General features: G+C 74.5%; 49 protein-coding genes and 1 other RNA gene (2 of these 50 only partly in view). 21 read left to right on the top strand and 29 right to left on the bottom strand.

The annotated features are described in order from the left end of the window. From ACSUPR_RS26395 to ACSUPR_RS26385, 3 genes are all read right to left on the bottom strand, one after another. A protein-coding gene (locus tag ACSUPR_RS26395) for an OsmC family peroxiredoxin (RefSeq protein WP_436887416.1) crosses the window boundary here: on the bottom strand, positions 1–27 show its 5' portion. 405 nt of this gene lie to the left of the window's left edge; 27 of the gene's 432 nt are visible here — the first part of the coding sequence; its start codon is at positions 25–27; the stop codon falls past the left edge of the window. Between the two features lie 240 nt (positions 28–267). Further along, a complete protein-coding gene (locus tag ACSUPR_RS26390; protein ID WP_436887415.1) occupies positions 268–1107 on the bottom strand; it encodes a helix-turn-helix transcriptional regulator in 840 nt (279 codons plus the stop codon). 133 nt (positions 1108–1240) lie between these two features. Then, positions 1241–2773, bottom strand: a complete 1533-nt coding sequence (locus ACSUPR_RS26385) for an HD domain-containing phosphohydrolase (RefSeq protein WP_436887414.1) — start codon at positions 2771–2773, stop codon at positions 1241–1243. A gap of 285 nt (positions 2774–3058) precedes the next feature. Between ACSUPR_RS26385 and ACSUPR_RS26380 the strand changes: the two genes are divergently transcribed. Both ACSUPR_RS26380 and ACSUPR_RS26375 read left to right on the top strand, forming a co-directional pair. After that, the gene (locus ACSUPR_RS26380) at positions 3059–3526 is read left to right on the top strand and encodes a nuclear transport factor 2 family protein (RefSeq protein WP_436887413.1); all 468 of its coding nucleotides are present in this window, start codon (positions 3059–3061) and stop codon (positions 3524–3526) included. A gap of 24 nt (positions 3527–3550) precedes the next feature. Continuing rightward, positions 3551–4615, top strand: coding sequence for a methyltransferase (locus ACSUPR_RS26375; RefSeq protein ID WP_436887412.1), 1065 nt, complete (start codon positions 3551–3553; stop codon positions 4613–4615). Positions 4616–4700: 85 nt separating this feature from the next. On the opposite strand, the gene ACSUPR_RS26370 is transcribed toward ACSUPR_RS26375, so the two are convergent. Continuing rightward, a complete protein-coding gene (locus ACSUPR_RS26370; protein ID WP_436887411.1) occupies positions 4701–5153 on the bottom strand; it encodes a nuclear transport factor 2 family protein in 453 nt (150 codons plus the stop codon). Positions 5154–5221: 68 nt separating this feature from the next. Then, complete coding sequence (locus ACSUPR_RS26365) at positions 5222–5932, bottom strand: SDR family NAD(P)-dependent oxidoreductase (protein ID WP_436887409.1); 711 nt, start codon at positions 5930–5932, stop codon at positions 5222–5224. 103 nt (positions 5933–6035) lie between these two features. On the opposite strand from ACSUPR_RS26365, the gene ACSUPR_RS26360 reads away from it, so the two are divergent. Beyond that, positions 6036–6878, top strand: coding sequence for a helix-turn-helix transcriptional regulator (locus ACSUPR_RS26360; RefSeq protein ID WP_436887407.1), 843 nt, complete (start codon positions 6036–6038; stop codon positions 6876–6878). Positions 6879–7047: 169 nt separating this feature from the next. Here the strand turns inward: ACSUPR_RS26360 and ACSUPR_RS26355 are convergent, their stop codons facing one another. After that, positions 7048–8340 carry a class I SAM-dependent RNA methyltransferase gene (locus ACSUPR_RS26355; RefSeq protein ID WP_436887406.1) on the bottom strand — a complete coding sequence of 431 codons (1293 nt, stop codon included), beginning with the start codon at positions 8338–8340 and terminating at the stop codon, positions 7048–7050. 331 nt (positions 8341–8671) lie between these two features. Here ACSUPR_RS26355 and ACSUPR_RS26350 point away from each other — a divergent pair, with 331 nt between their 5' ends. After that, positions 8672–9343, top strand: a complete 672-nt coding sequence (locus ACSUPR_RS26350; RefSeq protein WP_436887405.1) for a potassium channel family protein — start codon at positions 8672–8674, stop codon at positions 9341–9343. Positions 9344–9345: 2 nt separating this feature from the next. Beyond that, entirely contained in the window at positions 9346–10029 is a 684-nt protein-coding gene (locus tag ACSUPR_RS26345; protein ID WP_436887404.1) for a potassium channel family protein, read from the top strand. A gap of 52 nt (positions 10030–10081) precedes the next feature. Here the strand turns inward: ACSUPR_RS26345 and ACSUPR_RS26340 are convergent, their stop codons facing one another. Beyond that, positions 10082–10813, bottom strand: coding sequence for a DUF3159 domain-containing protein (locus ACSUPR_RS26340; RefSeq protein WP_436887403.1), 732 nt, complete (start codon positions 10811–10813; stop codon positions 10082–10084). A 257-nt stretch (positions 10814–11070) separates the two neighbouring features. On the opposite strand from ACSUPR_RS26340, the gene ACSUPR_RS26335 reads away from it, so the two are divergent. Both ACSUPR_RS26335 and ACSUPR_RS26330 read left to right on the top strand, forming a co-directional pair. Further along, a complete protein-coding gene (locus tag ACSUPR_RS26335; protein ID WP_436887402.1) occupies positions 11071–12171 on the top strand; it encodes a serpin family protein in 1101 nt (366 codons plus the stop codon). Between the two features lie 43 nt (positions 12172–12214). Further along, positions 12215–13393: a serpin family protein gene (locus ACSUPR_RS26330; RefSeq protein ID WP_436887401.1), complete on the top strand. Its 1179-nt coding sequence runs from the start codon at positions 12215–12217 to the stop codon at positions 13391–13393. A gap of 38 nt (positions 13394–13431) precedes the next feature. Here the strand turns inward: ACSUPR_RS26330 and ACSUPR_RS26325 are convergent, their stop codons facing one another. From ACSUPR_RS26325 to valS, 4 genes are all read right to left on the bottom strand, one after another. After that, positions 13432–14163 carry a PIG-L deacetylase family protein gene (locus ACSUPR_RS26325; protein ID WP_436887400.1) on the bottom strand — a complete coding sequence of 244 codons (732 nt, stop codon included), beginning with the start codon at positions 14161–14163 and terminating at the stop codon, positions 13432–13434. Between the two features lie 275 nt (positions 14164–14438). Further along, the gene (locus ACSUPR_RS26320; RefSeq protein ID WP_436887399.1) at positions 14439–15296 is read right to left on the bottom strand and encodes a DUF3710 domain-containing protein; all 858 of its coding nucleotides are present in this window, start codon (positions 15294–15296) and stop codon (positions 14439–14441) included. A 56-nt stretch (positions 15297–15352) separates the two neighbouring features. Continuing rightward, positions 15353–15829: a dUTP diphosphatase gene (gene dut, locus ACSUPR_RS26315; protein WP_436887398.1), complete on the bottom strand. Its 477-nt coding sequence runs from the start codon at positions 15827–15829 to the stop codon at positions 15353–15355. Positions 15830–16019: 190 nt separating this feature from the next. Then, positions 16020–18611 carry a valine--tRNA ligase gene (valS, locus tag ACSUPR_RS26310; protein WP_436887397.1) on the bottom strand — a complete coding sequence of 864 codons (2592 nt, stop codon included), beginning with the start codon at positions 18609–18611 and terminating at the stop codon, positions 16020–16022. A 440-nt stretch (positions 18612–19051) separates the two neighbouring features. Between valS and ACSUPR_RS26305 the strand changes: the two genes are divergently transcribed. After that, positions 19052–19330, top strand: a complete 279-nt coding sequence (locus tag ACSUPR_RS26305) for a DUF4235 domain-containing protein (protein ID WP_436887396.1) — start codon at positions 19052–19054, stop codon at positions 19328–19330. Between the two features lie 174 nt (positions 19331–19504). Here the strand turns inward: ACSUPR_RS26305 and ACSUPR_RS26300 are convergent, their stop codons facing one another. From ACSUPR_RS26300 to ACSUPR_RS26290, 3 genes are all read right to left on the bottom strand, one after another. Beyond that, positions 19505–19801: a DUF4193 domain-containing protein gene (locus tag ACSUPR_RS26300; protein ID WP_436892155.1), complete on the bottom strand. Its 297-nt coding sequence runs from the start codon at positions 19799–19801 to the stop codon at positions 19505–19507. 505 nt (positions 19802–20306) lie between these two features. Then, complete coding sequence (locus ACSUPR_RS26295; protein ID WP_436887395.1) at positions 20307–21524, bottom strand: sensor histidine kinase; 1218 nt, start codon at positions 21522–21524, stop codon at positions 20307–20309. A 71-nt stretch (positions 21525–21595) separates the two neighbouring features. Further along, positions 21596–22249: a response regulator transcription factor gene (locus tag ACSUPR_RS26290; protein ID WP_436887394.1), complete on the bottom strand. Its 654-nt coding sequence runs from the start codon at positions 22247–22249 to the stop codon at positions 21596–21598. 693 nt (positions 22250–22942) lie between these two features. On the opposite strand from ACSUPR_RS26290, the gene ACSUPR_RS26285 reads away from it, so the two are divergent. Next, positions 22943–23104, top strand: coding sequence for a hypothetical protein (locus tag ACSUPR_RS26285; RefSeq protein ID WP_274811640.1), 162 nt, complete (start codon positions 22943–22945; stop codon positions 23102–23104). 86 nt (positions 23105–23190) lie between these two features. Here ACSUPR_RS26285 and ACSUPR_RS26280 read toward each other — a convergent pair whose 3' ends face one another. Beyond that, positions 23191–24003, bottom strand: a complete 813-nt coding sequence (locus tag ACSUPR_RS26280) for an inositol monophosphatase family protein (protein ID WP_436887392.1) — start codon at positions 24001–24003, stop codon at positions 23191–23193. Positions 24004–24143: 140 nt separating this feature from the next. Here ACSUPR_RS26280 and ACSUPR_RS26275 point away from each other — a divergent pair, with 140 nt between their 5' ends. Beyond that, a complete protein-coding gene (locus tag ACSUPR_RS26275) occupies positions 24144–24563 on the top strand; it encodes a hypothetical protein (protein ID WP_436887391.1) in 420 nt (139 codons plus the stop codon). Positions 24564–24586: 23 nt separating this feature from the next. After that, a complete protein-coding gene (locus tag ACSUPR_RS26270; protein ID WP_436887390.1) occupies positions 24587–25039 on the top strand; it encodes an N-acetyltransferase family protein in 453 nt (150 codons plus the stop codon). Positions 25040–25080: 41 nt separating this feature from the next. On the opposite strand, the gene ACSUPR_RS26265 is transcribed toward ACSUPR_RS26270, so the two are convergent. Next, entirely contained in the window at positions 25081–27117 is a 2037-nt protein-coding gene (locus ACSUPR_RS26265) for a S9 family peptidase (RefSeq protein WP_436887389.1), read from the bottom strand. Positions 27118–27227: 110 nt separating this feature from the next. After that, a complete protein-coding gene (locus tag ACSUPR_RS26260) occupies positions 27228–28247 on the bottom strand; it encodes a ferrochelatase (protein ID WP_436887388.1) in 1020 nt (339 codons plus the stop codon). A 144-nt stretch (positions 28248–28391) separates the two neighbouring features. Between ACSUPR_RS26260 and ACSUPR_RS26255 the strand changes: the two genes are divergently transcribed. After that, the gene (locus ACSUPR_RS26255; protein WP_436887387.1) at positions 28392–29690 is read left to right on the top strand and encodes a D-arabinono-1,4-lactone oxidase; all 1299 of its coding nucleotides are present in this window, start codon (positions 28392–28394) and stop codon (positions 29688–29690) included. Between the two features lie 73 nt (positions 29691–29763). Here ACSUPR_RS26255 and ACSUPR_RS26250 read toward each other — a convergent pair whose 3' ends face one another. Continuing rightward, on the bottom strand, positions 29764–30798 hold the full coding sequence (locus tag ACSUPR_RS26250) for a hypothetical protein (protein WP_436887386.1): 1035 nt from the start codon (positions 30796–30798) through the stop codon (positions 29764–29766). Positions 30799–31384: 586 nt separating this feature from the next. Between ACSUPR_RS26250 and sepH the strand changes: the two genes are divergently transcribed. Further along, positions 31385–32905: a septation protein SepH gene (gene sepH, locus ACSUPR_RS26245; RefSeq protein WP_436887385.1), complete on the top strand. Its 1521-nt coding sequence runs from the start codon at positions 31385–31387 to the stop codon at positions 32903–32905. Positions 32906–33097: 192 nt separating this feature from the next. After that, positions 33098–34552 (top strand): carboxylesterase/lipase family protein, encoded by a 1455-nt coding sequence (locus ACSUPR_RS26240; protein WP_436887384.1) that lies wholly within the window; start codon positions 33098–33100, stop codon positions 34550–34552. Here the strand turns inward: ACSUPR_RS26240 and ACSUPR_RS26235 are convergent. Together ACSUPR_RS26235 and ACSUPR_RS26230 are read right to left on the bottom strand one after the other, a co-directional pair. After that, positions 34503–35993 (bottom strand): PH domain-containing protein, encoded by a 1491-nt coding sequence (locus ACSUPR_RS26235; protein ID WP_436887383.1) that lies wholly within the window; start codon positions 35991–35993, stop codon positions 34503–34505. The two genes, ACSUPR_RS26240 and ACSUPR_RS26235, sit on opposite strands and share 50 nt — an antisense overlap. 431 nt (positions 35994–36424) lie before the next feature. Then, positions 36425–36994 (bottom strand): PH domain-containing protein, encoded by a 570-nt coding sequence (locus tag ACSUPR_RS26230; protein ID WP_436887382.1) that lies wholly within the window; start codon positions 36992–36994, stop codon positions 36425–36427. Positions 36995–37152: 158 nt separating this feature from the next. Here ACSUPR_RS26230 and ACSUPR_RS26225 point away from each other — a divergent pair, with 158 nt between their 5' ends. Next, positions 37153–38115 carry an ATP-binding cassette domain-containing protein gene (locus tag ACSUPR_RS26225; protein WP_436887381.1) on the top strand — a complete coding sequence of 321 codons (963 nt, stop codon included), beginning with the start codon at positions 37153–37155 and terminating at the stop codon, positions 38113–38115. Continuing rightward, positions 38112–38942, top strand: coding sequence for an ABC transporter permease (locus tag ACSUPR_RS26220; RefSeq protein WP_436887380.1), 831 nt, complete (start codon positions 38112–38114; stop codon positions 38940–38942). The genes ACSUPR_RS26225 and ACSUPR_RS26220 overlap by 4 nt, the downstream gene beginning before the upstream one ends. 55 nt (positions 38943–38997) lie before the next feature. Here the strand turns inward: ACSUPR_RS26220 and ACSUPR_RS26215 are convergent, their stop codons facing one another. Continuing rightward, positions 38998–42420 (bottom strand): AfsR/SARP family transcriptional regulator, encoded by a 3423-nt coding sequence (locus ACSUPR_RS26215; RefSeq protein WP_436887379.1) that lies wholly within the window; start codon positions 42418–42420, stop codon positions 38998–39000. A 257-nt stretch (positions 42421–42677) separates the two neighbouring features. On the opposite strand from ACSUPR_RS26215, the gene ACSUPR_RS26210 reads away from it, so the two are divergent. From ACSUPR_RS26210 to ACSUPR_RS26200, 3 genes are all read left to right on the top strand, one after another. Beyond that, positions 42678–43295 carry a YbhB/YbcL family Raf kinase inhibitor-like protein gene (locus tag ACSUPR_RS26210; RefSeq protein ID WP_436887378.1) on the top strand — a complete coding sequence of 206 codons (618 nt, stop codon included), beginning with the start codon at positions 42678–42680 and terminating at the stop codon, positions 43293–43295. Positions 43296–43645: 350 nt separating this feature from the next. Beyond that, entirely contained in the window at positions 43646–45745 is a 2100-nt protein-coding gene (locus ACSUPR_RS26205; RefSeq protein ID WP_436887377.1) for a hypothetical protein, read from the top strand. Positions 45746–46060: 315 nt separating this feature from the next. Next, positions 46061–48436 carry a SulP family inorganic anion transporter gene (locus ACSUPR_RS26200; RefSeq protein WP_436887376.1) on the top strand — a complete coding sequence of 792 codons (2376 nt, stop codon included), beginning with the start codon at positions 46061–46063 and terminating at the stop codon, positions 48434–48436. Here ACSUPR_RS26200 and ACSUPR_RS26195 read toward each other — a convergent pair. The 6 genes from ACSUPR_RS26195 to ACSUPR_RS26170 all read right to left on the bottom strand — a co-directional run bounded on the left by ACSUPR_RS26195 (position 48388) and on the right by ACSUPR_RS26170 (position 52586). After that, a complete protein-coding gene (locus ACSUPR_RS26195) occupies positions 48388–48534 on the bottom strand; it encodes a hypothetical protein (protein ID WP_436887375.1) in 147 nt (48 codons plus the stop codon). The genes ACSUPR_RS26200 and ACSUPR_RS26195 overlap by 49 nt on opposite strands. A 283-nt stretch (positions 48535–48817) precedes the next feature. Next, positions 48818–49205: RNase P RNA component class A (gene rnpB / locus ACSUPR_RS26190), an RNA gene on the bottom strand. A gap of 51 nt (positions 49206–49256) precedes the next feature. Beyond that, a complete protein-coding gene (locus ACSUPR_RS26185) occupies positions 49257–49895 on the bottom strand; it encodes a histidine phosphatase family protein (protein WP_436887374.1) in 639 nt (212 codons plus the stop codon). Further along, a complete protein-coding gene (locus tag ACSUPR_RS26180) occupies positions 49892–50638 on the bottom strand; it encodes a zinc ribbon domain-containing protein (RefSeq protein ID WP_436887373.1) in 747 nt (248 codons plus the stop codon). The genes ACSUPR_RS26185 and ACSUPR_RS26180 overlap by 4 nt, the downstream gene beginning before the upstream one ends. 128 nt (positions 50639–50766) lie before the next feature. Continuing rightward, a complete protein-coding gene (locus ACSUPR_RS26175; protein WP_436887372.1) occupies positions 50767–51636 on the bottom strand; it encodes a Nif3-like dinuclear metal center hexameric protein in 870 nt (289 codons plus the stop codon). Then, entirely contained in the window at positions 51627–52586 is a 960-nt protein-coding gene (locus ACSUPR_RS26170; protein WP_436887371.1) for a helix-turn-helix transcriptional regulator, read from the bottom strand. Before ACSUPR_RS26170 ends, ACSUPR_RS26175 begins: the two co-directional genes overlap by 10 nt. A 92-nt stretch (positions 52587–52678) precedes the next feature. Between ACSUPR_RS26170 and ACSUPR_RS26165 the strand changes: the two genes are divergently transcribed. Together ACSUPR_RS26165 and ACSUPR_RS26160 are read left to right on the top strand one after the other, a co-directional pair. Continuing rightward, entirely contained in the window at positions 52679–54058 is a 1380-nt protein-coding gene (locus tag ACSUPR_RS26165) for an FAD-binding oxidoreductase (RefSeq protein ID WP_436887369.1), read from the top strand. Positions 54059–54178: 120 nt separating this feature from the next. Further along, the gene (locus ACSUPR_RS26160) at positions 54179–55057 is read left to right on the top strand and encodes a deoxyribonuclease IV (RefSeq protein WP_436887368.1); all 879 of its coding nucleotides are present in this window, start codon (positions 54179–54181) and stop codon (positions 55055–55057) included. Here the strand turns inward: ACSUPR_RS26160 and ACSUPR_RS26155 are convergent. Beyond that, positions 55054–55725 (bottom strand): helix-turn-helix domain-containing protein, encoded by a 672-nt coding sequence (locus ACSUPR_RS26155; RefSeq protein WP_436887367.1) that lies wholly within the window; start codon positions 55723–55725, stop codon positions 55054–55056. The two genes, ACSUPR_RS26160 and ACSUPR_RS26155, sit on opposite strands and share 4 nt — an antisense overlap. A 41-nt stretch (positions 55726–55766) precedes the next feature. Beyond that, positions 55767–56469 carry the 3' portion of an MFS transporter gene (locus tag ACSUPR_RS26150; RefSeq protein WP_436887366.1) on the bottom strand. 596 nt of this gene lie beyond the right edge of the window, so the window shows 703 of its 1299 coding nt (coding positions 597–1299); its start codon lies beyond the right edge, outside the window; the stop codon is at positions 55767–55769.

Raw genomic sequence — 56469 nt, 5'->3', positions numbered from 1 at the left:
GGTGCTTGCTGAGCGCTTGGTTGCCACGGTGGTTCCTTTTCTCTTGCGGTGTACAGGGGAGAGCGAGGGGAGCCCGGCGGCCCGTGCGGCCGACCGTTCCATACGGACCGCACGCGGTCCGGTGACCGGGCCCGCGCTCCGCCTCCGCAGATCCTGCTGGAGGACCGACCGACGCGCATCGGCTGATCGACCTATTGCGGGAACGGGGCCGCCCTGGTAGCGGTTTTGGCACGGGCCCCCGGGCGGCCGGTGTCCCCGGCGGGGGGATCAGTCCTCCCGGTCTCCGGGGCTGGCGGTCACCGCCAGCGAGCCGAGCAGGCGGAGCGCGTCCGCGGTCGGTCCGCCCTCCTGGGCGTGGTACACGATCAGCTGCTGCCCGGGGGCGGAGCGCACGTCGAAGGTCTGCATGTGCAGAGTGAGCTCGCCGACGTCGGGGTGCAGCAGGACCTTCGCGGCGTCGCTCTTGCCCCGCGCGTCCCGCCGCTGCCAGAGCTCGACGAATTCACGGCTGTTCTCGGAGACCGTCCGCAGCACTTCGTGGATCCGCGGGTCGTTCGGCCGTGCGCCCTCCAGGAAGCGGAATCCCGCGACCGCGTTGGCCGCAGCCTTCTCCCAGTCCGCGTGAAACGAGCGGACCGACGGTTCGAGGAACATCGTGAGCAGCACGTTCGCACCCGGTCGCAGGTGGGGGAAGACGGCCCGCCCCAGCGTGTTCACGGCCAGGACGTCGTAGGCCCTCCCCAGGAGCAGGGTCGGCGTGCGCTCCCACATCTCGGCCATGCTCAGCAGGCGGGGGTCCGCCCGCTCGATGCCGCCCTCGGGGCGCGGGGTCGGCGCCATGCCCGCGATCCGGTACAGATGCAGCCGGCCGTCGTTGTCCAGCAGCAGCGCCTCGCTCAGGGCGTCCAGAACCTGTGGCGACGGGCGCCGCTCACGGCCCTGTTCCAGGCGTAGGTAGTAGTCGACGCTGATCTGGGCCAGCATCGCGACCTCTTCACGTCGCAGGCCGGGCACACGCCGACGTCCCTGTGCGGGCAGGCCGACGTCGGACGGCGTCACCTGCGCACGCCGACTCCGCAGGTAGTCGCCCAGTTTCGAGGTGTTCATATCGCTCAGGCTAGACTCCCCGGCGTCCGGGAACCTGGCCCCGGTACACCCAGGACGGACGCGGCCTCCTCACCCCGGGCGCGCCCCACCCCGTCACGGGTGCTCGGGCCCCGCTGCCGGGGTCGGCCCGCGGTCAGGGCAGAAGCTGCTGCTCCATGGCGAAGACGGCCACCCCGGCCCGGGTCCGTCGCCCGGTCTTGTCGTAGATATGCCCGAGGTGGTGCCCCACGGTGCGGCTCGAGATGGACAGCTCGGCGCCTATCTCCCGGTTGGTCAGCCCGCGGGCGGCCAGCCGCAGCACCTCGATCTCCCGTGCCGTGAGCCCGGCCGGGCGGTGGGGTCGGGGCGGCCGTCCGCCCGCCGCCCGGAGCACGAGGTCGCAGGCGGTGCGGTCCAGGGTGCCAGAGTCCGCCTCGCGCGCCAGGTGCCCGGCGGCCTCGTCAACGGTGAAGGCGTCCCGGTGCGCCCGCGGCTCGGTCAGTGCGGCGAACACGTCGGCGGCGGCGAGGATGCGGGCGGCGGGAGGGGTGCGGGTTCCGGACTCACCGCGGTGGTAGCCGCTGCCGTCAAGGCGCTCGTGGTGGGCGGCGGCGATCGGTGCCAGCGGAGCGAGCGAGGGCACGCGCTCCAGCACGCGCTGGGTCCAGTACGTGTGCATCCTCACCCGCTCCATGTCGGCGGCGCCCAGCGGCCCGGGCCGGTCCCACACGTCGGCGGAGATCCCGGCCCGCCCAACGTCGTGGAGTAGGGCCGCGCAACGCAGCCGGTCCACCTCGTCGGCGGCGAGGCCTCCCAGTCGGCCGGCGCCCTCCGCCAGCCGCGCAACGCGCTCACTGTGCCCGACCAGCCACTTGCCCTTGAGGTCCACGAACCTGGCGAGGACCGCGCACAGGCCGGAGACCTCCCCAGCGGACACCGTGGCGTACGGAGGCGGTTCGGCGGCCACCACGGAGACAACGGCGTCGGGTTCGCAGAGCGGAGCCAGAACCTTGGCGGCGTCGGTCGCGAACGCGCGCGCCAGTGCGGGGTCGAGCTGGCCGCCGGCACGCCGGACCACCTCCGAGACGGCGGCCGGCTCGCCGCCCCTCTCGTGCGCCAGGACGGCCTGTTCGGCGACGTGGACGATCCGGGTCGCGAAGGAGAGGTCCTCACCGGAGACCCCGAGGGGAATGCCCTGGCCATCCCACCGCTCGTACACGTCGTCCAGCGCCGCAAGGGTCTGCGGCAGCACGCCGAGGCCCGAACCGAGCGCCCGGCTCGCCTCGCATCCGTTGCGCATGGCCTCCACCCCGACCGTGGGCAGCACCCGGGTCAGCGTGTCCGTCAGCCGCTGGGCCTTCTCCCGCGTCCAGCCGTCGAGCCGGAGCAGCTGTTCGACCAGGGGCACGTCGTCATCCGGGTCGAGGTGCTTCAGCGCGCCCTGGAACGCCACCTCGTCGCCGAAGACCTCCGCGAGCTCGGGGGCGAACGACGTACAACCGACCGAGCGCAGCAGTGCCGTCTCATAGACCGTCCGGCGGGTCTCCCTGTCGCACGCGAGGACGTCGCCGGCGAAGATCGTGGCGACGACGCAGGTGCGCAGGCCCTTCTCGAAGGTCATACCCGCGGCCAGGTCGGTCGTGAGGGACAGGGCCGCCAGAACCTCGGCCAACCGGATGTCTTGCACGGCCCAAGCGTAACGTTCCCTCCCCGCTGCCCCGGACGCGTCCGCGCGCCGCCCTGCACGCACGGGACGGGCCCCGGCGCCCACGGGACGAGGGGAGAGCCCCTTCCCGGGGGCCGGCCGGGGATATAGGCCGATCAGCCGATGTCCGCCGGCCCGTTTGGGGGGAGGGTTTGCCGGGGCGGGCGCGTGCTCGGCCGCAGCACCCGGAATCCCTGACCCGTGTTCCGCGTCGCAGCGGGGCACCGGAACGCGTCGGCCGTCCATCGACACGCACGGAGGCACCACATGACCACGGACCGGCACGACGAACACACCGCCACGGGGTGCGCGGTGGTGGAGGGGCTGTACGGCTCGCTCGCCCGGGGGGACGTCGCCGCACTGCTCGCGGGACTCGACGAGCAGATCGAATGGGTCGTTCCGCCGGGTCTGCACTACGGGGGCACGTACCGGGGACGCGAGGAGGTACTCAAGAACGTGTTCTCCCGTTTCGTCACCGAATGGCAGGACTTCACCGTCGCGCCCGCGGAGGTCATGGAGGCCGGGGACCGCATCGTCGCGCTCGGCCACTACAACGCCACGAGCCTGGCGACCGGGAAACCGATGCGGACCCGCTTCGTGCACGTGTGGCGGCTGCGGGACGGCGTTCCCGTGCACTTCGAGACCGTACTCGACACCCAGACCATGGTCGCCGCGATGCGAACCGGCACTCGGCGGCCGGAGGAAAGCACACGGGCACCGGCCCCGCACCTGTGAGCACCGAATCGAAAGGCACGGAACATGACTTTGTTCGAGCACGATTTCGTCGCGGCGGGTTCCGTCGAACCACCCGGGGACGACACGGGGCGCATGCTCCAGATGATGACGGGTTACTGGGTCACCCAGGTGGTGCGCACCGCGGCCGAGCTGCACGTGGCCGATCACCTGTACGGCGGCGGCGCCACAGCCGCCGAGGTGGCCGCTGCGGAGTCACTGGACCCGGACTCGACCTTCCGGTTCCTGCGGGCCTGCGCCTCTCTCGGGCTCGCCGCTTCCACGGACGGCGAACGGTTCGTCGGCACGTCCCTGCTCGACACCCTGCGCACCGACGCCCCGGGCTCCCTGCGGGACCTGGCTCTGTGGGGCGGGGCCGAGTCGCACTGGCTGCCCTGGGGGCGGTTGTCGGATGTGGTCCGCAGCGGCAGCACCCAGGCGGAGGCCGCCCTCGGCGCTCCCTTCTTCGACTGGATCACCGACATCCCCGGAGAGGCCGAGGTGTTCACCAACGCCATGACCGCCATGACGCGCGGCCTGGCCCACCGGCTGGCGGACGTGGTCCGCCTCGGGGGCACCGAGGTCGTCGTGGACGTCGGAGGCGCCGGCGGGAACCTCGTTCAGACGCTCATGCAGCGGCACCCCGGACTGACCGGGGTGGTCCTCGACCTGCCGCACGTGGCCGCCGAGGCGGACGCCTCCGCGTCGGAGCTTGGCGTCACGGACAGGTTCTCCTTCGTCGGCGGAGACTTCTTCGAGGAGGTGCCCTCCGGGGACGTCCACCTGCTGAAGTTCGTCCTGCACGACTGGGACGACGACGCCTGTGTGCGCATCCTGCGCAACTGCCGGGGATCACTCGGACCGGGCGGACGCGTGCTGGTGATGGAGCTTCTCGTGGACGAGGTGGGCACACCCGGCCTGGAGCCGCTGATGGACCTCAACATGATGGCACTGTCGACCGGGCGCGAACGCAGCCTCACCGAATTCGAGAGCCTCTTCGAGCGGGCTGGCCTGACGCTGACCGGAACGAGGTCCTCCGCGTCCCTGGTCTCCGTCCTGGAACTCGCGCCGTACCGCCCCCGCCCGAGGTGACGGGGCCGGTGAACCGAGGGAACCCGCCCGCGGCCGTCGGTCCCTCCCCCAGGCGGGAGGGACCGACGGCCGCGGCGTCCGCAGCTCAACCGGTCCGGGCGGCGGCCTCGGCCTCGGAGTCGGCGATGCCGAGGTTGGCGTAGGCGACGGGATTGGCGTACTCCCACACCTTCGCGACGCGGCCGTCGGCGACATCGATGCGGAAGATGTGGACGTTGTTGTAAACGCGCTTCTCCGCGCTGGACAGGATGTCGCCGTTCGCCTGCAGGAATACCGAGCGGGCGTCCTCGCCGACGGTCCAGACCTTGTCCGGGGAGGCGACGTGGTCGAACTCCGCCGCGACCGACTCGACGTAGACGAGCACGGCGGCCGGGCCGTCGAAGACGTACCAGGGCTCCGGGGTACCCGCGATCGACAGCGGGATGACGAAGGTCGCGTCGTCCGCGAGCAGCGTCGCGACAGTGGCGGGGTCGCTGTCCTCGAACGCGGCGATGAAGGCCCGGGCGCTCCTGAGAGACTTCTGATGAGCGCTGTTCATGGTCATTCTTTCGGGTGGTGCGGTGCCGCCGCGGTCCGCGGCTGGCGGGGGAGGGGCGGCCGGAGGGGTCACCAGGGCACGGGACCGGTGGCGCCGACGAAGGCGGGGGTCGGCGTGCCGGGCCCGGCGGTGGCGGCGGCGACGATCGCCGCGGCGCCCTCCTCCACGCTCTGGGTGCCCTGGTGGCCGTTCAGGTCGGTCGCGGTGAACCCGGGGTCGACCGACACCACTCTGATCCGCGCGAGGGATTGCGCGTAGACGGCGGTCAGCATGTTCAGCGCAGCCTTGGAGGAGTTGTAGGCCAGCAGCGGCGCCCACGCCGGGAGCAGATCGGCGTGCGCGGCCGGGTCGGCGTTGATCGCCAGCGAGCCGAGGGCGCTGGAGACGTTCACGACCGCGGGCCGCTCCGCCTTCCGGAGCAGTGGCAGGAAGGCGCGGGTGGTGCGCACGGCGCCGAAGACGTTGGTGTCGAAGACGTGCCGAAGGTCCCCGGCGGTCAGCTCGTCGGCCGGGCCGGCCGGGCCGGCGATGCCCGCATTGTTGACCAGGACGTCGACCCTGCCCACCTCGGCGCGCACCTGGGCGGCGGCCGCGGCGACGGACGCGTCGTCGGTGATGTCGATCAGAAGCGGACGTGCGCGGAGGGCATCGGCGGCCCGTTCGCCGCGGTCGGCGTCACGGGCTCCAGCGTAGACGGTGTGGCCCGCCTCGATGAGGCGGCGGGCCGTTTCGAATCCGAGGCCCTTGTTGGCCCCGGCGATCACGGTGACTGTTGTCATGGTTCCCAGCCTGCCCGGCTCCGGGCAGGACAGGGAGAGCCCTCCCCAACGGGGGGTCCACCGGTACCAGGCTGTTCCGGCGGGGGCGGAGGACAATGGAGGCATGAACGACGACCCCGTGGCCCTCGGCCGGGCCCTGCGCCACTGGCGCGACCGCACCGACCCCGCAGAGCTGGGCCTTCCCCACGGCGGGGTACGCAGGGCCCCCGGGCTGCGCCGCGAAGAACTCGCCCGGCTCGCCGGACTGTCCGTCGACTACGTCGTCCGCCTGGAGCGGGGCCGCGCCACCGCCCCCTCCACGCAGGTGCTCGCCTCCCTCGCCCGCGCCCTGCGCCTGACGGAGGCCGAACGCGACCACCTCTACCTGCTGGCCGATCGGGTACCGCCCACCAGCGGCCAGGTCTCCCAGCACGTGCCGCCCAGTGTCCAGCGGTTCCTCGACCGGCTTGACGGCAGTCCGCTCAGCGTCCACGACGCCGCGTGGAACCTCATCTCCTTCAATCCCCTGTGGGCCGCCCTCATGGGCGACCCCTCCCCTTGGCGCGGCAAGGAGCGCAACATCGCCTGGCGGCACTTCACCCACCAGCCCACCCGCGTCACCCACACCCCCGAGCAGCAGGACCGCTTCGAGACCGCCCTCGTGTCCGACCTGCGTTCCTCCGCCGTCCGCTACCCCGAGGACACGGGGCTCACCGAGCTGATCAACGGCCTGCGCACCACCAGCGACCGCTTCGGCGACCTCTGGGACTCCCACTCGGTCGGCTTTCACACCACTGACAGCAAGACCGTCCACCATCCCTCCCTCGGATCGGTCACCGTCGACTGCGACACCCTCACCGTCCCCGGCAACGATCTGCGCATCGCCGTCTGCTCCCCGCCATCGGGCACCGCCACGGCCGAGCAGTTCGCCCTGCTGAACACCATCGGAACCCAGGCCCTGGGCTGACGCGCCCGGGCCCGGCAGCACACCGGTCGCGCAGCCCGCCCCCGCCCCCAACGGACAGCCTGCGGTCACGGAGCTCACCTGATCCGGCGCCTTGAGAGGGCGGGAACCTCCGGCCCCTCCGACACCTCACCCTCCTCCGCGGAGTAGGACGACATCCGGAAAACAGGTGCTAGTCGCGGGCCTCGCGGTGGCGGCGGGCCGGGTTGACCGGCTCCAGCACCGCCAGGCACTCCACGTGGTGGGTCATCGGGAAGGCGTCGAACGCCCGCAGGTCCACCAGCCGGTAACCGGCCCTGTCGAACTCGGCGAGGTCCCGTGCCAGGGTCGCCGGGTCGCACGACAGGTAGGCCACCGCACGCGGCCGGGTCCCCGCGATCGAGCGGACCACCTCGGCCCCGGCCCCGGCCCGGGGCGGGTCCAGGGCGACCACGTCGGCGTGCACGTCGGCCCACTCGCGCATCTGCGCGGCCACGTCGTGCTGCTCGATCCGCACCTGCTCCAGGTCGCGCAGGTTGTACCGGGCGTCGCGCACCGACTCGGTGCCGCCCTCCACGCCCATCGCGCGGCCCTCGGGGCCGACGGCCTCGGCCAGGGCGGCGGTGAACAGCCCCGCACCGCAGTACAGGTCCAGGGCCGTCTCCCCCGGCTTGGGGGCCAGCGCGGCCAGGATCGCGTCGGTGAAGACCCGGGCGGCCGCCGGGTGGACCTGCCAGAACCCGCCCGCGCCCACCCGGAACTCGCGCTCGCCGACGGTCTCGCGCACCCCGCGGCGGCCCCGCACCTGCTGGACGCGACCGCCCTTGAACCGGCGCAGCACGGCGCTGGAGGCCTTCAGCTCGGGCAGGGTGCCCAGCTTGGCCCCCGTGGGGGTGACCACGATCGCCCGGTCGGCGCGCTGGGCCGCGGCGACGGCCTCGACCTCGCGCACGCCCGGCCAGGGCAGCTCGGTCACGCCCAGCTCGGTGACGCCGGGGTGCGCGATGAGGCAGCGGTCCACCGGTTCGATGGCGTGGGAGCGGTGGCGGCGCAGGCCCGGGGTGCCCTCGGCGTCCACCGCGAAGCGGACCCGGGTGCGCCAGCCGAGTCCGTCGGGGGTGCCGGGCAGCTCCTCGACGACGACCTCGCGCTCGATGCCGGCGATCCGGCGCAGCTGGTCCGCGACCACCTTCGCCTTGAGGCGGCGCTGGGCCTCGGGAGCGGCGTGCTGCCAGTCGCAGCCGCCGCAGGCCCCCGGTCCGGCGAACCGGCACGGTGCCTGGACGCGGTCCGGGGAGGCGGTGAGGACCTCGACGGCGTCGGCGCGCAGCAGGTTGCTGGTGCGCTCGGTGACCCGCACCCGCACCCGCTCGCCGGGCAGCGCGTGGCGGACGAACACCACCTGCCCCTCGTGGCGCCCCACACACCACCCGCCGTGGGCGACGTCGTCGACGGTCAGCTCGAACTCGGTACCGGCACGGGTCATGGCGGATTTCCTCCGGGGATCGCGGATGTGGTGCGGCGGCGTCCACGGGGCGTCGCCCGTCGCGGGAGGAGACCGTGCCGGGGCGCTGCGGGGCGTCCCGGGTGCGCGCCGGCGCACGTCCCGCGGGTGACCTGCACGCACGGTCACCGACCGCCCCAATCTACCCTCCTTCGGACCGGGTTCCGGTCACGCTCGGCGAGCGGTGGCCGGGCCGGCCCCGCCGGTGTCGGCCCGAACGCACGGGAGGGTGGCCGATGTGCCAAGGTGTCCCTAGGGCGCGGGGTGACGCCCCGCGTCCGGGAGGCGCTGTTTCGACGGGAGTGCGGGCGAGGTGCACATCGTGATCATGGGGTGCGGCCGCGTGGGGTCCACGCTGGCGCACACACTGGTGGACCTGGGGCACACGGTGGCGGTGATCGACCAGGACCCCGAGGCGTTCCGGAGGCTGCGCGGGGACACCGCCAAGCACGCGGTCCGCGGGATCGGCCACGACCGGGAGGCGCTGCTGGCCGCCGGGATCGACCGGGCGCGGGCGTTCGCCGCGGTGAGCAACGGGGACAACTCCAACATCATCGCGGCCCGGGTGGCGCGCGAGACGTTCGGGGTGGAGCACGTGGTGGCGCGGATCTACGACCCGCGGCGCGCGGAGGTGTACCAGCGGCTGGGCATCCCCACCGTGGCGACGGTGCGGTGGACGGCGGACGCGATCCTGCGCCGGATGGTGCCGGGGGACGACCGCCTGACCTCGGGCCCCGAGTGGCAGGACGCCTCGGGGACGCTGGCGATGACGGAGGTCGCCCTGCCCGCCGGCTGGGCCGGCCGGACCGTCGCCGAGGCCGAGGAGGGGGTGCCGGTGCGGGTGGTCTACCTGACCCGGAGCGGGCGGATCGTACTGGCCGCCGCGGACGTGGTCCTCGAGGAGGGCGACGTGCTGCACGCGGTGGCCGACAGCCGCGACCTGGACGGCCTGTCCGGGCGGCTGCACCGGCACGGGGAGGTGTAGCGGTGCGCATCGCCATCGCGGGTGCCGGGAGCGTGGGGCGCTCCATCGCCACGGAGCTGGCGGGCAACGGGCACGACGTCCTGCTCATCGACCGGGACACCCGGGCGATCGGGGTGGACGACCTGCCGCAGGTGGAGTGGCTGCTGGCGGACGCCTGCGAGCTGTCCACACTGGAGGACGCCCGGCTGGGCGACTTCGACGTCGTGATCGCGGCCAGCAGCGACGACAAGGTGAACCTCGTGGTGTCCCTGCTGGCCAAGAGCGAGTTCGGGGTGGGCCGGGTGATCGCCCGGATCAACGACCCCGTCAACGAGTGGCTGTTCAACGACTCGTGGGGGGTGGACCTGGCGGTGTCGCCGCCGCGGCTGATCGCGGACCTCGTGGAGGACGCCCCGGAGGAGGAGCCCTTCGACGAGGACACGCTGCCACCGCTGCCGGGTGCGGAGATCGCCGAGTCGGTGCTGCGGGCGGGGAGCCCCTTCGCCGGGCGGCCCGAGGACGAGCTGGCCGCCGCCCTCCCGGAGGGCGTGGCGCTGGTGGCGGTCGTGGGCCCCGAGGGGGTGCGCCCGCCCGGTTCCGGGCGGACGCTGGCGGTGGGCGACACGGTGGTGTTCCTGGCCGAGCCCGAGTCCCTGGCCCCCCTGGAGGGGGTCCTGGGGCCGACGGGCGGGGAGACCGGGGCATGAGGTGGGGGCGCGCCCGGGCGCGCCCCCGGTCCGCGGGACCCCGGTGTCCCGGTCAGTCCTGCGCGGGCCGCTCGGCCAGCGGGGTGCGGCCGCGGGCCAGCACCCACACCATCGCCGCGAACGCCGCGACCTGAAGCGGCCAGCCCATGGCGACCTTGGACAGGCCCAGCGCAGCGAACGTGCTCGCCCCGCCGTAGGTGGCGGCCGCCCACAGCGGGTACTGCACGACCACGCGGATGACACAGGGCAGGACGAGCAGCCAGGTGAGCTTGGAGGCGAGCGAGACCACGGCGGGGTTCTCCCGCCAGGAGGTGAAGTCCTCCCGGTGCCCGATGAACGGGCCGATCATCAGGCCGATGGCCGGCCAGCGCACCAGCACCGACAGGCTCAGCACCACGGCGTACACGGCGTTGTAGATGATGCCGGGCAGGAACGCGTCGGCGGCGTTGCCGCTGCGCATCGCGAACACCGCGGCGATGCCGATGCCGAACAGGCTGGTGACGACGTACTGCACCGAGGAGCGCTGGACCAGTCGCAGCACGCCCAGCAGCAGGGCGGCGACCACGCCCAGGCCGATGGACAGGCGCAGGTCCGAGCCGATGATGTAGGAGATGGTGAACGTCAGGGTGGGGACGGCCGCCTCGACCATGCCCCGCTTGCCGCCCAGCGCCTTGGCGAGCTGGGAGCGGACCAGCGCCTCGACGGTGTCCTCGGTCACGGCGGGGGGCCGGGCCTCTTCGGGTTCCCTGCCGGTCCCCTCGTCGGCGCGCTGCTGCTCAGTCATCTGCTCCCGGTCCGCTCCGCGTCGTCGGTGCCGTCCCCGGTCGGGGGCGCACGGTCATGATGCCCCAGACTACGCGACCCGCGGCCGCGCGCCCGGCCCCCGCCGGGGCGCTATAGGAGGGTTCGCCCGTGTGTGCGGGGTATGGTCCGTGCGGGTTCTCACCGACTTCTCACCGGCCGGAGCGGGCGGGTGACCCTGGCCTGCGGCGTCGGCACTCCGTACGCTGGCCCCGGAGAACCACCGATCCGAGGAGCCCGATGTCGTCCATCCCCCTCCCCCGGCGGGACCACCTGGAGTTCGCCGCCGCACTGGACCGGGAGCTGATCCATCCCGGCGCCTCACACGCGTGGTCCCCCCACTCCGTCGGCACCGTCCTGGCCCTGCTGGCCTCGGGTGCGTCCCACCGGACCCTGGCCCAGATCGTCTCACTGATCGGCCGCGACTTCGCCGGGCAGCTGCTCGACCTGGACGCCTCGGCGGCCCCCGAGCCCGGGCTGGACCTGGCCGTGCTCAACGGCCTGTACGTGCCCGCGGACCTGCCGCTGCGCCGGACGTTCGTGGACCACGTGCGCGCCCGGGGCGGATCGGAGATCGCCAACGTCGACTTCCGGGGCGACGCCGAGGGGGTGCGCCGGTACGTCAACGGCCGGGTCGCCCAGGTCACCCGCGGCCTCATCGACCAGCTGCTGCCCCCGGGGCTGCCACCGCCCGACGTGCGCCTGCTGCTGGTCAACGCCCTGTGGGTGAAGATGGCCTGGCAGGAGCCGTTCAAGCCGGCGCACACCAGGCCGGCGACGTTCCGGGCGCCGGCCGGGCCCAGACCCGTGCCCACCATGCACCGCACCGCCAGGCTCGCGCTGGCCCGAGCGCACGGGTGGAGCCTGGTCACCCTCCCCGGCAGGCACGGCCTGGTCCTGGACGTGCTGCTGCCCGACGCCGCCTCCCCCACGCCGCCCCCGCTGGCCCCGGACCTGCTGGCCGCCCTCTACCGGGCCCAGGCCCCGGCCATGACGAAGCTGGCCCTGCCCCGGTTCACGGTGCGCACCAGCGTGTCCCTGCTGGGCCCGCTGACCCGGCTGGGCCTGAAGGAGATGCTCACCCCCCAGGCCCGGTTCGACGCCATCAGCCCGCAGCCGCTGGCGGTGAGCGAGATCCTGCACCAGGCGGTGCTGCGCGTGGACGAGAAGGGTGCCGAGGGGGCCGCCGCCACCGGGGTGATGATGCTGCGCGCGGGCCTGCCGGCGCGGGCGGTGGAGTTCACCGTGGACCGGCCCTTCGTGTTCGCCCTGCGCCGCGGCGCCTCGGTGCTCTTCCTGGGCCGGGTCACCGACCCCGTCGACCCCGGCCCCGCCGCCTGACTCCGGCCCCCGCGTCCCGAACCCTCCACACGGAAGGCCAGCCATGGCAACGGAACCCGACCCCGACCACCTGCACTTCGCCCTGTCCCTGGAGGACTCCCTGGCCGAGCCGGGTGCCTCGCACGTGTGGTCGCCGCACTCGGCGGCCACGGCGCTGTCGCTGCTCGCGGCGGGGGCCTCCGGGGAGGTGCTCGCCGTGCTGACCCGCCTGCTGGCGGCGGAACGGGGCTCCCCGGAACCGCACACCCGCGCCCTGGACGCGGCGGTGTCGGCCGACGCCGTCGACTCCCCCCTGGGCGGGGCGGGTGGCTGGGGGCCGCCCGTGGCGGACGTCCCGCCGCTGGACCTGGCCTCGGTGAACGACCTGTACGTGCGGGCCGACCGCACGGTCCTGCCCGGGTTCGCCGAGAAGCTGGCCGGGCGCCCGGCCTCCGCGGTGCGCCGTGCGGACTTCGCCGCCGACCCGGAGAAGGTGCGCGAGGAGATCAACTCCGCCGTCGCGGAGGTCACCCGGGGCATGATCCCCGACCTGCTCGCGCCCGGCAGCGTCACCGCCGGCACCGAGTCGGTTCTGCTCAACGCCCTGTGGGTGCGGCTGGTGTGGATCCGTCCGTTCGACTCGGCGCGCACCGAGAAGCGGGTGTTCCACGCCCCCGGCGGCGACCGGCGGGTGCCCGCCATGCGCCTGACCGACCACTTCCGGACGGCCGAGGCGGCGGGGCTGCGCATGCTCACCCTGGCCGGGCACCACGACCTGTACCTGGACGTCGTCCTGTCCGAGGAGGGCGGAACGGAACCGCCGCGGCTGACCGCGCGGTCGTACCGGGCCCTGCTGGAGTCGCTGCGGTCGGAGCGGGTGGACGTCGCGCTGCCGCGCTTCCGGGTGGAGAGCGGCTTCGAGCTGCTGCCCCGGCTGCCCGGGTTGGAGGCCACCGCGGGCCGGCCCGGCAGCGGCCTGTCCGGGATCACCGGAGAACCGCTCCGGGTGGACGCGATCATCCACCGGGCGGTGCTCAACGTCGACGAGGTCGGCGCGGAGGGCGCCGCGGCGACCGCGGTGATGGCGGTGGCGGGCGCGGTGATGCCCCGGCGGCCGCGGGAGTTCCACGTGGACCGGCCGTTCGCGTTCGTCCTGCGCCGCGGCTCCGCGGCCCTGTTCCTGGGCCGGATCACGGACCCGAGGGACCCCGGCCCGGCGGAGCCGCTGAAGCACGCCTGGTGAGCGGTCGGCCCGCACCGGTCGGTGCGGGCCGCGGCTCCTCAGACCTCGAACACCTCGAACCCCGTGGCCAGCGGCACGCCCGCCCACTCGCCCGCGGCCCGGGCCATCTGCGGCAGGAACGCCTTCTGGTCGAAGCCCTCCAGGTTGGACAGGTAGACCTCGTGCGCGTCCAGGGAGGCCACACCGGCCGCCAGGTCGTCCTCCGACAGCTCCACGAAGTGGGAGGCCTGGGGCGAGGCGCCGAAGGCGACGAAGCGCACCCCCGACCAGGGCTCCAGCCCGCCGGTGAGCTGTTCGGTGAAGACCCAGCGGTTGGCGGCGTCGCGGACCGCGTCGAGCAGGGCCGGGCCCAGCACGCGGTGGTCGGCGTGGTTGAACCCGCTCCCCCCGGCGAACCGCTCGCGGAAGTTGATCGAGACGACCACCTCGGGCCGGTGCCTGCGGATCGCCTCCGCCAGGGCGCGGCGCAGCGGCAGCCCGTACTCCAGCATGCCGTCGGGGAAGTCGAGGAACTCCACCACGGTGGCGCCCACCGCGGCCGCTGAGGCGCGCTGCTCGGCCATCCGCAGCGGGGCGCACTCCTCGGGCGCGATGCCGTCGATGCCCGCCTCCCCGCGGGTGACGAGGAGCTCGACGACCTCCTTGCCCTGGCGGGTCCAGCGGGCGATCGCCGAGGAGCTCCCGAACTCCAGGTCGTCGGGGTGGGCGACCACGGCCAGGGCCCGGGTCCAGTCCTCCGGCAGGGGCACGGGTGCACTGTCGTTCGTCATGGGCCCACCCTACGGAAGGAACGCCCCGCCGGGCGAGACCCCGGGCACGGGAACGCCCCGGAGCCGGTGCTCCGGGGCGGTTCCGCGACGGGGCCCCAGGCCGTGTTTTTCGAACCTCCGCTCCGCTTCGGTTCGCGTTCGGCGCCTGTGGAAGGCGGGAACCCTCGGCCCCACGGGAACGTCCTCGTTCCCCGGACATCCCATCCGGGCCTGCCGAACCCCGCCGGCGCCTCACACACCCCCCGCGGAACAGGACGGCACTCGAAAAACAGACCCTAGGCTTCCGAGGACCCGTTGGGCGAGGCGCCCGGGCCGCGGGGCGGAGCGCCGTTGGGCGAGGCGCCCGGCGCACCCTGCTGTGCGGCCCGGCGGGCCTGGGCCTGCTGGGCCGCGCGGGCCTGGGCGATCTTGGCCGCCTGTTCCTGGACCTGCTTGGGCACGTTGATCGGCAGCAGCTCGCCGGGCGGGACAGGCTGGTCGCCGCGCACCACGATGACGTCGGAGAACAGCTTCTCCACCTCGGCCATCACCTCCGGCTTGGACGCGCCCTCGCCGCGGATGACGCCGCGCAGCACCCAGCGCGGGCCGTCCACGCCGATGAACCGCACCCGCTGGGCGAGCTGGCGGCCGTCCTCGGTGGTCCGGCCGGGCACCGGCACCAGCGCCTTGAGCTCGGGGCCGAAGGTGCCGTCGTGGTCCTCGACCTTGCCGCCCTGCTTCTCGACCTGCTCGCGCAGCTCCTGGCGCATGTCGTCCCACAGGCCCGACGACTTGGGCGCGGCGAAGGCCTGCACCTGGACGGCGCTCTTGCCGCGCACCAGAGTCACGCCGATGGCCTTCTGCTTGCCCTGGGCGTCCTGGGCCAGGTTGACCTGGATCTCGGTGCCCTGCTCCTGGGGCACCCGGATCCCGCCCAGGTCCATGCGCCTCATCTCGGGGGCGTCCTCGGCGGCGTCCCACGGCCCGCCGGCCCGGTGCCGGTCGGCCTCCTTGAGCGGCTCGGCGCTGGGGCCCGCTGCGGCTCCGGGGTGCACCTCGTTGTCGAAGGAGACGGCGCCGGCGGCACCCTCCCGGGAAGCCCCGGTTCTGCCGGACTCTTCTTCTTTCCGCTTCTTGCGGCGGCGTCCAAACACGCCCTCACCTCTTCGTTCTCCGTTGGTCCCGGGGTCGCACCGGGTCGGGGACGTGGTCACCGCTGCGCGGCGTGGCCCCCGGTCGAACCGAAACCGCCCGCTCCGCGCACCGAGTCGGGCAGGGTGTCCGCCTCGACGAACACCGCCCGCTCCACGCGCTGGATCACCAGCTGCGCGATCCGGTCGCCCCGGCTGAGCTTCACGGGGTTCGCGGAGTCGGTGTTGAGCAGGGTCACCTTGATCTCGCCCCGGTACCCGGCGTCCACCGTGCCCGGGGCGTTGACGATCGTCAGCCCGCAGCGCGCCGCGAGCCCCGACCGGGGGTGCACGAAAGCCGCGTACCCGTCCGGCAGGGCGATGGCCAGGCCGGTGGGGACGGTGGACCGCTCCCCGGGCGCGAGGACGGTGTCCACGGCGGCGTACAGGTCCGCGCCCGCGTCTCCGGGGTGTGCGTACTCGGGCAGGGGGAGGCCGGGGTCCAGGCGGTGGACCGTGATCGGGATCCGACCGCCTTCCAGGGATGCGCTACTCACATTCGCCGAGCCTATCGCTCCCGGGGCGGTACCCCGGCGTCCGACCGCGCCGGTTCGGGCCCGCCGCCCCGTTTCCGTCAGCGGGTGTCCGCGGGATCCCCGGCCGCTCGCCCCGGGCCGCCGGGGGCACGGCCGAGGAAACGCGTCGCGGCCGGGGCGGTGGTCCGCCCCGGCCGCGACGGCGCACACCTCACGCCCGGGTGTCGGGCTCCTCCGCGGCCTCCGGGAGGGTGACCTCGACGGTCAGCTCGGCGTCGTCGGTGGCCTGGAAGTCGATCCCGGCGGCCCGTCCGGCCGCGGCGATGTCGGCGGAGGCGGCCCGGGCCGCCTCCACGCGCTTGCCGGTGACGCGGACCAGCTCGACCTCGGCCCGCATGGACAGCTTGGCCTCGGACTTGGCCTTGCGGACGGCCCGCAGGACCTCGGCGGTGGCGGTCAGCACGACGGGGTCGCCGTCGGCGGCCGCGGCCCGGTACTCGGCGGCGTCCGGCCAGGACTGGGCGTGCAGGGAGCCCTCCTGCCACCAGCTCCAGACCTCTTCGGCCACGAAGGGGACGAAGGGGGCGAAGAGCTTGTGCAGGGCGCCCAGCGCGATGAGCAGCGCGGCGCGCGCGGAGGCGCCCTCGGCCGATCCGGTGTCGTAGGCGCGGGCCTTGACCAGTTCCAGGTAGTCATCGCAGAAGTCCCAGAAGAACCGCTCGGTGCGCTCCAGGGCCCGGGTGTGGTCGTAGGCGGTGAACGCCGCGGTGGCCTCCTCCACGACCTCGGCCAGGGTGGCGAGCATCGCGCGGTCCAGCGGCTCGGTGACGCGCGCCGGGTCGGCGACCGCGTCCTCGCCCGCGACGGACATGACGAACTTGCTGGCGTTGAGGATCTTGATGGCCAGCCTGCGGCCGACCTTCATCTGCCCCTCGTCCATGGCGGTGTCGGTGCCCAGGCGGCCGCTGGCCGCCCAGTACCGGACCGCGTCGGAGCTGTACTTCTCCAGCAGCGCCAGCGGGGTGACGACGTTGCCCTTGGACTTGGACATCTTCTTGCGGTCCGGGTCCAGGATCCAGCCGGAGATGCCGGTGGTGTGCCAGGGCAGGCTGTCGTTCTCGAAGTCGGCGCGCACGACCGTGGAGAACAGCCAGGTGCGGATGATGTCCTGGCCCTGGGGGCGGAAGTCCATCGGGAAGACGCGGCGGAACAGGTCCTCGTCGCGCTCCCAGCCGGAGGCGATCTGCGGGGACAGCGACGAGGTGGCCCAGGTGTCCATGACGTCGGGGTCGCCCATGAAGCCGTTCGCGCGGCCGCGCTGGTCCTCGGTGTACCCGGCGGGCGCCTCGGAGCTGGGGTCGACGGGCAGCTGCTGCTCGGTGGGCAGGATCGGCTCGTCGTAGCGCGGGTTGCCGTCGGCGTCGAGCGGATACCAGACCGGGAAGGGGACGCCGAAGAAGCGCTGGCGGCTGATGAGCCAGTCGCCGTTGAGCCCCTCGACCCAGTTCTCGTAGCGGGCCCGCATGTGCTCGGGGTGCCAGGTGAGCTGGCGCCCCCGCTCGACGAGCCGCCGGCGCAGCTCCTCGTCGCGGCCGCCGTTGCGGATGTACCACTGGCGGGTGGTGACGATCTCGAGGGGCTTGTCGCCCTTCTCGTAGAACTTGACCGGGTGGGTGATGGGCTTGGGGTCCCCGACCAGGTCGCCGCTCTCGCGCAGCATCTCCACGACGCGCTCGCGGGCGGTGTGGACGGTGGCGCCGACCAGGCGGTCGTAGGCCTCGCGGGCCGCGCCGGACTCCAGGCCGGCGGGCGGGTCGGCGAGGATGCGCCCGTCCCAGCCGATGACGGGGCGGGTCTCCAGCTGGAGCTCGCGCCACCAGGTGACGTCGGTGGTGTCGCCGAAGGTGCAGATCATGGCGATGCCGGACCCCTTCTCGGGGTCGGCGAGCCGGTGCGCCCTGACCGGGACCCCGACACCGAAGACCGGCGTGGTGACGGTGGTGCCGAACAGGTCCTGGTAGCGCTCGTCGTCGGGGTGGGCGACCAGGGCGACGCAGGCCGGGAGCAGCTCGGGGCGGGTGGTCTCGATGTGGACCGGGGTGCCGTCGGGCTTGTGGAAGGCGACCTTGTGGTAGGCGCTGGGCCGTTCGCGGTCCTCCAGCTCGGCCTGGGCGACCGCGGTGCGGAAGGTGACGTCCCACAGGGTGGGGGCCTCGGCCATGTAGGCCTCACCGCGGGCGAGGTTGCGCAGGAAGGCGCGCTGGGCGGCGGCACGGGAGTTGTCGTCGATGGTGGCGTAGGTGTGCCGCCAGTCGACGCTGAGCCCCAGCCGGCGCCAGATCGACTCGAAGACCTTCTCGTCCTCGGCGGTGAGCCGGTCGCACAGCTCGATGAAGTTGCGGCGGGAGATGGGGACCTGCCGCTTGGGGTCGGGCTTGGCCGGGGGCTGGAAGTCCGCGTCGTAGGGGACCGACGGGTCGCAGCGGACCCCGTAGTAGTTCTGGACCCGGCGCTCGGTGGGCAGGCCGTTGTCGTCCCAGCCCATGGGGTAGAAGACGGCCTTGCCGTTCATGCGCTGGAAGCGCGCGACGGTGTCGGTGTGCGTGTACGAGAAGACGTGGCCGATGTGCAGCGACCCCGAGACCGTGGGCGGCGGGGTGTCGATGGAGTAGACGTCCTCGCGCTCGGCCGTGCGGTCGAAGTGGTAGACGCCGGACTCATCCCATACGTCGACCCACTTCGCCTCGATACCGTCCAGCGAAGGCTTGTCGGGCATGCGGAAGGAATGAGAGCGGTTGGTCATGGGGCAATGGTAGTGCGCTCCGGAGCGTGATCGCTCCTGGTTTCCCGGCACGGCACACCCTGGTGCGCCGCCCTCCCGGTCCGCTCCGGCGCACCGCCGCGGCGGCCCGGGAGCGGGCCCGGGAGCGCGCGGGCGGCCCCGCGGACCGGGACGCCCCGCGGGGCCGTGTTCTTTCGAACCCCCGCTCCGTCCCGCCCGTGGAGACGGGAAGGCCCCCGCCGGACGGCCTACGGCCGCGGTCTCCTCCCCGAAGGCCTCTCCTCCGGGCCTCCGAGACCCCGCCGGCGCCTCGCCGACCCCCGCGGAGCGGACCGACATCCGGGGAACAGGCCCGAGACGCGGGGGCGCTCGCGTGAAAGGATCGTTGGGGTAGACCATGGGGGTGACGGGCGGTCCGCCGCCCGTGCCCGTGCACACGACAAGAACGGTGAACGATTCACATGGCTAAGAAGGACGGCGGTGACGTCACCCCGGTCCTGTTGGGCTTCGTGGCCGGGTTCGCGGCCGAGTTCGTCATGCGCAAGGCTCTGACCTTCGCGTGGACCCGCGCGACCGGCGAGGAGCCGCCCACGGACCTGGAGTCCCCCGACGTGAGCCTGGGACAGGCCCTGAGCTGGGCCGTCATCGCCGGTGTCGGCGTAGAGGTGGCCCGGGTCCTGGCCGTGCGCACCGCCCGCAAGGGCCTGCACCGGACCGCGCCCGAGGTATTGGAGTCCTGACCCGGCCGGGGTCCGCCCCGGAAAACGACGACGGTGGGCGGCCCACCGCACCGTGTACTCCGTGCGGTCGGCCGTCCACCGTCGTCGGTGCCGGACCCGGTGCGTGCGCGGCCCCTCAGGGGTCGGCGCGCCGGGCGCCCGGGGAAGGGACGGTACCTCGACCGTCCCGACCGGTCAGGTGCATTCCTTGCAGACCAGCTGTCCGGCGCGCTGCTCGGCGAGCTGGCTGCGGTGGTGCACCAGGAAGCAGCGCGAGCAGGTGAACTCGTCGGCCTGACGCGGCAGCACCCGAACCGCGAGCTCCTCGCCCGACAGGTCGGCACCGGGCAGCTCCATGCCCTCCGCGACCTCGTCGGGGTCGATGTCGATCGTGCCGGTGCCCTTGTCCACGCGCCGAGCCTGAAGCTCCTGAAGGCTGTCCTCGTTGATGTCCTCGTCAGTCTTGCGCGGGCTGTCGTAGTCGGTGGCCATCTCTGCTAACTCCATCCCCCTCGTTCAGTGCCTCGTCGCGCGGGTAGTAACGCTTGAGAGACCTCGGTTGTGCCCGGTTCGGCCGATGAGTTTTCCCGATACCGGTGAACCGTGCCCCCTCCCGGGCCACCGCTCACAGGTCAGCAGCACTTTTTGCGGGACCGTGTCCGAAGGCGGCCAGAAGAAGCGCCGCTTTCGGCCCGGTTTCCCCTGGAGTACTACCCGGTATCGGGTGCCCCGTAGACCTGGAAAAGCCGTTTCCGCCCACCCCGGACAAAGCGCGGATCACTCCCCCACCGCGGGCGAAAACCGAAGACATGCCCACGTCAGGAGGGATTCCCTCCGTGTCCACGCCCGAGGCAGCATACCCACCCGAGCTCGGCGCACGTGACCCGGATGGGCGTGTCTTCGGACACGTATAGATACCACGAAGCGTGGCGTGACGCAGCTTGGGCCCTATTACCTCGCCTCAGGGGATATGTTCGGCCGGTCGAAAGGGCCCGGTTCAGCGCCGTTCGGGCGTCTCGCCTGATGGGACGGGAAGGCAGACCGTGATCACCAGTCCGCCGCCCGAACGCGGCCACGCGGTGACCACGCCTTCGTGGGCGCGCACCACCGAGCGGACGATGGACAGGCCCAGCCCGGCGCTGCGGCCCGATCCCACCCGGTCGCCCGAGCCCCGCCGGAACGGCTCGAAGAGGCCCTCGATCTCGTAGGCGGGGATCACCTTGCCGGTGTTCTCCACCTGCACGGCCGGGCGTCCCTCGTACAGGCCGCTGCGGACGGTGATCTCACCGTCGGGGACGTTGTACTTGAGGGCGTTCTCCACCAGGTTGGCGACCAGCCGCTCCAGCAGGACCGGGTCGCCCACGACCACGGCCGGGCGCAGGTCCTTGCGCAGGGCGAGCCCGGACTCGGCGACGTCGGCGGAGAGCTGGCTGAGCACCGTCCCGGCCACCTCGCCCAGGTCGACGCGGGCGCGCACCTCCAGCTCGCGGTCGCTCTTCGCGAGGAAGAGCAGACCGTCGATGAGGCGCTCGTGGCGGGCGTTGGTCTCCAGCAGGGTCCGGCCGACGGACTTCAGGTCGGGGGAGGCGTCGGGGGCGCTGAGCGCCACCTCCAGCAGGGTGCGGTTGATCGCCAGGGGCGTGCGCAGCTCGTGGGAGGCGTTGGCGACGAACCGGCGCTGGCCGTCGAAGGCGCGGTCCAGGCGTTCGAGCATGCCGTCGAAGGTGTCGGCCAGTTCGCGGATCTCGTCGTCGGGCCCGGACAGCGCGATGCGCTCGTGCAGGTCGCGCTCGGACAGGCGGCGGGCGATGCGGGTGATCTTCTGCAGCGGTGACAGGGCCCGGCCCGCCACCGCGTACCCGAGGGCCACCGCGAGCAGTCCCACCAGGAACAGCGCCAGCAGCGAGAACCGGGTGACGTGGGTGAGGACCTCCTCGATGAGGTACCCGTGCGCCGCCAGCTCCGCCGCGCTGTCCTCGCTCAGCAGGGCGTTGAGCAGAACCGCCACGATGAGGTAGTTGACCAGGACCAGCACCGAGCCCGCGGCGAAGAACAGCATCCCGTAGATGAGCGTGAGCCGGGCGCGCAGGCTGAGGTTGTCGGCGAACCGGTGGACCCGCTCGGAGGCCGCCGACCGCTCGACCGCCGGACGGGCCGGGTCGGCGGTGCTGAGGCTGCGCCACGTGCCGGTGTCCCCCGGGCGGGTGGGCTCCACTCCGCCGTTGTGGGCGGGGGCCGCGGTCCGCGGCCCCCCGGGGTGCGGGGGGTCGTCCGGTCCGGGTGCTCTCACAGCCGGTACCCCGCGCCGGGCACGGTCTGGATGACCGGCGGGGTGCCGAGCTTCTTGCGCAGGGTCATGACGGTGACCCGCACGACGTTGGTGAAGGGGTCGGCGTTCTCGTCCCAGGCCTTCTCCAGCAGCCCCTCGGCGCTGACCACGGTGCCCTGGGCGCGCATGAGGACCTGGAGCACCGCGAACTCCTTGGGTGTCACGGAGATCTCCCGGCCGTCCCGGTGGACGCGGTGGTTGGCCGGGTCGAGCGTGATGCCGTGCCGCTCCAGGACCGGGGGCAGCGGCGGGGTGGAGCGCCGGGCCAGCGCCTGCACGCGGGCCACCAGCTCGGGGAAGGCGAAGGGCTTGGCCAGGTAGTCGTCGGCGCCCAGGCGCAGGCCCTCGACCTTGTCGTGGACGGCGTCGGAGGCGGTGAGCATCAGGATGCGCCCGTTGTAGCTCTCGGCCACCAGGGTGCGGGCGACGTCGTCGCCGTGGGTGCCGGGCAGGTCGCGGTCCAGTACGACGACGTCGTAGTCGTTGACCGCGGTGTGCTCCAGGGCGGTGTCGCCGTCATAGACCACGTCCACCGCCATGGCCTCGCGGCGCAGGCCCACCGCCACGGCGTCGGCCAGGACACGCTCGTCTTCGACCACGAGTACACGCACGTCAAGTCCTCTTCGGTACCTGGGAGAAAAGGGGCCGCTGCCGGCGCATCCCCCAACACACCGGCAGCGGCGTTCTCGGTCCCGGCCGCGTCAACCGTTCTCTCACGGCGGGGGTAAGGAGACGGTAAACCCGTCGCGCCGTCGGCGCGAACCGGCCACCTCGTCCTCACCCCGCGCCGGAACGGGCGCTGGGCCGGGAGTCTCGCGACCCCCTCGTGCACGGGGCGCCGCCGTCGGCGAATCCCCCAACCGCCGACGGCGGCGTAACCCCGCACATCTTGAATCTGACACATCAAGAATAAGAAACAAGTAAGCATCGGGCTTTACGCGCACATGTGTGATGGGACACGCTCCGCGCGGGCCCGGGAGCGCGGCCCGCACCCGTGCGCGGGCCGCCGCCGCGCGGAGCGCCGCGACCCCGCCGACAGGGGCTTTTCCATCTTATGGAAGGCGGCCCCGACGGCGGGGCGGATCACGGAAGCATCACGCGCGGGGGGTGGTGGTTTGACCTGGATCACAGTGCGGTAGACGTAAGTGACGCACGCGCGGAACCCGGCCGGGAGCCGGACCGCGACGCGCACGCATGTCACAGGGACGTGACCACACCGCATCGCGCACGCACCGCCACGTGCCCGATACCGAATGCAACCGGAGCACGGGAGTACTCCGGTGCCTACCCCTGGAAGAGGTGCAATGGGCGAGTTCTTCGCGGAGATCAAGGTCCGTATCAACGAGACCCGCGGTGCACTGCAGTCGGCGCAGGCCGCCGGCGACGAGTTCCTCATCGACACCCACACGTCGGAGCTCGAGGACCTGTACCGCATCGCGGCTCGCAACGGCATCGACTGCGCCTGAGCCGGCGCCCGGATCCCACGGGACCGGGACGCGGCCCATCCGGTCGACGGGGCGCGGCGGGGATCGTCCCCGCCGCGCCCCGCGTGTCAGTCCCGGTCGGCGCCCAGCGGCGCCAGGAGGGCGTCCAGCGCGTCGTACAGCTCCGGTCGCGCCGCGATGACCAGGTCGTTCGCGGGAGGTCCGCCGTTCAGGCCCCCCACACGGATACCCGCCTCGGAGGCGATCAGCCCGGGCGCGGCCCAGTCCCACACGTTCAGCCCGCGCTCGTAGAAGGCGTCGGCACGGCCCGCCGCCAGCCCCGTCAGGTCCACGGCGGCCGAGCCGCCCCGGCGGATGTCCCGGATGCGCGGGATGACCTCGAGGAGCACGCGCGCCTGCTGGGCTCGGCGTTCGGCGAAGTAGCCGAAGCCTGTGGCGACCAGCGCCTGCTCCAGCGGCACCGCGGGCGGCGCCTGGAGGGGCTCGCCGTTGCGCCGCGCCCCCTCGCCCAGCACGGCCTCGTACAGCTCGCCGCGCCGCGGGACGCCCACCGCCGCCGCGACCACTTCGCCGTCGACCTCGGCGGCGATCGCCACGCCCCAGTCCGGCTGCCCGTAGAGGTAGTTGACGGTGCCGTCGATGGGGTCGACCACCCAGCGCACTCCGCCGTCGCCGCTCTCCTCCCCTCCCTCCTCGCCCAGGATCGCGTCGCCGGGGCGGGCCGCCAGCAGGCGGGAGCGGATGAGCTCCTCGACGGCCCGGTCCATCTTGGTGACGACGTCGGTGGGGCTCGACTTGGTGTCGAGCACGGTGACGCCCGCCTGCCCCTCGGCGGCGAGCTCGCCCGCCTCGGTCGCCACCCGCACGGCCAGGTCGCGCAGGGCCCGCGGGTCGGGTGGTGTGCTGTGGATGCCGGTCACTGCTCCGCTCTCCGAACTTCAGACGTCGTGTCCGGTCCGCACTCTACGCCGCCGGGGTGAACTCCGTCCGGCGCCGACCCTCCGGGTCCGGCCGGATCCGGGCGTGGCGATACGATGCCCGCCGGACTCGGAGGGGGCCCATGGAGCAGGAACGGTGCACGCTCGCGGCCCGGGCGCTGCTGTCGGGGCACGGCCCCGCGGACGCGTACCTGCTGCGCGCGCCGACACGGTCCCACCGCGGTCCCCGGGCGGCGTTCCCGGACGCCGTGGACCGCGGGGCGGCCGACGGCGGCCGCGGCGTCCCCGACGGCGGCACCCACGACCCGGGCGTGCTCCCGCGGCGCGGGGCGGCGTTCGCACGGTCCGTACCGGCGCCGGCCGCCCGGGGCGCTCCGGACCGGCCGGTGACCGCGCGGGTGTCGGCGGCGCCGGTGCTCACCGCCCCGGAGGTGCACACGGGGTACGTCGCCTTCGCGTCCGCCCGGTACGCGGGGGGACGGGTCGGAAAGGCTCTGGGGACCGACGGTCCGGTACCGCTGCTGCGCGGTCCGGGCCGGTGAGGAGAGACGGCGGGGAGGTCCGGGTGGACGGTGGTGCGGTCCTGCGGCGGGCGGGGGCGGCCGACGCCGAGGCCATGGCCGGGGTGTGGCTGCGTTCCTTCGCCGCCGCCCTGCCCGCCGTGCGCCGCGCGCACGGCGACGAGGCGGTCCGCGCCTGGTTCGCGCATGTGGTGGTGCCCGGGCGGGAGTGCTGGGTCTGCACCGTCGGCGGCCGGGTCGTGGGCCTGCTGGTCCTGGACGGGAACGCGCTGGACCAGCTCTACCTGGAGCCCGGGTGGCGGGGCCGGGGCCTGGGCGACCGGATGGTCGGCCTGGCCAAGCAGAGGCGCCCGCGGGGTCTGGAACTGTGGACGTTCCGTGTCAACGCGCCCGCACGGCGCTTCTACGAGCGGCACGGCTTCGCGGCGGTGGAGGAGACCGACGGGTCGCGCAACGAGGAGCGCGAACCCGACGTGCGCTACGTCTGGCGCCCCTGAGGACCCGGGCGGCCGGGATGGCCCGGCCGCCCGGGGGCCGGTCAGAGGAGTTCGGGCCTGGCCCATTCCTTGCCGTGGACGTGGTGGTCCAGGAACGCGAAGACGGTCTCGTACCAGATCTGCGCGTTGCCCGGGGTGAGGATCCAGTGGTTCTCGTCCGGGAAGTACAGGAACTTGGAGTCCACCCCGTACAGCTGGAGGTCGCGCCACAGGCGCAGCCCCTCGCCGATGGGCACCCGGTAGTCCTTGTCACCGTGGATCACCAGCATCGGCGTGGTGATGTTCGGCGCGTGCAGGTGCGGGGAGTTGAGCAGGTACCGCTCCGGCTGCTCCAGCGGGGTGCCGAACTCGTACTCCCACACCGGCGGGTAGTCGGTGGTGCCGTTGAACGCGTCCAGGCCCCACAGGGAGGCGTGGGAGACGATGGCCTTGAACCGGTCGGTGTGCCCGGCGATCCAGTTGGCCATGTAGCCGCCGAAGGAGCCGCCCATCATGGCGGTGCGCCCGGCGTCGATGTCCTCACGGGCCACCGCGGCGTCGGTGATCGCCATGACGTCGGCGAACACGCGCGGCCCCCACTTGCCCCAGGCCCGGCGCAGCATGTCCTGGCCGTAGCCGGTGGACAGCGCGGGGTCCGGGAGCAGGACGGCGTAGCCCCTCGCCGCGAGGATCCACGGGTTCCAGCGCCACGACCAGCCGTTGAAGCTCATGTACGGGCCGCCGTGCACCCACAGCACCAGCGGGGCCGGGGCCGAGGCGGAGGCCTCCTCGGGCAGCACCAGCCAGGAGCGGATGCGGGTGCCGTCGTCGGCGGTGGTCTCGATCTCGGTGAGGGTGCCCGGCATGGTGAGCTCCGAGCCGGGGGTGCGCAGGTACTCGGGCTCACCGTCGGCGGCGGCCGCGTCCAGGCGGACCGGGGCGGGCGGGGCGTCCCAGGCGTCGCGCAGCGCGTACACGTACCGGCCGTCCGGGGACGGGTTGAGCTCGCTGTAGGCGCCGTGGTCGCCGGTGATGCGGGTGACGGTGCCGGCCGCCAGGTCGGCGCGGAAGACGGGGCGGCGGCCGTTCTCGTCGGCGACGATGAACAGCGATCCGGAGTCGGCGGACCAGGCGAAGTCCCGGGCCCACAGCTCCAGGCCCGGGTGGACCGGGGAGGTCTCGCCGGTCTCCCGGTTCAGGACCCACAGCTGGTAGTCGCGCGGCTCGCCGTCGTAGTCGCCCTCGAAGCCGTGCGAGTAGGCGATGAGGCGGCCGTCCGGGGAGACCAGGGGGGAGCCCAGGTCGTGGCCCTCCCTGCTGAGGAGGGTGGTGCGCTCCCCGGTGGCGGTGTCGACGGTGACGAGGTCGCTGCGCTGGCCGCCCTTGCCGATGGGCACGTTCCAGGTGGTGACCAGGGCGGTGCCGTCCGGGGTGAGCGAGCCCTGGGCGTTGAGCAGGGCCTTGCCCGCGTCGGGGGTGAGGTCGCGGGGCTCCCCCAGGGGGGACTCGACGTCTGCGGGCGGCTCGGCGACGAAGAAGCGCGGGTGGTCCGGGCCGATGTCGCTGTCCCAGTAGCGGACCGGGAGCGACTCGTGCAGGATCGCGGTGACGCCCGCCTCGGTGCGGGCCTTGCGGGCCTCGGCCTCGTCCTCCCCGTTCTGGCTGCCGGGCAGGGTCGCGGAGATGAAGGCGACCAGGCCGGAGTCGCGGGCGACGGTGAAGGCGCCGACGCCGCCGGGCCGGGAGGCGACCCGGCGGGCTTCCCCGCCCCGGGCCGGCAGGAGCCACAGGGCCGCCTTGGGCTTCTCCTCGGGCTCGGCGTCGGGATCGGGGCGGGCGCTGGTGAACAGGACCGAGCCGTCGGGCAGGAAGCCCGCGGTGCTCTCGCCCTTGACGCCGCGCGTGAGGCGGCGCGGGGCGGTCCCGCCCTCGGACTCGGGGCGGACGTCGATCTCCCACAGGGCGCTGTGGAAGGTCTTGGCATCGGGGGCGATGCCGCTGACGGGCGCGACCAGACGGGTTCCGTCGGGGGAGAGGCGCAGCCCGTTGACGCGCTTCAGTCGGACGTATTCCGGCAGTTCGTACCAGGAACGGACCAAGGCGATGACTCCTGAGAGGGGTGGGTTCGGGTCTTCGTCGCACCCTATCCCCTCAGGGTGTCAGCGGCGTTTACCGAGGGGCCCCGTGCTGCGGTCCGGGGCCCCTCGCGTCAGTCCCGGCAGTAGCAGGCGGCGCACCGGGGGACCGTGCCCAGGCGCCGGCGCTCCCCGCCCCCGGTGTACTCGCGGACCAGGTCGGAGACCATGGCGACGAAGGCCGGGTGGGTGCCCGGGGTGAGCGCGCGCTCGTACCCGATGCCCAGCTTCTCGGCGGTCCGGCGGGCCTCCACGTCGAGGTCGAACTTGACCTCCATGTGGTCGGAGACGAACCCGTGCGGGATGACGACGACGGCGGGAACGCCCTCGCGGGCGAGCTCCTCCATGCGGTCGTTGACGTCGGGCTCCAGCCAGGGCTGGGAGGGGGGGCCGCTGCGGCTCTGGTAGACCACCTCGAAGGGGTACTCGCGGTCGAGCCGCTCCACGACCAGGCGGGCGGCCTGGGCGAGCTGGGCACCGTAGGCGCCCTCGGGGCCGAAGCCCAGTTCGGGGCCGCCGCTCTCCAGGGCCATCGAGGTGGGGATGGAGTGCGCGGAGAACAGCAGGTGGGCCTCCTCGCGCTGGGCGGCGGGGAGCGCGTCCAGGGCGGCGCGGGTGTGCTCGGCCAGGGGCTCGATGAACCCGGGGTGGTCGTAGAAGGGCCGGATCAGGTCGACCTCGGGGGCGCCCTCGCCCAGGGCGGCGCGGGCGCGGTCGATGTCCTCCAGGTAGGCGGTGCGGCTCGACCAGTTGCAGTAGGCGGAGGTGGGCAGCGCCAGCACGCGCCGCACCCCGTCCTCCCTCATCTGCTCGAGGGTGTCGGCGAGCATCGGCGCCCAGAACCGGTTGCCCCAGTAGACCGGCAGGTCGATGCCGTCGGCGGCGAACTTCTCGGTGACGGCGGCGAGCAGGTCGCGGCACTGTCGGTTGATCGGGCTGACCCCTCCGAAGAGGAAGTAGTGCTCGCCGACCTCCGCGAGCCGCTCGCGCGGGATGTTGCGTCCGCGCGTGACGTTCTCCAGGAACGGGATGACCTCGTCCTCGCCCTCCGGGCCGCCGAAGGAGATCAGCAGAAACGCGTCGTAAGGCCTCATGTGATTCATGAAACCAGCTCTCCCGGACCCGTGCGCCGCACCCCCCGGTCAGCGGACCTGTGGCGTTGGACTCCTCCCTGCCGGGAGCCTCCCGTCCGCTCCTCCCCTGTTCAGACAAGTGACCGGCGAGTAATGTCCCCTGGCATGACAGATGTGTTGTGGCACACATGGGCGGACACCCACCGGGCCCGCCCCAGGCGGACCGCCTCCCCCAACAGCACCGCGGAGGTGGCCGCGGCCGTGAACTCCGCCGCCGCGGACGGCCTGCGGGTCCGCATGGTGGGGTCGGGGCACTCCTTCACCGACGTGGCCGTCACGGACGGCCTCCTGCTCTCCCCCACCTCGCTGACGGGCCTGCGCTCGGTGGATCCGGCGGCGGGCACCGCCACGGTCGAGGCCGGGCTGCCCCTGTGCGATTTCAACGACGCGCTCGCGGCCCGCGGTGCGGCCCTGGCCAACATGGGCGACATCGCGGTGCAGACGGTGGCCGGGGCGGTGCAGACCGGCACGCACGGCACCGGCCGGGACGCGGGCGGGCTGGCGAGCCAGGTGGTCGGCCTGGAGCTCGTCCTGGCCGACGGCTCGGTGGTGGAGTGCTCGGCGGCGCGGGAACCGGAGCTGTTCCACGCCGCGCGGGTGGGCCTGGGGGCGTTCGGCGTGGTGACGGCGCTGACGATGGCGGTGCGCCCGGCGTTCCTGCTGCACGCCCGGGAGGAGCCGATGCCGCTGGACGAGGTGCTGGAGCGGCTGCCGGAACTGCGGTCCGGCAACGACCACTTCGAGTTCTACTGGTTCCCCCACACCGGCAACACCAACACCAAGCGCAACAACATCACCGAAGGCCCGGCGCAGCCGCTGTCGCGGTTCAGGGAGTGGCTGGACGACGACTTCCTGTCCAACACCGTGTTCGAGGGCGTCAACCGGGTCTGCCGCCGCTTCCCCGGCACGGTCCCGGCGGTGAACCGGATCAGTTCGCGGGCCCTGTCCGCGCGCACCTACACCGACGTGTCGCACAAGGTCTTCACCTCGGTTCGGGACGTGCGCTTCGTGGAGATGGAGTACGCGATCCCGGCCGAGCACCTGGTGGACGTGCTGCGCGAGGCCCGCCGGATCGTGGACGCGGGCGACCACCGGGTGAGCTTCCCGGTGGAGGTGCGGTTCGCCCCGGCCGACGACGTGTGGCTGTCGACGGCCTACGGGCGCGACACCGCCTACGTGGCGGTGCACATGTACAAGGGGACGCCGTACGAAGCGTACTTCGCCGACCTGGAGGCGGTGTTCACCTCGGTGGGCGGCCGGCCGCACTGGGGCAAGATCCACACCCGGGACCGCTCCTACCTGGAGGGGGTGTACCCGCGTCTGGGCGATGCCCTGGAGGTACGCGACCGGGTCGACCCGCTGCGGCGGTTCGGCAACGACTACCTGGACCGCGTCTTCGGCTGACCGGGGGGCGGGTCCCCGGCGTGTCCGGGCGGGTCCCGCGGGACCCGCGGGACCCGCGGGGCCCGCCCGGGGGTCAGCCCGCGGGGAGGTCGGGGACGGCGTCCCCGGTCCCGCCGCCGGCGCCGCCGGAGCCCTCCGTCCCGCCCGTGTCCCCGGGGTCCGTTCCGCCCCCGCCGGCGCCCGGGTCGGTCCACCCCTCGCCGGGCCCGGTGGTACCGCCGTCGCCGGGGGCGTCCGGGTCGGTCCACCCGTCCTCCCCCTCGGGGGGTCCGGTGCCCGGGTCGGGGGACCCGGGTTCGGCGGGCTCCTCCACCGGGTCCCGGCCCCCCTGTCCGGTGCCGTCCTCCTGCCGTTCGGCCGGCTCCTCCCGGTCGGCGGGAGCGCCGCCGGTCCCGCCCTCCTCCTGTGCCGGGGGCGCCGAGGTGCCTCCGCCGAGCAGGGTGGGCGAGGTGTACTCCTGCCGGCCCTGGGTCCAGGCGGTCAGGGAGCGGCCGGTGAACAGCTCGAACAGCAGGACGACCAGCATCACCAGGACGAAGACCGCCGCCGCGGTCAACGCGTAGGCACGCCATCCGCGCCGGGCCTGCCCGCCTCCGGGGGGACCGTCCGGAGTCCGCGGGCCGCCGGGCCGGGGCCCCGCGGCGTCCGCGCCGGAGGACTGTGCGGCCGCGGCGTCCGCCCCCACGGCCGGCATGGCCATGGTGCGGGTGGTGTCGGGTTCTCCGGGCAGCCCGGGGAGCGGCCCGGTCGGCGGCAGGCCGGGCACCGGGCCGGTGCCCGGCGGGTCCAGCGGGTGGGTGCCGCTGCGGTGAGAACCTGTTCCCCCGGGTTCGGCGTACCCCACGGTCCTCTCGGCGAACAGGCGGGCGTGGTCGCCGCCGCGGGAGAACCACTGCTGGAGGAAGGGGCTGGCCAGGGTGCTCAGGGTGGCCATGACCGCGGCCCCGACGACCGTGCCGTAGACGTTGAGGTAGGAGGCGGCGGTGGCGGCGGCGAGGGTGGCGACGCCCGCCCCGGCGACCTGCGACACGCTCAGCTCGATGCGCTTCTTTCCACTGTCCCCGCCTTCTTCCCCGTCCTGCCGGTCGCGGTGCTCGGTCCGCCCCATGCGGCCGTCCCCTTTCGTGCTCCGTCCCGTCCGGAGGGCGCGCGGGAGGGCGCGCCGCGCTCCGGGATGGGCGTGTGTCGGGCTATGCAGCCCCAGACGCCCCAAAGTTCACATTCCACTCATATGCGGATAACTCAGGCTAAGGGCGACAGGGTTCCGATAACGCCATCAATGAAGATGGATCACTCTCTGGCGGCCATCGGCGTGTCGAGTTGCGCCCAGGAGAATCCCCTTACCCGACGAAGCGACCGAGATCGGAGTTTTTCCCGAGCCTGGGGCGATTCGGGGGGCGCGGGATACCATCACGGCGGAGCCTTCGCACGGGAATGACGACATTCCCCCGTGATCGCTCCCGGTCGTGGAAGGGTCAGCGTGCCAAGATTGGCGAAGGAAGCGACCGCGAGGACCCCGGGGACGGCCCGGGGCGCTCCCACCGTGACATGGTGCGTCACGGCCCGGGAGGCGGGCACACATGTTCGGGCGCGCCGGGCGCGGTAGTGGCCGAACGGTTGTCGGCCGACCAGACTTGGAGAACGCGGGGGTTGGTCGAAGGACCTGTCCTCGACGGGACGCGAAAGGGAGGGCGATGCACGAGCTTCGCCTCGTGGCCGTGAGTGAGGACGGCACCTACCTGGTGCTGGCCAGCACCGGCCGTGGAACCCGTTTCATGCTCCCGGTCGACGACCGCCTCCGCGCCGCAGTACGCGGCCAGTTCTCCCGGCTCGGCCAGTACGAGATCGAAGTGGAGAATCCGTTGCGCCCCAAGGAAATCCAGGCCCGCATCAGGTCCGGCGAGACCGCGGAGGCCATCTCCGAGATCTCCGGCATACCCATCGAACGGGTCCGCTGGTTCGAGGGCCCTGTCCTCCAGGAGCGGGAGTACATCGCACAGCAGGCACAGCGCGCCGCGGTGCGCGTCGCCGGCGAGGCCGCCCACGGGGGGAACCTGGAGGAACTGGTCGCCCGCCGCATCGGGGCCCACCAGCTGGAGACCGGCGACGCGGTGTGGGACTCCTGGAAGCGCGAGGACCGCACCTGGCAGCTCAAGCTCGTCTTCCTGGACGGCGGCGAGGAACGCGTCGCCCACTGGCTGTACGAGCCCAGACACAACACCGTCACCCCCGCCGACGAGGAGGCCGCCCGGTTCTCCTCGCCGGACCCGACCCCCGCCCCCACCGCGAACGTGACCCCCTTCGCCCCCCGGCGCACCGAGCCCGAGGCGCCCCGCGCCTCCGTGCGGCCCGCACCCGAGCGGGTCGGCGGACTCCGGCGCACCGAGGGGACGCTGGACGACCCGCTGCTGCCGTCTGCTCCGCGCGGCCAGGAGGGCGGACCGGCACCGCGGCCCGAGCGGCGCGAGGAGCCGGGGCAGCGGTGGACCGAGGCGCCGCGCGAACACCGCGGGTACGACGCCCCGGCCCGCACCGAGCGGCCCGGGCCCCGGGAGCCGGAGCCGGTCGAGCGCGACTGGGAGCACGTCGAACGGTTCGCGCACCGGTCCGCGCACGAGGGGGACGGCCGCCGCTCCGGGCACGAGGGGTTCGCGGACCGCGGCCGCCGGGAGCACCCGGAACCCGAGGAGTTCGCCGAGCGCAACGCCCGGGAGTACCCGGAGTCCGCCCGGGAGGGGTTCGACGGGCACGGGGATCCCGGACGGCACGCCCCGCGCCGGGCGCGGGTCGAGGAGTCGGCCCGGCCTGCCTCCCCGGTGTTCGACGAGGAGGAGCGGTACGGCTCCACGGCCGCGGCCCCGGAGCGGGGCGGCGACGGCCCGGCGGCCGAACGGCCGCGTCCCGCGCGCCCGGCGGCCGAACGGCCCGACCAGCGGGAGCGTCCGGCCTGGTCGGCCACCGCGGACCAGGTGCCGCCCGCGGCACCCCTGAGCCAGCCGGCGCCGCGCCGCCGCCGGGCCACCATCGACCTCAACGACACCGGGACCCCGCGCCGGGCCGCGGACCCGGCCCCGCCCCCGGCCGCGCCCTCGGCACCGGTCCCGGCCGCGGCGGCGGGCGGGGACCGGCCCGCGCCCAAGCGCAAGGGGCGCGGCCGCCGCGCCTCGGTGCCGTCCTGGGACGAGATCATGTTCGGGTCCAAGAAGGACGAGTGACCCGCCGGGGTCCCGCACCGCTTCCCACGGGGGCGGCCGCCGTCGCGGCCGCCCCCGTTCCGCGTCGGCGGACGGCGCCCGCCCGCCGGGGCCGCCGTCTCCGGTGACCGGTGTGACGCCCGGGTCGGGTCCGGCTCCGGCGGGAGGCGTACGATCGCCCTGCACCACGCCTTCCCCCCGAGGAGAACAGCCATGACGGACGGACCCACCGCGCGCGTCGGGACCGGAGCGCTGCGCGGCGCCGCGGAGGGAGGGACCGTCCGCCACCTGGGCGTCCCCTACGCGGCGCCGCCCGTCGGGGAGCACCGCTTCGCGCCGCCCGCCCCCGCCGCGGCCTGGGACGGGGTACGCGACGCCACCGCGCACGGCCCCGGCGCCCCGCAGGCTCCCTACGAGGGCGCCATCGGGGAGATCCTGCCGTCGGTGGACGCCCTGGGCGACGACTTCTTGCACGTCAACGTGTGGGCGCCGGAGAACGCCGAACCCGGTTCGCTGCCGGTGCTGCTGTGGTTCCACGGCGGGGCCCTGGTCCGCGGGGCCAACTCCCTGAGCGCCTACGACGGGACCGCCTTCGCCCGCGACGGGATCGTGTTCGTGTCCGCCAACTACCGGCTGGGCGCTGAGGGATTCTCCGTGCTGGAGGGCGCCCAGCCCAACCTGGGGCTGGCCGACCAGATGGCCGCGCTGCGCTGGGTGCGCCGGGAGATCGCCGCGTTCGGCGGCGACCCCGAGCGGATCACCGTCGCCGGGCAGTCGGCCGGGGCCGCCACCACGGCCGCGCTGATCGCCCACCCCGAGACCGGGCGGCTGGTACGGCGGGCGATCCTCCAGAGCGGGCCGCTGACCGCCGCCTCCCCCGACCGGGCCGGGCGCATCACCCGGCTCATGGCGCAGGACCTGGGGATCCCCGCCACCCGGGACGCCTTCGCGGAGGTGAAGCCCGAGGACCTGGTCGACGCCCAGCACCGGGCGATGGCCGCGGGCGACCCGCTCGCGGGCGGCCCCGCGTTCTCCCTGGCCGTGGACGGCGACCTGGTGCCGCGCTCCCCCTACGAGGCGCTGCGCGCGGGCGCCGCCGACCACCTGGACCTGCTCATGGGCACCACCCTGGAGGAGCACCGCCTCTGGCTGGCCCCCACCGGCGCCGACCGCGGCCTGGGGTGGCCGCTGCTGGCCCTGGGGGCGCTGCGGTTCGGCGTGGGCCCGGCGGCGCTGCTCCGGCTGCGCTCGCGCCGACCCGGCATGAGCACCGGGATGCTGGCCGGGGCCCTCATCGGCGAGGTGGTGCTGGAGCGGCCGGTGCGGCGGATCGCCCGGGCGCGCGCCGCCCGGGGCGCCTCCTCCCACGTCTACGGGTTCGCCTGGCGCAGCCCCGTCGCGGGGCTGGGCGCCGCGCACTGCATGGAGCTGCCGTTCGTGTTCGACCGGCTGGGCACCCCCGGGGCCCTGGCCCTGACCGGCCCGGACGCCCCCGCCGGGCTGGCCGGGAGGACGCACCGGGCCTGGGTGGACTTCGTCCGCGAGGGCGACCCCGGCTGGCCCTCCTGGGCGGAACGGGCCGAGCCGTACGTCCTGGACGCCGACCGGACCGGCCCGGTCAGCGGTGCCGCGGGTCGGCCAGGAACGGGCGGACCATCTCCGGCGTGACCCCGGCGGCGAAGCCGACCGACTCCTCGAAGGAGGCGTCCCCGGCGGTGTAGCCCCCGGCTCCCGCGCCCACGTTCACCTGGATGTCGGCCAGGCCGGGGCCGCGCTGGAACAGCGTCTGCCTCCAGGTCCAGCCGATCACCGCCGACCGCTCCACCGTGGCCTGGGAGCGGGACAGCGAACCCGAGCGCACGCTCACCCGGCGCCCGTCGTGGCCGTGCCCCAGGGACAGGTAGCGGTCCACCCCCAGGGGCACCCCGGCCACCGTGAGGACCAGGGCCAGGACGACGGACCAGCCGGGGCCGAAGGCCGCCGCCAGGGCCAGGGCCAGCGCGGGCGGGCCCACCGAGCGCACCAGGCGGCGGCGCAGGGCCGCCCCCGGGTGGCGGCGCAGCGTCCCGGTGTAGCGGCCCAGGGCGTGCTCCACGACCTCTTCGACACGGGCGCGCGGGCCGATCGGCAGCAGCACCGAGCGGCCCGCCGTGTCGCCCAGGCCGGTGACGATGGCGCGCAGGCGCACCGCGCCGCGCAGCCGCTCCAGGGGGTTGTCCAGCAGCTCGTAGCCGCGGACGCGCCGCTTCTCCAGGGTGACGCTGCGCCGGGTGAACAGGCCGCGCTCGGCCACCAGGGAGCCGTCGCGCTCGCGCAGGGTGAAGCCCCAGTGGGTGAGGGCGTAGGAGACCACCGCGAACACCGGCATGAGCAGCACGATCACCGCGGCGGCCACGGCGGCGACCATCACCAGGCCGCTGCGGTCGGAGGCCTGCACCCAGTCGATGAACGCGTCGGTGGCCCACTCCCCCGCGGTCTGCTGGACCGCGCCGAACAGGGCGGACAGCACCGCGAACGGGGTGAGCAGGTAGCCCAGGCTCAGCGCGCCGTACAGGTACCAGGAGCGGGGGATGACGAAGTGGACGGTGCCCTCGTCGACGGGCGGGGCGCCGGGGCCGGGCACCTGGGACGGGGCTTCCTCGGCGGGGGCGCCGTCGGTCGGGGCGCCGTCGGCGGGGGCCGTCCCGGCCTGCCCGGTCAGCACCGCCCGGCGGTGCAGCAGGACCCGGCGCAGCCGCTCGGCCTCGGCGGTGTCCACGGCGTCGAGCTTTCCGTCCTCGCCGCCGCCCGCCGCCCCGGCCGCCGCCTCGACGCGCACCACGGCGACGCCCAGGATCCGGTGCAGGAGGGTGCTGGTGACGTCCACGCCCCGGATGCGCTCGAGTGGGATGGTGCGCCGGGAACGGCTCAGCAGGCCCTTGCGGATCTCCAGGTGGTCCCCGGCCACCTCGTAGCGCGTGGTCCGCCAGGTGACGAAGCCGCCGACGAGCAGGGCGACCACGCCCGCCCCGGTGGCGCCCAGCACCCACGGGTTGAACCCGCCCACGACCAGGCCCGCGACGATGGGCAGCAGGAGGCTGCGCAGCTGGTTGACGGGCCCCACGACCATGGTGCGAGCGCTCAGCCTGCGCGCCCTCTCCGCCCCGGACTCCGGCGCCCCGGGCGGGTCCCCGGGAGCGCCGTCCCCGACGTCCCCGGGCGCACCCGCCCCAGAGGGCTCGGACGCGCACCCCGGGGGGCCCGGCTCCGCGGCCGTACCGCCCCCGGCCGCCCCGGGCGCCCCTTCCCGCGCACCGGCGCCGGAGGACCCGGGCGCCTCCCCGGCGGGATCCGCGCCGTCCGGCACCGCCCGTCCGGCGGGGCCGGGCCCCCCTCCCGGCCCTCCGGTCTCCGGGGGATCGGCGTCCCCCTGGGGCGTGCGGGGGGCGGAGCGCGCGCGGTCTCCGGCGTCCCCGGCCGACGGGTTCGGGTCGGCGGGGGTCCCGTCGCGGGGGGAGGAGGCGCCCGTCGCCGTCCGGTCGCCTTCCCCGGTTCCGCCGGTCATGTCGCGTCGTCCCGCAGCGTCCCGGCGCGGACAGCCAGGTCCTCGCTCAGCCGGCGCGCCTCCTCGGCGTCCAGGCCCTCGATGGTCGACGATCCCGCGTAGGAGGCCGTCTGCACCTCCAGGGTCGCCACGGAGAAGAGGCGCTCCAGCCACCCCTGGGTGTGGTCCACCGTCTGCAGGCGGCTCACCGGCACCAGCTGCCAGGTCCGGCTCACCCACCCCGAGCGCGTGTAGATGACGTCCCCGGTCACCTCCCAGCGGTGCACCCGGTACCGCCAGGACGGCACGATCGCCACCCTGAGCAGCGCGTACACCCCGTAGACGACGGGTACGACCGGAGCGTACTCGCGCACCCACGCGGGCGGCCACTCCCATCCGAGCGAGGTCAGAGCCCAGGCGGCCGCGCTCAGCAGCGCCGTGACGACCAGCCCGCCCACCAGCAGGCGCACCGTCCACACCCCGACCGCGCGCCCGCTCACCCTGCGCTCCGGCGGCCGCAGGAGGGCCGCGTGCGTCGGCTCCGGCGGCGGGGCGTCCAGTGGGGGGTCCGGCGGGGTCTCGTTCACGGACACGAGTCTAGGCCCGCCCCGGGCCCGCGAACCCCCGCGCCCCGGGCGCTCCCGGGCCGCGCTGTCAGCGCGGTGCGGGCGGGGCCCCACCGCGTGTCAGCGTTCTGTCAGGGGCGCCGACCAGACTGGTGATCGAACACGGGAACGGAGGAGCGATGACAGACGCCATACGCGCGGAGGGCCTGGTCAAAGAGTTCAAGGGCAAACGGGCTCTGGACGGGGTGGACCTGACCGCCAGGACGGGGGCCGTGCTGGGTGTCCTGGGACCCAACGGCTCCGGCAAGACGACCACGGTGCGCATCCTCGCCACCCTGCTGCGCCCGGACGCCGGGCACGCCGAGGTCGGCGGGTTCGACGTCGCGCGCGAGCCGCACGAGGTCCGCCGCCTGATCGGCCTGACCGGCCAGTACGCCGCGGTCGACGACGAGCTGACCGGTGTGCAGAACCTCGTGCTGATCGCCCGGCTGCTGGGCTTCGACCGGGCGGGGGCCCGCGTCCGGGCGGACGAGCTGCTGGAGCGGTTCTCGCTGTCCGACGCGGGGGGCCGCCCCGCCAAGACCTACTCCGGCGGCATGCGGCGCCGCCTGGACCTGGCCGCCAGCCTGGTCGGCCGGCCCGCCCTGCTGTACCTGGACGAGCCGACGACCGGTCTGGACCCGCGCAGCCGCAACGACCTGTGGGACGTGGTCCGCGACCTGGTCGGGGACGGGGTCACCGTCCTGCTCACCACCCAGTACCTGGAGGAGGCCGACCGGCTCGCCGACGACCTGCTGGTGCTCGACCACGGCCGGGTCATCAGCCGGGGCACCCCGGAGGAGCTCAAGAACCGGACCGGCGGACAGGTGCTGGAGCTGCGCACCGTCGAGGCCGACCGGCTGCCGCTGGCCACCAGGATCCTCGAGGCGGTCACCGGTTCCCCGGCCACCCGGGACGACCTGGTGGCCAGCGTGCCCGTCACCGACTCGGGCGTGCTGCCCGAGGTGGTGCGCCGCCTGGACGAGCAGGGGGTGGCCGTCGCCGAGCTGTCGCTGCGCAAGCCGAGCCTGGACGAGGTGTTCCTGGCCCTGACCGGGCACGCCGCCGACACCGACAACGAGATCGAGGAGATGCCGGTATGAGCGCCGTGACGACACGGGAGCGCTCGACGCAGGCCGGGGCCGTGAATCCGGTCCCCCGGCACATCACGCCGCTGACGACCGTCCGCAACGGGCTCCAGCTGGCCTGGCGCAGCGTCCTCAAGATCAAGGCCAACCCGGAGGAGGTCTTCGGGCTCATCCTCCAGCCGGTCATGTTCGTGACCCTGTTCGTGTTCGTGTTCGGACAGGCGCTCATGGGCGACTGGCAGGCCTACCGTGACTTCCTCATGCCCGGCATCGTGGCGCAGTCGGTCATCTTCGCGACGCTGGGCACCGGGTTCGCGCTCAGCCAGGACGTGGAGAAGGGCATCTTCGACCGGTTCCGCTCGCTGCCCATCGCCCGCTCGGCCCCACTGATCGGCGCGATCCTGGGCGACCTGGTGCGGTACACGATCACCGTGGTGATGGTGCTGCTGGTGGGGGTGGTCATCGGGTTCCGGCCCGAGGGCGGCCTGGTGGGCGTGGTCGCGGCCGGGGCGCTGGTCCTGCTGTTCGCGTTCGCGCTGTGCTGGATGTCGGCGTTCGTGGGCATGATCGTGCGCACCCCGATGGCGGTGCAGGCGTTCGGGATGATCCTCATGTTCCCGCTGACCTTCGCCAGTTCGGCGTTCGTCGACCCCGACAGCATGCCCTCCTGGCTGCGGGTGATCGCGGCCAACAACCCGGTGACGCACATCGTCGACGCCATGCGCGGGCTGATGATCGGCGGCGACGTCGCCGGGCCGGTCACGTGGACGCTGGTGTGGGCGGCGATCATCACCGCCGTGTTCTTCCCACCGGCGGTGTGGGCCTACCGGCGCCGCACCTGAACCGTGCCGGGCGGCCCGGGCGGCTCCGGGCCGCCCGTCGCCCGGGGACGGGCGGTCAGCGGTGGTCGGCGGGGACCTCCTCGGGGACGGTCTCCGCCAGCCACCGGGAGGCCGCACCGAACGCCTCCTCCGGGGTCAGGGCGGCGGCCTCCTCCACGAGGCGGTCGCGCTCCCGGGCGCCGAGCCTGTCACCGAGGCGTTCGGCCGTGCGCGCCACGACCGGACCGGTGGTGTCGGCGACACCGCGCAGCGCGCACGCCCACCCGGTCAACCGCGCCGACAGGAGCGGATCCTCCTCCACCGCCATGGCCGCCAGGACATCGAGGACCTCCGCCCGGATCGGGCCCATGATGCCGATGAGCCTCCACCAGGACCAGGCGGCCTCGCGCCGGGCCCGGTCCGGGTCTCCCTCGGACCAGGAGATGGTCGCCGACAGGGCGCACGCCCCGACCTCGGCGTAGGCGGGCGCGAACCCGCCGAGCGTCTCCAGCACGGTCTTGATCCGCTCCACCAGGGCCCTGGCCCGCTCGTGGCCGCCCGCCTCGAGCTCCCACTGGGCCTCGGCCAGCAGCACCAGGACGGCGTGCTCGGGCTGGGTCGGGCGCCGGGCCGCCAGCCGGTCCAGTTCGGTACGGGCCCGGCCCAGGTCGCCCCGGTCGATGAGGACCTGGGCCCGGCGCACCCGGAACACGGCGGCCATGCCCTCCAGCCCCTGGGAGTCGGCCAGGGCGATCCCCTCCTCCAGCAGCTCCCCGCTGCGCTCCAGGTCGTTGAAGCGGTGCGAGTCCACCGCCTGGGCCAGCGCCTGGCACACGCCCCAGGCGTCGCCGAGCGCACGGAACCCCTCCAGTGCCGCACCCGCGTGTTCCAGGGCGGCGTCGAAACGGCCGACGAGGGTGTCGACCAGGGACAGCAGCGTGCACACCATGGCGCGCATCCAGGGGTCGGAGGTCTCCAGAGCGCGCGTGATCCGCTTCCGGGTCTCCCCGTCGCCGCCCTCCGCCATCGCCCGGTACATGAGGCTGTAGACGAGCAGGGGGTGCTCCTCCGGAAGCCGGCCCTGCGCGGCCAGCACCTCCTCGATCGCCCCGACGTGGTACCGGATGTCCTTGAGGGAGTCCGTGGTCGCGGCGGCCCGGTGGAACAGGCAGCTGGCGTACGCCATGGCGCGACCGGCCGGGACCTCGCCGCCCGCCATGTCGAGGATCTGCCCGGACCACCGGGAGACCGGTTCCCAGGCGTCGCTCAGGGTCCAGTACCACTGGGAGTACTCGATGAGGTCCAGGGCGAGGTGGACGTCGCGCCGCTCCACCGCCCAGCGCATCGCGGCGGCGAAGCCGTCGTTCTCGTCGTGCAGCCGGGCGAGCAGCTCGCCCTGGCGGGGACCGCGCAGCAGCGGATCGGCCTCCCGCCACAGGTCGCGGACGCGGTGGGCGTGGACGCTCCGGACGGTGTCGGTCTCCCCGGCGTCGTCGAGGCGTTCGGCCGCGTAGGCGCGGACGGTCTCCAACAGGCGGTAGCGGGGCGGGGCGTCGGCGCGGCGGGGTTCCTTGGCGACCACCAGGGACTTGTCGACGAGGGCGAACAGGACGGTCCACACGTCGTGCCCGGCCACGGCGCCGGGGGTGCCGGGGTCGGCGCAGACGTGCTCGACGGATTCGAGGTCCGCTCCCCCGGCGAACACCGACAGGCGACGCAGCAGTCGGCGCTCCGCCTCGCCCAGCAGCTCCCAGCTCCAGTCGACGACCGCGCGCAGCGTGCTGTGCCGGGGCGCGCGGCGCAGGCCGCCGCCCAGCAGGCGGAAGCGGTCGTCCAGCCGGTCGGCGAGCTGGGCGGGGGTCATCGCGCGCAGGCGGGCGGCGGCCAGCTCCAGGGCCAGGGGCAGGCCGTCCAGGGCGCGGACGATGCGCACGACGTGGGGGGCGTTGTGGTCGGTGACGGCGAAGTCCGGGCGGACCGCGCGGGCGCGTTCGGCGAACAGGACGACCGAGGGGGCGGCCGCGGCCTCGGCCGCCCTGGCGTGCTCGGCGGGCAGCGGCAGGGAGGGGACGGGCAGGAGGTGCTCGCCCGACGTGCCCAGGGGTTCGCGGGAGGTGGCCAGGACGCGCAGGCGCGGGCAGCGGGACAGCAGGAGGGCCGTGAAGCGCGCGGCGTCGTCGATGAGGTGCTCGCAGTTGTCCAGGACCAGGAGCACGGGGTGGTCGGCGATGAACGCCGCGACGCGCTCGGCGGGCGGCGGGGGCGGGGCGGAACGGGTCTGGAGGAGGGCGTGCTCGCGCACGCCCAGGGTGTCCGCCACCGCCTCGGGCAGGGAGGCGCCCTCGGTGAGGGGTGCGAGTTCGACGAACCAGGCGCCCCTGGCCGCCAGGGCGGGGTGGTCGGCGACGAAGGCGGTGGCGCTCTCGACGGCCAGTCTGGTCTTGCCCGCCCCGCCCGGTCCGGTCAGGGTGACCGACCGGCCGCGGGCGAGCAGGTCGACGGCGAGGCCCACCTCTGCTCGCGGAACGAAACCGGTGAGCGGCACCGGCAGGCGCATGTGCGCCCCGCCCGTACCGGCCGCGTCCGGCGCGGTCCCCGCGGGCGCCGGGGGGTCGGCGGGCGGGGGCGGCGCAGCGGCACCGGGCCCGCCGACGGCGGCGCCCCCGGCACGGCCGGGACCCGGGCGGACGCCGTGCCCGCGCGGGTCGGGCGGGGAGCCCTCCCCGGGGCGGGCCGGTGGGCGGGCGTCCGGGGCGGGGGTGGACAGCTGGCCTCGGAGCAGGCGCAGGTGGACGTCCTCCAGGCGCGGGGAGGGATCCAGTCCCAGGCCCTCGGCCAGGCGTGCGCGGAAGCGCTCGTAGGCCGCCACCGCGTCGGCGGTGCGCCCGGCCGCCGCCAGCGCGCGGACCAGCAGCTCCACCGGGCGCTCCCGGTGCGGTTCGCTCCCGGCCAGGGCCTCCGCCTCGGCCACCGCCTCGGCGGTGCGCTCCAGGTCGAGCAGGGCCGCGAGCCGCTCCTCCCGGGCGGTCAGGTGCGTCTGGTCCAGGCGCGCGGCGACGCCCTCCGCCAGGCCCTGGGCGGTCAGGTCCACCAGCGCCGGGCCCCGCCACAGCCCCAGCGCCCGTTCCAGGTCCGCCAGCGCCGGGGCGGGGCGTCCGCCCGCGCGGTGGTCGCGCCCCGACCGGACCAGGTCCTCGAACACGAAGAGGTCGACCCGGTCCGGTGCCACGTCCAGGCGGTACCCCTCCGGGCCTCCCTCCACCGGAGCCCCGCCGGCCAGCGTCCGCCGCAACCGGGACACCAGGGCCTGCAGGGCGTTGGCGGCCCCGGCCGGTGGGGCACCGGACCACACGGATTCGAGCAGGTGGTCGACGGCCGCCCACTGGCCGGGGCGGAGCAGCAGCAGGCCCAGGAGGGTGCGCAGCCGGGCACCGCCGATCGTCACGGGCTCCCCGGAGGCGTCGTGCACCAGCAGGGGGCCGAGTATGGAGAACCGCACCCCTCCATCATGGCCCCCCGGAGGCGGTGGGGTGCCGTTGTCCACAGGGCCGGCGCCGGGCCCGGCGCACCGCCCCGACCGGGTCGGGACCGCAGTAAGGTTCGCTGAGGAGCGTGTGCGGGTGTTCGTTCACGCCCCCTCCGCCGCGCCCGGCGCCGGGACCGTTCCGGACGCCGCGCCGCGGCCGGTCCCGTCCTGCGGGCCGCCCCGTCCCTACGGCGTCCCGCGCTTTTCCAGAGTCCAGCAGGAGTCCCACATTGTTCCCGGCCCTCCCTTCCCTCCGGACGACCGGGGCGCCTCGCGCGCCCCGCACCTCCCCCGGCGTGCCCACCGGCGCGCTGGCGGCGGGGGCGGCGTTGGCACTGACCACCGGCTGCGGCCTGTTCACCCCCGGGCAGAACGGGGACATGCCCGACGACATCAACGTCACCAGCCCGATGATGCAGGAGGGTCGGCCGCTGCCCGAGGCCTACACCTGTGTGGGCTCCGAGCCGGGTGAGGACGGGGAGCGTGAGACGTCCTCGCCTCCGCTGAGCTGGTCGGGCCTTCCCGACGACACGGAATCCCTCGCACTCGTGGTGGACGACCCCGAGGCCGCCGAGGTGTTCTGGATCGTCTACGACCTGGACCCGCAGACGGGCGAGCTGCGCCAGGACTCGGTGCCCGCCGACGCGCGCCAGGGCCTCAACAGCACGGGCGAGGCCGCCTACGCCCCGCCCTGCCCGGAGGCGGACGACCCGCACGGCTACCGGTTCACGGTGTACGCGCTGAACGCCCCGCTGGACCTGCCCGAGGGCGCGGAGCTGTCGTCGACGCTGGAGGCGATCGCCGACCGCGCGATCGCCCGCGGGTCCCTGGTCACCGGCACGGAGTGACCCGGGTCATAATGGGCGCGTTCCGTCCCGGGTTACCCACAGGTAGCCCGGGATGAGCGGTCTTTTCCCGATTCACCGAGGAAGCTCCCATCGCCCTCTGCACACAGGGCGCGACAGCGCATACAGTGGGGCAGTGCCCCCCGCCCCTTTTCAGATGACCGATACCCGTCCACTCGCCGCGCGGCACGCTGACCTGAGACCGCACAGGAGTCGCCTGCACCTCGCCCGCTCCGCAGGCCGCCCCTCCACGGGACCAGGCGGTCGCCGCCCCGCTCCGACCGGCCCCGCCCGGGCCCGTCTCCGGATGAATCCGGGTGCGCGGCCGACCTCCCCAAGGTAGTGCGAACACCATGACCCTCACCGTCATCATCATCGCCATCGTCGTCGTGCTGGCCGTGCTGCTGCTCCTGCTGCTGGGCATGCGTGCGCTCAACCTGGGCTCGCGCGACGACGGCTACGAGGACGACTACGAGTACGACGAGGCCGACGACGAGGGACGCGACGCCGATCCGGAGGACGGCGGGGACGAGGGCCGCGACGACGCCCCGCGGGGGCGGGGCCGCGGGCGGCGCCCGGCCGGCCGGCCGGAGCGGCGGCCCAAGCCCCGGCGCAACAAGCGCGAGGTCGACTGGGACGACGACGAGGACGGCGGCTTCTGGTCGAGCCTGGGCGAGAACGACGCCGACGGGCGCTCGGACGGGGACCGGGGCCGGGACGACCGCGACGACGACCGGGCGCCCACCGTCACACAGTACGAGTACGAGGACGACGACTCCTACGAGGACTACGACGACGAGCCCGCCGGGCCGGCCGGGGCGACCACCGTGCTGCCGCGCGCGACCGCTTCCGGCGACCCGTCCGCCGACCTGGCGATGCTGGCCAGCCTGGGCCGCAGCGATGACGGCCGCCCGGCGGACGGCGACCGGGCCCTGCCGCCGCGTCCCGAGCGCGCCGAGCTGCCGCCCACCCGCGACCCCGCCCCCGAGGCGCCCGTCGCGCCCGCGGCCCGCAACGACGACCCGCTGAGCTCCAGTTCCTGGAAGGTGCGCACCGACCCGGCGCCGGACGCCCCCTCGCTGGCCGACCGGCTGACGGCGCCCCGCCCCGACCCGCTGGGCGACCCCCTGGGCTCCCCCGCCCCGGCACGCGACCCGCTGGGTGCGCCCTCGGCGGGCGGCGCGACCCCCGCCCCCTACACCCCGTCCCCCTCCACCCCGCCGCCCTACGACGGCGGCACGGGCGGGCACCGGCGCACCGGCGCCCCCGACCCGCTGGGCGGCGGGTTCCGCGGCTCCCCCGCCGGTTCCGACGCGGGCTCGCCGATCTGGTCGAGCATGGACAGCGGCTCCCACCAGCGCCCGGCGGGAGGGTACGGCGCCGCTCCGGCCACGCCCGCCGATCCGCTGGGCGGCGGGTACGCCCCCGCGTCCCGGCCCGACACGGCGGCGGGGACGGGAGCGCACGGACGGTCGGACCACCCCTACGGCACCGGGGCCCCGGCCTACGACAGCGGCACCCACACGAGGCCGGACCACGGCACGCCCCGCCGACCCGAATACGAGACCGGCGAGCACACCCGCCCCACCTACGACACCGGCTCCTACGACACGGGGTCCTACGACACCGGGTCCTACAGCCGACCCGACTACGACACCGGCACCCACAGCCGCCCCACCCACCCCTACGGCACCGGGGCCCCGGCCTACGACAGCGGCACCCACACGAGGCCGGACCACGGCACGCCCCGCCGACCCGAATACGAGACCGGCGAGCACACCCGCCCCACCTACGACACCGGCTCCTACGACACGGGGTCCTACGACACCGGGTCCTACAGCCGACCCGACTACGACACCGGCACCCACAGCCGCCCCACCCACCCCGCCAACCCCTACGACACCGGCACCCCCGCCTACGACACCGGCGCCCACACGAGGCCCGCGGGCAACGAGCCGCTGTGGGGCACCGGCGGGGGCTCCGGGGCGCCGTCCGGGTACGGCGGTCCGGCACCGGCCGGTCGGCCCGACCCGTTCGGCACGCCACCGGGCCGGCCGGACCTGCCGGGCGGACCCGGCTACGGCGGCGGGTACGGCGGCGGGTACGGCGGTCCGAGCGGGCCCGCGGGATCCGGCGGGCCGGGGGCGCCGAGCGTTCCGGGGGGACCGGGCGGCACGCCCGGGATCGACCCCCTGCACGGCGGCCCGGGTACGGGCCACCCCTCCCCGGCGGGGCAGAACCCCGCCTACGGGCGGCCCGGAGAGGGCTACGACGACGTGCTGGGCGGCTACGCGCCCCGCCCGCCCGCCGAACCGGAGTACGACGGCTACCGCCCGCTGGAGGAGTGGCACCGCGGCGGGGCGCCCGACCCCTACCGGGACGCCCCCTACGACCGGCGCGAGCAGGACCGCCGCGGCTACGACGACGGATATGGGGACGGTCACTTCCGGTGACCTGACGCCGGGCTCCCGGCCCTGAACGCGGGCTGCGAGGACAGGGGTTCACAACGCCGAGGTGGCGGTTTCACACCCGCCACCTCGGCTTTTGTTCTGTCCGAGTTCGCTCTCGCCTCATGTGAACACGGGAAAATGGTTACCGAAACCACAACAGTCCGTAACACAGAGTCCCCGACATTGACTACAGTTGGTGATCATCACGACACCCTTCGAGACATCTCGAAGGTCCTCCGCCGTGCGCATCCCCCGGTCCGGACACCCGCAGTCCCCGCGCGCCTACGCATCGCCTGCCCGAACAGAACAGGAGTCACCATGCGCAACGACGCCCAGGGAACACCGCCCGAACCGCCTCCCGCCCGGGGGCCCGCCCCCCGCGCCGACCGCAGGGGCGTCGTCTCCGACGTCGGTGCCTCCCTCGTCGTCTTCCTCGTCGCCGTCCCGCTCGCCCTCGGCATCGCCGTCGCCTCCGGCGCACCGCTCATCGCCGGGATCATCGCCGCCGCCGTCGGCGGCATCGTCGCCGGTCTCGTCGGCGGCTCCGCGGTCCAGGTCAGCGGGCCCTCCGTGGGCCTGACCATCATCGTGGCCGGTCTCATCACCACGTACGGCTGGCAGGTCACCTGCCTGATCACGCTGCTCGCCGGCCTCCTCCAACTCGCGCTGGGCGCCTTCCGGATCGCCCGGGCCGCCCTGGCCGTCTCACCTGCGGTCGTGCACGGCATGCTCGCCGGCGTCGGCATCACCATCGCCCTGGCCCAGCTGCACGTCGTCCTGGGCGACGAACCGCAGAGTTCGGCCCTGGCCAACCTCACCGACCTGCCCCACCAGGTCGTCCACAACCACACGCCGGCCGTCGCGGTCGGCGTCGTCACCATCGCCGTCATGTTCTTCTGGAACAGGCTGCCCGGCGCCGGCCGGTTCCGGCCCGCCCTCATCCCGGCCGCGCTGGTCGCCGTCGGCACCGCCACGCTCATCGCCACCCTGGGGCGCTGGGAGGTCGAGACGGTGTCCCTCACGGACTCCCTCGGCCAGGGATGGATCGGCCCCGCGCTCCCCGCCGCCGGCCAGTGGAACGGCGTCATGCTCGCCGTGGTCACCGTCGCCATGGTCGCCAGCGTCGAGACCCTGCTCTCCGCCATCGCCGTGGACCGGCTGCACAGCGGCCGCCGGGTGATGCTCAACCGCGAGCTGTGCGGCCAGGGCGCGGCCAACGCCGTCAGCGGCGCCCTGGGCGGACTGCCCATCGCCGGGGGCATGGTGCGCAGCACCGCGGGCGTGCGCGCCGGGGGCCGCACTCCGATGACCACCATCCTGCACGGCGTGTGGGTCCTGGTGTTCGTCGCCCTGTTCGCGCACGTGGTCGAGCTGATCCCGATGGCGGCGCTGGCGGCGCTCCTGGTGTTCATCGGCGTACAGATGGTCTCCCTCGCCCATCTGCGCGATCTGCGCCGCCACCACGAGGCCGGGGTGTACCTGGTGACCCTGTTCGGCGTGGTGCTTCTGGGGCTGCTGGAAGGGGTGTTCCTCGGATTCGCGCTGGCCATGGTGGTGTCCCTGCGCAGGCTGACCCGGCTCACCGTCACCACCGAGGAGCGGGGCGGCCGCATCCACATCACCGTGCACGGATCCCTGACCTTCCTGGGCGTCCCCCGGCTCGCGCACGTGCTGCGCACCGTCCCCTCCGGCGCCCGGGTCGACCTGGACCTGCACGTGGACTTCATGGACCACGCCGCGTTCGAGGCCATCCACGCCTGGCGCGTGGACCACGAGCGCACCGGCGGCTCCGTCGACATCGACGAGGTGCACGAACGCTGGTACGAGCGCAGCAGCCGACGGTCGGCCCCGGCGGCCAAGACCGCCCCGCGCGGACTGGCCCGCTGGTGGGCGCCCTGGGAGATGCGCGGCGGAGCCCAGGAGGTGGACCCCCTCGGCCTGCTCGCCGCCGGGGCCCGGGAGTACCACGCCAGCACCGCCGACCGGATGCGGTCGGTGATGAGCCGGCTGTCTCACGGTCAGAACCCGACCGCCCTGTTCATCACCTGCGCCGACTCCCGGGTGGTGCCCAACCTCATCACCGCCAGCGGGCCCGGCGACCTGTTCACGGTGCGCAACGTGGGCAACCTGGTGCCGCGCCCGGACGCCCCGGACGACGACTCGGTGGGGGCCGCCGTCGAGTACGCGGTCGCCGTCCTGCGGGTGCCCTCGATCGTGGTGTGCGGGCACTCCCACTGCGGGGCGATGAAGGCGCTGCTGGAGGGCGCCCACCTGGACCCCGACGCCGCGGACACCTCGCATGTGCGGCGCTGGCTCGCCCACGGGTCCGCCAGCCTGGTCCGGGCGGGCGAACCCGCCGGAGAGCTGGCGGGGCTGCCCACCGCCGAGGCGCTGCGCCGTCTGGCCCAGGCCAACGTCCGCCAGCAGCTCGCCCATCTGACGCTGCACCCGCTGGTGCGCGAACGCGTGGAGTCCGGGGAGCTGGAGCTGACCGGGATGTACTACGACCTGGAGACGGCGCGGGTGCACCTGCTGGACACCGGGACCGGGGAGTTCACCGCGGTCCCGGACGTCCGGGACGTCCGGGACGTCCGGGACGTCACCGAGCCGGTGCCGCGGCCCCGGCCGGCGACGGAGGACGACCGTCAGCCGCTGGACGAGTCGTCGGGGGCGTCGTCGCGCCCGTCCTCCTGAACCCCTGACGCCTGGTAGGTGGCCAGCAGCACGATCGCAACGATGGCCAGGACCGGCAGGCCGAAGAGGAGCACCCAGAAGAGGGTCGAGTCGAACAAGGGTCACCCATTCCGTGGACACCGTTGCCCGCGGCCCCGGCACCGGCGGTCGCGGGCGTCCGCTCCCGCGGCCGCGGGGTCGGAGCGCTCCGCCCAATCTATCGGTGCCCCCGTCCCCGGACCATCACCACGGGGATGTACACACCTGCCCCACCCGTACGGGGCGCCGACCGCCGGGCGGGGAGCGGTCGGCCTGTTGCGCTCCCCCGGCTGATCCGGGATCCGGGACAGAACCGGAACACGGTCGACCCCCGCCTTGCGGCGCAGGTCGGAAGGTTGGAAGGAGGGGAGTCGGCCGGTAAGCCGGATTCTGTCGGTCCGTGAACGGACCGGGCGGTCATCCATCTGGGATCGCCGTTGCCGACGACCTCGGTGCGGTCCACCCGCGGACTCGGGCGGGCCGCCCTCGATCATCCGCGCGAGGATCCGGAGATCCCCTTTTCGACCTTGCTCCGGGTGGGGTTTACCGAGCCGACCGGATCACTCCGGCCGCTGGTGGTCTCTTACACCACCGTTTCACCCTTACCACCGCGAGCGGTGGCGGTCTGTTCTCTGTGGCACTGTCCCGCGGGTCACCCCGGGTCGGTGTTACCGACCACCCTGCCCTGTGGAGTCCGGACTTTCCTCGGATCCGCGCACCCGGCGCGGTCCGCGACCGCCTGGTCGACTCCCCTCGGTCCACGAGTCTACCGCCGGTGGCCCGGGCCCGGGCCACCGGCGGCTCAGGCCAGGTGGGAGGTGTCGTTGAACGACCGCATCACCATGGGGCCGTCGGCGTAGACGTCCACCTCGGTGAGGCTCGCGGTGTCCAGGTGCATCCGGTACAGCGCCTGTACCGGAGCCATCAGGGCCTGCTGGACCAGCGCCTTGATGGGGGTGACGTGGCTGACGACCAGCACGGTGCGCCCCCGGTGGCGCTCCACCAGGGCGTCGCGGGCCCGGCCGACCCGGCGCGACACCGTGGCGAAGTCCTCGCCGCCGGGCGGGGCGGCCCCGGGGTCGGACAGCCAGCGGTCGACCGCCTCCGGGGCGTGCTCGCGCGCCTCGGCGAAGGTCATCCCCTCCCAGGCTCCGAAGTCGGTCTCCACGAACCCGTCGTCGATCTCCACGGTGAGCCCCAGCACCGCGGCGGCGTACTCGGCGGTGCGCCGGGTCCGCAGCAGCGGCGAGGCGACGACCGCGTCGATCCCGCGGCCCGCCAGCCGCCGGGCGGCCGCCTCGGCCTGGGCGCACCCCGCCTCGGTGAGCGGGATGTCGCCCCGGCCCGCGAAGCGGCGCTCCACGGACAGCGGCGTCTGACCGTGGCGCAGCAGCAGCAACCGGGTGGGCGAGGTGTCGGGGGCACCCCACCCGGTGCTCACCGGGCCTCCGGCTCCGCGGTACGGACCAGGATGCGGCGGCACTCCTCACAGCGCACCACGTCGTCGGGGGCGGCGGAGCGGATCTCACCGAGCTCGGCCGGGCTGAGCACCAGCTTGCAGCCCTCGCAGCGGCCGTGGCGCAGCGGGGCGGCGGCGACGCCGCCGTACTGGGCGCGCAGCTTGTCGTACAGGGACAGCAGCGGCTCGGGGATGTCCTCGGAGACCCGCTGCCGGTTCTCGACGGCGCGGGCCCGGTCCAGGCCGATCCCGGCGCCGGCGGTGTCGCGCCGGGCGACCACCTCGGTGTACTCGACGCGGGCGTCGTGGGCGGCGGCCGTCAGCCTGGCCACCTCGGCCGAGAGCGCCTCGACCTGCTCCATCGCCTCCAGCACGACCTCCTCCAGCTCGCTCTGGCGACGGCCCAGGGAGGCGATCTCGGACTGGAGGTTCTGCAGCTCCTTGCCGCTGGTGATGCGCCCCGACTCCAGCCGCTCGGTGTCGCGGGCCGCGCGGGCGCGCACCTGGTCGACATCGCTCTCGGCCTTGCGCTGGGCGCGCTCGGCGTCGGACAGTCGGGTCTGGGCGGCGATCAGCTCGCCGTCGAGGCGGTCGGCGAGCTCGGCGAGCCGGGTCGCCTCGGCGACCTCGGGCAGGGTCGCGGCCCGGTGGTCCAGGCGCTGGACCTCGAGGTCCAGTTCCTGGAGGTCGAGCAGTCTGGCCTGCGCGGCGGGTTCGGCTTTCACTTGTTCTCCTGGGGTGGTCGGAAAGGCTGGTACGCCGTCCGCGCCCTCACTCTGTGCAGTTCGATAGCACTGTGCGGTTCGACGACACGGTGCGGTCCGATCGGGATGCCCGGCGGCGGGCGGATGTGTCAGGCCGACGGGAACGCCTGTGACCAGGCGTCCGTCACCGTCGTGGACACACGGGTCTCCACGTTAGCCCCATCCGGGCCCAGCCGCCGCACGAGGGAGTCGGCCAGGGCGGCCGCCCCGTCCGCCAGCCACGGCCACTCGCTCGCGAAGTGCGGGGTGTCGACGAGCGCCGGGGCGTCCGGCCGCTCGGCGAACTCCGAGGCGGGGTGGTGGCGCAGGTCGGAGGTGACGAAGGCGTCGACCCCGGCGGCGCGCGCGGAGTCCAGCAGGGAGTCGCCCGCGCCGCCCGACACCGCGACGGTGGTCACGACGCGGTCCAGGTCCCCGGCCACCCGGACGCCGGGAGCGGTGGCGGGCAGGGCCGAGGCGACCCGGGCGGCGAAGTCGCGCAGCGTCATCGGGGTGTCCAGGACGCCGACGCGGCCGATGCCGCGACGGCCGTCGGGGTCGGCGGTGTCGGGCTCCAGGGGGCGCAGCGGACCGGTGAGCCCGACGGTGCGGGCCAGCGCGTCGGACACCCCCGGAGCGGCGGTGTCGGCGTTGGTGTGGGCGGTGTACAGGGCGATCCCGGCCCGGATGAGCCGGTGCACGATGCGCCCCTTGGGGGTGTGGGCGGCGACACTGTGCACCCCCCGCAGCATGAGGGGGTGGTGGGTGACGACCAGGTCGGCCCCCCAGGTGACCGCCTCGTCGACGACGGCCTCCACGGGGTCGACGGCGAACAGGATCCTGGCGATCCGGTCGGCGGGGTCGCCCACCGCCAGGCCCACCCGGTCCCAGGAGGCGGCCCAGGAGGTCGGGTAGACGTCCTCGAAGGCGGCCACGACGTCGGCGAGTGCGGGGTGTGCGGTCTGCGTGCTCACGGGCACGAGCGTAGCGCCCCCGCGGCCCGGCGCAGGCGCCCGGCGATCCCGGGCGTCACCTGCTCGACGGTGACCTCGGCGTCCAGGCACAGCACGACGGCCGTGTACTGCACCACCAGGTCCGGGGAGTCGGCGCTGACGCGGACCCGGCACCGGTCCTCGCCGACGGGTTCGATGCTCCCCGGGAACGGGCCGTACAGGCGGCCTCTCGCCTCCTGCGCGGACAGGGCCACGGCCAGCCGCACGGTGTGGGTGTAGGTCGCCCCGGCGAACCCGCCCAGCAGGTGGCCGACCGGGTCGGGCAGGTCGCGGGGGACGAACCGGTCGTGGGTGGCGCGGGCCTCCGAGACGCGGTCCATCCGGAAGGTGCGCCAGTCGTCCCGGTCGCGGTCGTGGGCGATGAGGTACCAGTGGCCGCCGTGGGAGACCAGGTGGTGCGGCTCCACCCGGCGCTCCCCCGGCTCCCCCGACCGCGGGCGGTAGGTGAAGGCCGTGACGACGCGGTCGCGGCAGTGCGCGGCGAGCCGCCCCAGCTCCGCCGGGTCGGTGCCGTCCCGCCCGGACGGCACCGCGGAGGCGCTGTCCCGGACGGCCGCCAGCCGGGGGCGCAGCCGCGCGGGCAGGATCCGCTCCAGTTTGGCCAGGGCGCTCAGCGCGCCCTCCCGCGCCCCCTCGGCCCTGACCAGTGCGATCGCCAGGGCGATGGCCTCCTCGTCGTCCAGGAGCAACGGGGGCAGGTCGCGCCCGGAGGCGAGCCGGTACCCGCCCGCCACCCCGGGAACACCCTCCACCCGGTAGTCGAGGTCGCGCAGCCGGTCGATGTCGCGGCGCAGGGTACGGGCGCTGACTCCGAGCCGGTCGGCGAGCTCGGGCCCGCTCCAGTCGCGGCGCATCTGGAGCAGGGACAGCAGGCGCAGGAGGCGCTGCGGCAGCCCTGCCCGGACGGATTCGCTCATGCCTTCCAGGATGCCGTCCATTGCGGCCGGAATGTGACCGCATGGGCTTCTACGTTGGCCGGGACGGCACGGGAACGACCTCGGGAGGAACCATGACGGACCTGGCGAACACGACGGACGCGGCGGCGGTGCGCGCGCTCGCCGCCCGGGTGGCGGGGGCCGTGCACACCCCCGGCTCACCCGGCCACGGGCGGGCCCGCACCGGCGTCCAGCTCCTGGACCCGCACCGGCCCGCCGCCGTGGTGGAGGCCGCGGGCGCCGACGACGTGCGCGCAACGGTGGCGTGGGCGTCCGAACGCGGCCTCCCGGTGGCCGTCCAGGCGACCGGGCACGGCCGCGGCACCGGCCTGGACGGCGGGGTGCTCATCGACACGCACCGGATGGACGGCGTCCGGGTGGACCCCGCCCGCCGGACCGCGCGGGTCGCCGCGGGCGCCACCTGGCGACGGGTCGTCGAGGCCGCGGCGCCCCACGGTCTGGCGCCCCTGTCGGGCAGCTCCCCGTCCGTGGGCGCGGTGGGCTACACCCTGGGCGGGGGCGTCGGCCTGCTCGCCCGACGGTACGGGTTCGCCGCCGACCACCTGCGCGGTGTCGACCTGGTCACCGCCGACGGGACGGCGCACCGGGTGAGCGCCGGCACCGACCCCGACCTCCTCCGGGCGCTGCGGGGCGGCGGCGGGAGCCCGGGGGCCGTGACCGGGATCGAGATCGACCTGTTCCCGGTGGAGCACCTGTACGGCGGAGGGCTGCTCTTCGACCTGGGCGAGGACCCCGCCGGGGTGCTCGGCGCCTGGTGGGAGTGGACCCGGGACCTGCCCGAGGAGATGACCTCGGGGGTCTCCGCGGTCTCCTACCCCGACCTGCCCGGGCTGCCCCCGCACTTGCGGGGCCGCCACCTGGCCCGGGTCGCGGTTTCCTGGTCGGGACCGCTCGAGCAGGGTCCCGGCCTGGTGGACCCCCTGCGGTCCGCCGGCCCGCTCCTGGAGGACACCCTGGGGGTCCTCCCCTACACCCGTTCGGAGGAGGTGTTCGCCGACCACGACGATCCCGCGGCCTTCCGGGGCGAGGGCCTGCTCCTGGACGACCTGCCGGTGGCGGACGCCGCCGCGGCCGCCCGGCGGGGGGCGGAGGCCCCCTTCCTGACCGCGGTGTGGCTGCGCCACCTGGGCGGCGCGCTGTCCCGGCCGCCCCGGACCCCGGGCGTCGTCGGCCACCGCGGCGCCGCCTGCGCACTGGCCCTGCTGACGCTGGACGGGCGGGAGGACACACCCGCCATGGCCGACCTGCGCGCGTCGACCGCGGCGGCGCTGGCCGACCGCACCCTGGGACGCTCGCTCACCCTGTCCTTCGGGGCGATGGACGCCGACCTGGTCCGCACCGCGTTCTCCCCCGAGGACCACGCCCTCCTGGTCCGGCAGCGGGACCGGCTCGACCCGCGGGGCCTGTTCCACTCCCACCGGCCGCTGGACTGAGCCCGCGGCCGCGGACCCCGCGGGACCGCCGTCCCGCGGGCTCCGCCCGGCCCCGGGGTGAGCGGGGCCACCGCCGGCCGGGACGGGCCGCCGCCGGGAACGGTTTAGGCTGGTCGACCGATGAGTACCACGCCGCACACCCCTTCCCCGATCACCCCGTCCCCGGTCGGCGCGCACGTCCCGGTCGCCGGGGGCATGGCCGACAAGGGCCTGGCCTACGCCGCCGAGATCGGCGCCGAGGCCGTCCAGGTGTTCGTGTCCAACCCGCGCGGCTGGGCGACCAACGGGGGCGACCCGGCCCAGGACGCGCGCATGCGCGAGCGGGCCGAGGCCGGGCTCCCGGTGTTCGTGCACGCCCCCTACCTCATCAACCCGGGCACCCCCGGCGAGGAGGTGGCCGGCAGGTCGGTGGCCTCCCTGGAGCACGCGCTGCGCCGCTCCGCCGAGATCGGGGCGCTGGGCGTGGTCGTGCACACCGGCTCGGCGGTGTCGGGCGGCCGGGAGGCGGGCCTGGCCCGCATGCGGGAGCGGCTGCTGCCGCTGCTGGAGCGCCTGGGCGACGACGTCCCGCCGGTGCTGCTGGAACCCATGGCCGGGCAGGGCCAGGTGCTGTGCGCCACCGTCGACGACCTGGTGCCCTACTTCGAGGCCCTGGAGTGGCACCCGAACGTGGGCGTGTGCCTGGACACCGCCCACATGTTCGCCGCCGGGCACGACATCTCCAGCCGGGAGGGGATGCGCGCCGCCCTGGACCGGTTCGGCGAGGTCGTGGGCGCCGACCGGCTGCGGGTGGTCCACGGCAACGACTCCAAGGCGCCGTGCGGCAGCTGCAAGGACCGGCACGAGAACATCGGGGCCGGGTTCATCGGCGCCGACGCGTTCGGGGAGCTGTTCGTCCACCCGGTGAGCGCGGGGGTGCCGATCGTGGTGGAGACCCCCGGCCCGGCGGGTCCGCACGCCGCCGACGTGGCGACCCTCAAGAAGCTCCGCGACGGCTAGGGGCCCTCGCCCCCGCCCTCCGGCCGGTCCCGCAGCGGCGGCAGCGAGGGGAAGATGTTGATCTGCAACTCGACGCTGCCGGTGTCGGGGTGGCTCTCGGGGGTGCGGCTCTCGAATCGTCGGCTGTAGTCGCGGATGAAGCCGTAGAGCGCCTCGGAGAACTCCTCCGTCTCCTCGGGGGTCAGCCGCAGGTGCGTCTGCGCGTCGGTGGCCGCGTTCTTCCAGCGGCGCACGTCCGGGGCGTCGGGGAGTTCGCGGACCAGGTCCAGCCAGTCCTGGAAGCTCCGCCGGCGCCCGTGGTAGTAGCGGTCCAGGACGGCCTCCGCCGCCGGCCGGGTGCGCGGGTCCTCCATGAACGCGTGCCCGCTCATGCTCCAGCCGCCGGGCCGGACGCGCCACCAGCGCTCCCGGCCCCCGGAACGGCCGGGGGCGGCGTCGATGAACCCGTACCGGGACAGCTGGCGCAGGTGGTAGCTGGTGGCCCCGCTGCTCTCCCCCAGGCGCCTGCCGAGGATGGTGGCGGTGGCGGGGCCGTTGCGGGTCAGCTCGTCCAGGATGCGCCCGCGCAGCGGGTGCGCCAGGCCGCGCAGGGCGCTCGCGTCCACCCGCAACTGCTCGCCCTCCTCGGGGAAGGCGTCCTCGTCGTCGGTCAGGGGTTCGTCGGACATGGGTTCACCGTAGCGGTCGGACGCGGGCCGCACCGGTCCCCTCACCGGTCGCCCGCGGCCAGGCGGGCGGTGGCCTCGTCGCACAGGCGGGCGCACTCGGCGATGGTGCGCCGAAAGACCAGGACGGTGACGACCATGAGCAGTCCGCCGGCCAGGTAGGGCAGGGCGAGGTCGACCCGGCCCAGCAGCCCGCCCACGAGCGCGCCCACCGGGGCCAGGCCCCAGCCGACGGTGCGGAAGGCCGCCGAGACGCGACCGCGCAGGTGTTCGGGGACGACGGTCTGGAAGAACACCGATCCGGCGATGTTGGAGGTGGTCATGGACACGCCGACCAGTGCCCAGGCGGCGGCGGCCGAGCGGGCGTCGGTGGTGAACGCCATCGCGGCCAGGCCCAGCCCCATGCCCAGGTAACCGCTCGTCATCACGGCCCGGCGGCCGAGCGCGAGCACCAGCCGGGAGGCCACCGCCGCCCCGAGGATCCCGCCGACCGCGACGGCTGCCAGGAACACGCCGTAGAGGGCGGCGGGGACCTCCAGGACCTGCCGGACGTGCAGCACCATGACGGCGGTGCCCATCTGGATACCGGCCATCGTCCCGGCGTTGGTGAACATCATGCGGCGCATGAGCCGGTCGCCGAACACCTGGCCCAGCCCCTGCCGCAGGGAGTGCAGTACCCGCTCCCGCGGCTCCCGGTCCGCGTCGGCGGCCGCCGCGCCGCCGCCGGGCTCCGGGCGGCGGCGCAGC

It is taken from the genome of Nocardiopsis dassonvillei (assembly GCF_964273065.1).
Taxonomy (GTDB): domain Bacteria; phylum Actinomycetota; class Actinomycetes; order Streptosporangiales; family Streptosporangiaceae; genus Nocardiopsis; species Nocardiopsis dassonvillei_B.
The sequence above is the reverse complement of the archived record's forward strand: the minus strand, read 5'-3'. Positions and strand labels throughout refer to the sequence as shown.

Excerpts from the sequence above, each read along its gene's own strand:
- ACSUPR_RS26365 (WP_436887409.1), bottom strand. The coding sequence starts at position 5,932 with ATGACAACAGTCACCGTGATCGCCGGGGCCAACAAGGGCCTCGGATTC.
- ACSUPR_RS26205 (WP_436887377.1), top strand. The coding sequence starts at position 43,646 with ATGACCCTCACCGTCATCATCATCGCCATCGTCGTCGTGCTGGCCGTG.
- ACSUPR_RS26165 (WP_436887369.1), top strand. The coding sequence starts at position 52,679 with ATGACGGACCTGGCGAACACGACGGACGCGGCGGCGGTGCGCGCGCTC.
- ACSUPR_RS26355 (WP_436887406.1), bottom strand. The coding sequence starts at position 8,340 with ATGACCCGTGCCGGTACCGAGTTCGAGCTGACCGTCGACGACGTCGCC.
- ACSUPR_RS26225 (WP_436887381.1), top strand. The coding sequence starts at position 37,153 with ATGACAGACGCCATACGCGCGGAGGGCCTGGTCAAAGAGTTCAAGGGC.
- ACSUPR_RS26380 (WP_436887413.1), top strand. The coding sequence starts at position 3,059 with ATGACCACGGACCGGCACGACGAACACACCGCCACGGGGTGCGCGGTG.
- ACSUPR_RS26390 (WP_436887415.1), bottom strand. The coding sequence starts at position 1,107 with ATGAACACCTCGAAACTGGGCGACTACCTGCGGAGTCGGCGTGCGCAG.
- ACSUPR_RS26220 (WP_436887380.1), top strand. The coding sequence starts at position 38,112 with ATGAGCGCCGTGACGACACGGGAGCGCTCGACGCAGGCCGGGGCCGTG.
- ACSUPR_RS26340 (WP_436887403.1), bottom strand. The coding sequence starts at position 10,813 with ATGACTGAGCAGCAGCGCGCCGACGAGGGGACCGGCAGGGAACCCGAA.
- ACSUPR_RS26235 (WP_436887383.1), bottom strand. The coding sequence starts at position 35,993 with ATGGTCGTGGGGCCCGTCAACCAGCTGCGCAGCCTCCTGCTGCCCATC.
- ACSUPR_RS26260 (WP_436887388.1), bottom strand. The coding sequence starts at position 28,247 with ATGAGGCCTTACGACGCGTTTCTGCTGATCTCCTTCGGCGGCCCGGAG.
- ACSUPR_RS26370 (WP_436887411.1), bottom strand. The coding sequence starts at position 5,153 with ATGAACAGCGCTCATCAGAAGTCTCTCAGGAGCGCCCGGGCCTTCATC.
- ACSUPR_RS26305 (WP_436887396.1), top strand. The coding sequence starts at position 19,052 with ATGGCTAAGAAGGACGGCGGTGACGTCACCCCGGTCCTGTTGGGCTTC.
- ACSUPR_RS26200 (WP_436887376.1), top strand. The coding sequence starts at position 46,061 with ATGCGCAACGACGCCCAGGGAACACCGCCCGAACCGCCTCCCGCCCGG.
- ACSUPR_RS26330 (WP_436887401.1), top strand. The coding sequence starts at position 12,215 with ATGGCAACGGAACCCGACCCCGACCACCTGCACTTCGCCCTGTCCCTG.
- ACSUPR_RS26300 (WP_436892155.1), bottom strand. The coding sequence starts at position 19,801 with ATGGCCACCGACTACGACAGCCCGCGCAAGACTGACGAGGACATCAAC.
- ACSUPR_RS26155 (WP_436887367.1), bottom strand. The coding sequence starts at position 55,725 with ATGTCCGACGAACCCCTGACCGACGACGAGGACGCCTTCCCCGAGGAG.
- ACSUPR_RS26160 (WP_436887368.1), top strand. The coding sequence starts at position 54,179 with ATGAGTACCACGCCGCACACCCCTTCCCCGATCACCCCGTCCCCGGTC.
- sepH (WP_436887385.1), top strand. The coding sequence starts at position 31,385 with ATGCACGAGCTTCGCCTCGTGGCCGTGAGTGAGGACGGCACCTACCTG.
- ACSUPR_RS26275 (WP_436887391.1), top strand. The coding sequence starts at position 24,144 with ATGGAGCAGGAACGGTGCACGCTCGCGGCCCGGGCGCTGCTGTCGGGG.
- ACSUPR_RS26360 (WP_436887407.1), top strand. The coding sequence starts at position 6,036 with ATGAACGACGACCCCGTGGCCCTCGGCCGGGCCCTGCGCCACTGGCGC.
- ACSUPR_RS26325 (WP_436887400.1), bottom strand. The coding sequence starts at position 14,163 with ATGACGAACGACAGTGCACCCGTGCCCCTGCCGGAGGACTGGACCCGG.
- valS (WP_436887397.1), bottom strand. The coding sequence starts at position 18,611 with ATGACCAACCGCTCTCATTCCTTCCGCATGCCCGACAAGCCTTCGCTG.
- ACSUPR_RS26375 (WP_436887412.1), top strand. The coding sequence starts at position 3,551 with ATGACTTTGTTCGAGCACGATTTCGTCGCGGCGGGTTCCGTCGAACCA.
- ACSUPR_RS26240 (WP_436887384.1), top strand. The coding sequence starts at position 33,098 with ATGACGGACGGACCCACCGCGCGCGTCGGGACCGGAGCGCTGCGCGGC.
- ACSUPR_RS26285 (WP_274811640.1), top strand. The coding sequence starts at position 22,943 with ATGGGCGAGTTCTTCGCGGAGATCAAGGTCCGTATCAACGAGACCCGC.
- ACSUPR_RS26255 (WP_436887387.1), top strand. The coding sequence starts at position 28,392 with ATGACAGATGTGTTGTGGCACACATGGGCGGACACCCACCGGGCCCGC.
- ACSUPR_RS26170 (WP_436887371.1), bottom strand. The coding sequence starts at position 52,586 with ATGAGCGAATCCGTCCGGGCAGGGCTGCCGCAGCGCCTCCTGCGCCTG.
- ACSUPR_RS26335 (WP_436887402.1), top strand. The coding sequence starts at position 11,071 with ATGTCGTCCATCCCCCTCCCCCGGCGGGACCACCTGGAGTTCGCCGCC.
- ACSUPR_RS26250 (WP_436887386.1), bottom strand. The coding sequence starts at position 30,798 with ATGGGGCGGACCGAGCACCGCGACCGGCAGGACGGGGAAGAAGGCGGG.